Annotated in this window: 40 protein-coding genes (1 of these 40 running past the window's edge); 20 read left to right on the top strand and 20 right to left on the bottom strand. The window is 63.8% G+C overall.

The features are described from left to right. Positions 1-777, bottom strand: the 5' portion of a protein-coding gene (locus tag V6M89_RS26510; protein ID WP_332856013.1) for an MFS transporter. Its footprint begins 552 nt before the window's first position; only the first 777 of its 1,329 coding nucleotides appear in the window; the start codon lies at positions 775-777; its stop codon lies off the left edge, out of view. 177 nt (positions 778-954) lie between these two features. Between V6M89_RS26510 and V6M89_RS26505 the strand changes: the two genes are divergently transcribed. The 3 genes from V6M89_RS26505 (at position 955) to V6M89_RS26495 (ending at position 6,938) form a co-directional block, all read left to right on the top strand. After that, entirely contained in the window at positions 955-3,402 is a 2,448-nt protein-coding gene (locus V6M89_RS26505; protein WP_332856012.1) for a glycoside hydrolase family 31 protein, read from the top strand. Positions 3,403-3,472: 70 nt separating this feature from the next. Then, the gene (locus V6M89_RS26500) at positions 3,473-5,308 is read left to right on the top strand and encodes a M2 family metallopeptidase (RefSeq protein WP_332856011.1); all 1,836 of its coding nucleotides are present in this window, start codon (positions 3,473-3,475) and stop codon (positions 5,306-5,308) included. Positions 5,309-5,426: 118 nt separating this feature from the next. Then, the gene (locus V6M89_RS26495) at positions 5,427-6,938 is read left to right on the top strand and encodes a tryptophan halogenase family protein (RefSeq protein WP_332856010.1); all 1,512 of its coding nucleotides are present in this window, start codon (positions 5,427-5,429) and stop codon (positions 6,936-6,938) included. A 6-nt stretch (positions 6,939-6,944) separates the two neighbouring features. Here the strand turns inward: V6M89_RS26495 and V6M89_RS26490 are convergent, their stop codons facing one another. Both V6M89_RS26490 and V6M89_RS26485 read right to left on the bottom strand, forming a co-directional pair. Beyond that, the gene (locus V6M89_RS26490; RefSeq protein ID WP_332856009.1) at positions 6,945-8,456 is read right to left on the bottom strand and encodes a tryptophan halogenase family protein; all 1,512 of its coding nucleotides are present in this window, start codon (positions 8,454-8,456) and stop codon (positions 6,945-6,947) included. Between the two features lie 66 nt (positions 8,457-8,522). After that, positions 8,523-11,309, bottom strand: a complete 2,787-nt coding sequence (locus V6M89_RS26485; protein ID WP_332856008.1) for a TonB-dependent receptor — start codon at positions 11,307-11,309, stop codon at positions 8,523-8,525. 618 nt (positions 11,310-11,927) lie between these two features. On the opposite strand from V6M89_RS26485, the gene V6M89_RS26480 reads away from it, so the two are divergent. Further along, a complete protein-coding gene (locus tag V6M89_RS26480) occupies positions 11,928-13,784 on the top strand; it encodes a glycoside hydrolase family 13 protein (RefSeq protein ID WP_332856007.1) in 1,857 nt (618 codons plus the stop codon). Beyond that, a complete protein-coding gene (locus V6M89_RS26475) occupies positions 13,781-17,122 on the top strand; it encodes an alpha/beta hydrolase-fold protein (RefSeq protein ID WP_332856006.1) in 3,342 nt (1,113 codons plus the stop codon). The genes V6M89_RS26480 and V6M89_RS26475 overlap by 4 nt, the downstream gene beginning before the upstream one ends. Here V6M89_RS26475 and V6M89_RS26470 read toward each other — a convergent pair. From V6M89_RS26470 to V6M89_RS26445, 6 genes are all read right to left on the bottom strand, one after another. Continuing rightward, positions 17,106-18,620 (bottom strand): putative bifunctional diguanylate cyclase/phosphodiesterase, encoded by a 1,515-nt coding sequence (locus V6M89_RS26470; RefSeq protein ID WP_332856005.1) that lies wholly within the window; start codon positions 18,618-18,620, stop codon positions 17,106-17,108. The two genes, V6M89_RS26475 and V6M89_RS26470, sit on opposite strands and share 17 nt — an antisense overlap. Before the next feature lie 93 nt (positions 18,621-18,713). Continuing rightward, complete coding sequence (locus V6M89_RS26465) at positions 18,714-20,357, bottom strand: methyl-accepting chemotaxis protein (RefSeq protein ID WP_332856004.1); 1,644 nt, start codon at positions 20,355-20,357, stop codon at positions 18,714-18,716. 215 nt (positions 20,358-20,572) lie between these two features. After that, positions 20,573-21,088, bottom strand: a complete 516-nt coding sequence (locus V6M89_RS26460; RefSeq protein WP_332856003.1) for a GNAT family N-acetyltransferase — start codon at positions 21,086-21,088, stop codon at positions 20,573-20,575. Next, complete coding sequence (locus tag V6M89_RS26455; RefSeq protein ID WP_332856002.1) at positions 21,085-21,606, bottom strand: GNAT family N-acetyltransferase; 522 nt, start codon at positions 21,604-21,606, stop codon at positions 21,085-21,087. The genes V6M89_RS26460 and V6M89_RS26455 overlap by 4 nt, the downstream gene beginning before the upstream one ends. Before the next feature lie 27 nt (positions 21,607-21,633). Then, positions 21,634-22,929: an amidohydrolase family protein gene (locus V6M89_RS26450; protein WP_332856022.1), complete on the bottom strand. Its 1,296-nt coding sequence runs from the start codon at positions 22,927-22,929 to the stop codon at positions 21,634-21,636. Positions 22,930-22,954: 25 nt separating this feature from the next. Then, positions 22,955-23,206 (bottom strand): DUF2164 domain-containing protein, encoded by a 252-nt coding sequence (locus V6M89_RS26445; protein WP_161089874.1) that lies wholly within the window; start codon positions 23,204-23,206, stop codon positions 22,955-22,957. 261 nt (positions 23,207-23,467) lie between these two features. Here V6M89_RS26445 and V6M89_RS26440 point away from each other — a divergent pair, with 261 nt between their 5' ends. The 4 genes from V6M89_RS26440 (at position 23,468) to V6M89_RS26425 (ending at position 30,266) form a co-directional block, all read left to right on the top strand. Then, positions 23,468-24,196, top strand: coding sequence for a phasin family protein (locus V6M89_RS26440; protein ID WP_332856001.1), 729 nt, complete (start codon positions 23,468-23,470; stop codon positions 24,194-24,196). A 168-nt stretch (positions 24,197-24,364) separates the two neighbouring features. Continuing rightward, on the top strand, positions 24,365-26,131 hold the full coding sequence (locus V6M89_RS26435; protein ID WP_332856000.1) for an ATP-binding cassette domain-containing protein: 1,767 nt from the start codon (positions 24,365-24,367) through the stop codon (positions 26,129-26,131). After that, positions 26,121-27,923 (top strand): ABC transporter ATP-binding protein, encoded by a 1,803-nt coding sequence (locus V6M89_RS26430; protein ID WP_332855999.1) that lies wholly within the window; start codon positions 26,121-26,123, stop codon positions 27,921-27,923. Before V6M89_RS26435 ends, V6M89_RS26430 begins: the two co-directional genes overlap by 11 nt. Before the next feature lie 192 nt (positions 27,924-28,115). Beyond that, entirely contained in the window at positions 28,116-30,266 is a 2,151-nt protein-coding gene (locus V6M89_RS26425) for a tetratricopeptide repeat-containing diguanylate cyclase (protein WP_332855998.1), read from the top strand. 3 nt (positions 30,267-30,269) lie between these two features. Here V6M89_RS26425 and V6M89_RS26420 read toward each other — a convergent pair whose 3' ends face one another. The 3 genes from V6M89_RS26420 to V6M89_RS26410 form a co-directional block, all read right to left on the bottom strand. Beyond that, positions 30,270-30,614: an apolipophorin gene (locus tag V6M89_RS26420; protein WP_332855997.1), complete on the bottom strand. Its 345-nt coding sequence runs from the start codon at positions 30,612-30,614 to the stop codon at positions 30,270-30,272. A gap of 84 nt (positions 30,615-30,698) precedes the next feature. Continuing rightward, the gene (locus V6M89_RS26415; RefSeq protein WP_332855996.1) at positions 30,699-31,166 is read right to left on the bottom strand and encodes a cache domain-containing protein; all 468 of its coding nucleotides are present in this window, start codon (positions 31,164-31,166) and stop codon (positions 30,699-30,701) included. Between the two features lie 42 nt (positions 31,167-31,208). Continuing rightward, positions 31,209-31,655: a hypothetical protein gene (locus V6M89_RS26410; protein ID WP_332855995.1), complete on the bottom strand. Its 447-nt coding sequence runs from the start codon at positions 31,653-31,655 to the stop codon at positions 31,209-31,211. 163 nt (positions 31,656-31,818) lie between these two features. Between V6M89_RS26410 and V6M89_RS26405 the strand changes: the two genes are divergently transcribed. Then, on the top strand, positions 31,819-32,895 hold the full coding sequence (locus V6M89_RS26405; protein WP_332855994.1) for a hypothetical protein: 1,077 nt from the start codon (positions 31,819-31,821) through the stop codon (positions 32,893-32,895). 66 nt (positions 32,896-32,961) lie between these two features. Here the strand turns inward: V6M89_RS26405 and V6M89_RS26400 are convergent, their stop codons facing one another. Then, positions 32,962-33,906 carry a LysR family transcriptional regulator gene (locus V6M89_RS26400; protein WP_332855993.1) on the bottom strand — a complete coding sequence of 315 codons (945 nt, stop codon included), beginning with the start codon at positions 33,904-33,906 and terminating at the stop codon, positions 32,962-32,964. A gap of 107 nt (positions 33,907-34,013) precedes the next feature. Between V6M89_RS26400 and V6M89_RS26395 the strand changes: the two genes are divergently transcribed. After that, positions 34,014-34,853 (top strand): phytanoyl-CoA dioxygenase family protein, encoded by an 840-nt coding sequence (locus tag V6M89_RS26395; RefSeq protein ID WP_332855992.1) that lies wholly within the window; start codon positions 34,014-34,016, stop codon positions 34,851-34,853. Between the two features lie 94 nt (positions 34,854-34,947). Then, on the top strand, positions 34,948-35,763 hold the full coding sequence (locus tag V6M89_RS26390) for a TIM barrel protein (RefSeq protein WP_332855991.1): 816 nt from the start codon (positions 34,948-34,950) through the stop codon (positions 35,761-35,763). A 3-nt stretch (positions 35,764-35,766) separates the two neighbouring features. On the opposite strand, the gene V6M89_RS26385 is transcribed toward V6M89_RS26390, so the two are convergent. Together V6M89_RS26385 and V6M89_RS26380 are read right to left on the bottom strand one after the other, a co-directional pair. Beyond that, the gene (locus V6M89_RS26385; protein WP_332855990.1) at positions 35,767-37,707 is read right to left on the bottom strand and encodes a CHASE domain-containing protein; all 1,941 of its coding nucleotides are present in this window, start codon (positions 37,705-37,707) and stop codon (positions 35,767-35,769) included. 12 nt (positions 37,708-37,719) lie between these two features. Continuing rightward, the gene (locus V6M89_RS26380; RefSeq protein ID WP_332855989.1) at positions 37,720-38,832 is read right to left on the bottom strand and encodes an HD domain-containing phosphohydrolase; all 1,113 of its coding nucleotides are present in this window, start codon (positions 38,830-38,832) and stop codon (positions 37,720-37,722) included. A 129-nt stretch (positions 38,833-38,961) separates the two neighbouring features. Between V6M89_RS26380 and V6M89_RS26375 the strand changes: the two genes are divergently transcribed. Genes V6M89_RS26375 through V6M89_RS26365 form a run of 3 tightly spaced genes read left to right on the top strand, consistent with a single transcriptional unit; the run spans position 38,962 to position 41,584 of the window. Continuing rightward, on the top strand, positions 38,962-39,420 hold the full coding sequence (locus V6M89_RS26375; RefSeq protein ID WP_332855988.1) for a MarR family winged helix-turn-helix transcriptional regulator: 459 nt from the start codon (positions 38,962-38,964) through the stop codon (positions 39,418-39,420). A gap of 8 nt (positions 39,421-39,428) precedes the next feature. Continuing rightward, entirely contained in the window at positions 39,429-40,175 is a 747-nt protein-coding gene (locus tag V6M89_RS26370; RefSeq protein WP_332855987.1) for a 2OG-Fe dioxygenase family protein, read from the top strand. A 56-nt stretch (positions 40,176-40,231) separates the two neighbouring features. Further along, positions 40,232-41,584 (top strand): hybrid sensor histidine kinase/response regulator, encoded by a 1,353-nt coding sequence (locus V6M89_RS26365; protein WP_332855986.1) that lies wholly within the window; start codon positions 40,232-40,234, stop codon positions 41,582-41,584. 160 nt (positions 41,585-41,744) lie between these two features. Here V6M89_RS26365 and V6M89_RS26360 read toward each other — a convergent pair whose 3' ends face one another. After that, complete coding sequence (locus tag V6M89_RS26360; protein WP_332855985.1) at positions 41,745-43,031, bottom strand: DUF1501 domain-containing protein; 1,287 nt, start codon at positions 43,029-43,031, stop codon at positions 41,745-41,747. A 19-nt stretch (positions 43,032-43,050) separates the two neighbouring features. Then, the gene (locus V6M89_RS26355) at positions 43,051-44,505 is read right to left on the bottom strand and encodes a DUF1800 domain-containing protein (RefSeq protein WP_332855984.1); all 1,455 of its coding nucleotides are present in this window, start codon (positions 44,503-44,505) and stop codon (positions 43,051-43,053) included. 167 nt (positions 44,506-44,672) lie between these two features. On the opposite strand from V6M89_RS26355, the gene V6M89_RS26350 reads away from it, so the two are divergent. The 5 genes from V6M89_RS26350 to V6M89_RS26330 are packed head-to-tail and all read left to right on the top strand — an operon-like array spanning position 44,673 to position 51,607. Beyond that, the gene (locus V6M89_RS26350; protein WP_332855983.1) at positions 44,673-45,368 is read left to right on the top strand and encodes a CerR family C-terminal domain-containing protein; all 696 of its coding nucleotides are present in this window, start codon (positions 44,673-44,675) and stop codon (positions 45,366-45,368) included. Then, positions 45,365-46,801, top strand: coding sequence for an efflux transporter outer membrane subunit (locus tag V6M89_RS26345; protein WP_332855982.1), 1,437 nt, complete (start codon positions 45,365-45,367; stop codon positions 46,799-46,801). The genes V6M89_RS26350 and V6M89_RS26345 overlap by 4 nt, the downstream gene beginning before the upstream one ends. A gap of 8 nt (positions 46,802-46,809) precedes the next feature. After that, entirely contained in the window at positions 46,810-47,967 is a 1,158-nt protein-coding gene (locus tag V6M89_RS26340) for an efflux RND transporter periplasmic adaptor subunit (protein ID WP_332855981.1), read from the top strand. 9 nt (positions 47,968-47,976) lie between these two features. Beyond that, positions 47,977-51,111, top strand: a complete 3,135-nt coding sequence (locus V6M89_RS26335) for an efflux RND transporter permease subunit (RefSeq protein ID WP_332855980.1) — start codon at positions 47,977-47,979, stop codon at positions 51,109-51,111. Between the two features lie 37 nt (positions 51,112-51,148). Further along, complete coding sequence (locus V6M89_RS26330; RefSeq protein WP_332855979.1) at positions 51,149-51,607, top strand: AraC family transcriptional regulator; 459 nt, start codon at positions 51,149-51,151, stop codon at positions 51,605-51,607. 620 nt (positions 51,608-52,227) lie between these two features. Here V6M89_RS26330 and V6M89_RS26325 read toward each other — a convergent pair. The 3 genes from V6M89_RS26325 to V6M89_RS26315 all read right to left on the bottom strand — a co-directional run. Next, positions 52,228-55,053: an NACHT domain-containing protein gene (locus V6M89_RS26325; protein WP_332855978.1), complete on the bottom strand. Its 2,826-nt coding sequence runs from the start codon at positions 55,051-55,053 to the stop codon at positions 52,228-52,230. Between the two features lie 70 nt (positions 55,054-55,123). After that, entirely contained in the window at positions 55,124-56,563 is a 1,440-nt protein-coding gene (locus V6M89_RS26320; RefSeq protein WP_332855977.1) for an efflux transporter outer membrane subunit, read from the bottom strand. Beyond that, on the bottom strand, positions 56,560-57,671 hold a 1,112-nt coding region (locus V6M89_RS26315), incomplete at its 5' end, for an HlyD family secretion protein (protein ID WP_332855976.1). The genes V6M89_RS26315 and V6M89_RS26320, both read right to left, overlap by 4 nt.

Raw genomic sequence — 57,671 nt, 5'->3', positions numbered from 1 at the left:
CGCGATCCAGGAGAAGAACTGCACGGCGGCCAGCTGCACCATGGTCTTCGGCATATTGGTGAAGCCGTCCATGATCTCCTTGATCGCGTGGCCCAGGCCCTTGGTGCGGCGCTGCTCGGCGCGGAAGGCTTCCATGTCTTCGGGCGGCGTTTCCTTGGCGGTGAGGATGGTCCACAACACGGCCAGGAAGTAGATCGCGCCGCCGGCGTAGAACGAGTAACGTACGGTGTCGGGGATCGCGCCGTTGACCGGCACGTTGCTCACGCCGAGGAAGTCGGCGAAGATGGTCGGCAGCAGCGAGGCGATCACCGCGCCCCAGCCAATGAAGAAGGTCTGCATCGCGAAGCCGGCGGTCTGCTGCGAGGAACCCAGCTTGTCGCCGACGAAGGCGCGGAACGGTTCCATCGAGACGTTGATGGCGCCATCCATCAGCCACAGGACGACGACGGCCATCCACAGCGCGGTGGAATTGGGCATCAGGAACAGCGCGATCGACGCCAGCAAGGCGCCGAGGAAGAAGAACGGACGGCGGCGGCCCCAGGTCGGATGCCAGGTGTTGTCGCTGAGGTAGCCGATAATCGGCTGTACCAGCAGGCCGGTGACCGGCGCCGCGAGCCAGAACAGCGAAAGATCGTCGGGATTGGCGCCCAGCGTGGAGAAAATCCGGCTGGTGTTGGCATTTTGCAGCGCAAAGCCGAACTGGATGCCGAAAAAGCCAAAGCTCATGTTCCACAACTGCCAAAACGACAGTATGGGCTTGCTGCTGGAAGATTGCATGTTGCGTGTCCCCGACTATTTCTGAAATTTGTAGCAAAATAACACGCTGCCTGGTACGTGTCAATTGAAAGAGTTTCCCAGTAAAATAAAGGAAACAAGCCATGCCAAGGGCAGTATTTTGTAGTCAAATGTAGCCAAACAACAAAATCACAACAACCTCTGAGACCATACAATTACATGAAAAGCAATTCCATCGCCAAACTTGCGGCCGTGTTGCCGCTGCTTGTAGTCAGCCAGGCCAGCCAGGCGCAGAACGCCGACCGCAAATTCGACAGCGCCAGCCGCAACGGCGGCCAGCTGGAAGTCCACACCAGCGACGGCCGCTATGTCATCAAGCCCTACTCCGCCGGCATCGTCGAAACCACCTTTGTGCCGAATGGCGAGCAGGTGGACCCGGCGTCGCACGCGGTGGTGCTGGCGCCGGCCGCCATCCGCACCACGCTGACCACTAAGGTCAACAGCATCGAATATGCCACACCCGGCATCGTCGTCACCATTACCAAGTCGCCGTTCCAGATTGCGTACGCGTACAAGGGCAAGCGCCTGGTCGCGGAAAAGCACGGTTACGTCAAGTTCAAGGACGACGTGGCCAGCGGCAGCAAGGATATCAACAAGGGCGAACCGCGCGAGCTGGAAGGCATCGAGTTCGCGCTGGATAAGGACGAGGCCTTGTACGGCGCCGGCGAACGCGCGGTCGGCATGAACCGCCGCGGCCACCGCTTCACCCTGTACAACAAGGCGCACTACGGCTACGACGACAAGTCCGAACAGATGGGTTATGCGATGCCGGTCGCGCTGTCGTCGAAAATGTACGCGCTCCACTTCGACAATCCGCAAACCGGCTACCTCGATTTCGACAGCAAGAACAAGGACAGCCTGACCTACGAAACCATCGGCGGCCGCAAGACCTATCAGGTGATCGCCGGCGACAGCTGGGAAGACGTGGTGGGCAACTACACCAGCCTGACCGGCAAACAACCGCTGCCGCCGCGCTGGGCCTTCGGTAATTTCGCGATGCGCTTCGGCTACCGTACCGAGGCCGTCGCGCGCGACACCGTCAACAAATTCATCGCCGACGACATCCCGCTCGACGCCATCGTGTTCGACCTGTTCTGGTTCGGCAAAGAGGTCAAGGGCACGATGGGCAACCTGGCCTGGGACAAGGACAGCTTCCCCAACGCCACCGGCATGATCGCCGACTTCCAGAAGAAAGGCGTGCAGACGGTGGTGATCACCGAGCCGTTCATTCTCGATACGTCCAGCAAGTGGCAAGAGGCGGTCGACAAGAAGGTGCTGGGCATGGACGCCAGCGGCGCGCCGCTGGCCTATGACTTCTACTTCGGCCACACAGGCCTGATCGACATCTTCGGCAAGCCGGGCAAGGACTGGTTCTGGAATATCTACAAAGGCCTGCGCGAGCAAGGCGTGACCGGCGTATGGGGCGACCTGGGCGAACCGGAAGTGCACCCCACCGCGATGCGCCACGCCACCGGCAGCGCCGACCAGGTACACAACATCTACGGCCATCAATGGGCGCGGCTGGTGGCGGAAGGCTATCAGCAGGACTTCCCGACCGAGCGTCCATTCATCCTGATGCGCGCCGGCTACTCGGGCACGCAGCGCTACGGCATCATCCCGTGGTCCGGCGACGTCAACCGGGGCTGGGGCGGTTTGCAGGCGCAGCCCGAGATCTCGCTGCAAATGGGGATGCAGGGCGCGGGCTATATGCACTCGGACCTGGGCGGCTTCGCCAACCCGGTGCTGGACAATGAGCTGTACACGCGCTGGTTGCAGTACGGCGTGTTCCAGCCGATCTTCCGTCCGCACGCGCAGGACGACGTGCCGCCGGAGCCGGTCTACCGTGAAGACCGCACCAAGGCGCTGGCGCGCGAGGCCATCCGCCTGCGCTATCGCCTGCTGCCATACAACTACACGCTGGGCTTCGACAACAACCAGAAAGGCCTGCCGCTGATGCGCCCCATGCTGTACGAAGAGCCGGGCAACGCCAAGGTGCGCGCGATGTCGTCGACCTATTTGTGGGGCAAGGACTTCCTGGTCACGCCGGTGCTCAAACAGGGCGCAACGACGGCCGACGTCTACTTCCCCGCCCGCAGCGCATGGTTCGATTTCTACAACGGCGAGAAGCACGCCGGCGGCGCCACCGAATCGGTGAAGCTGAGCGCCGACCACGTGCCGGTCTACGTGCGGGCCGGCGCCTTCATCCCGATGGCGAAGGTGGTGCAGACCACGCGCGACTATTCGACCAAGCATATCGACCTGCACTACTACCACGACGCCTCGGTCGGCGCCGGCGCCGGCAAGCTATATGACGACGACGGCACGACCGCACAAGCCTATGAACAGGGCAAGTACGAGCTGCTGCACTTCGCCAGCAAGCTGCAGGGCCGCAGCCTGTCGTTGCGCATCGAGTCGGAAGTGGGCAAGCAGTACCAGCGTCCCGAGCGCAGCATCGCGCTGCAAGTGCATAACGTGACGGCCCACCCGTCGCTGGTGCGCGTCGACGGCAAGCCGGTCATCTTCGTCTGGGACGAAGCGGCCAAGGTGCTGAACATCGCGCTGCCAGCCAGCAGCCAGGCCGGCCGCAGCGTCGCCATCACCCTGTAAGCGTGTATGATTGCTGGCCATCGAATCGTTTGGTTCGATGGCCAACAAGACCATATACGGAGATAGGGAGATGCCAGTGTCACCAAAAATCATCAGCACGCTGTTCGCGCTCAGCGCCATGACAGCCGCCAGCACTACCGTGCTAGCAGCCCCCGCAAAAAAACCCACCGTCGCGGAAGCCGAGCGCTTCCTGGCCGACACCGAAGCCCACCTCAATAAACTGAACAACGAACAGGCCAAGGGCGCCTGGGTCGGTTCCAACTTCATCACCGACGACACCGAAGCCATCGCCTCCTTCTTCGCCGAACGCTATCTGACGGCGGCCGGCGAAGCAGCCATCGCGGCGCGCCGTTTCAACGGCTTGAAGCTGCCGGCCGAATCGGCCCGCAAGATGATGCTGCTGCAGCAAACGCTGGTCTTCGCCGACGCCAAGGAGCGCGAAAACTACGCGCAATTGCAGGCGGCGATGAACGGCGCCTACGGCAAAGCCAAGTACTGCCCGAAAAAGCCCGACGGCACGGCCGACGCCTGCATGGCGCTGGGCGAAATGGAAAAGGTTCTGGCCAAGAGCCGCGACGAGGCCAAACTAAAGGAAATGTGGCTGGGCTGGCACGCGCAATCGCCGTCCTACAAGCAGAAGTACACCGAGTACGTCGCCCTGTCGAACAAGGGCGCCAAGCAGATGGGCTTTGTCGATACCGGCGCGATGTGGCGCGCGCAGTACGACATGCCGCCGGAAGCATTTTCGGCCGAGATGGAGCGCCTGTGGCAGCAGGTCAAGCCGCTGTACGAAGCGCTGCACACCTACACCCGCTACAAGCTGCGCCAGACCTACGGCCCGGATGTGGTGCCGCTGACCGGCCCTATCCCTTCCCACCTGTTCGGGAATATGTGGAGCCAGAACTGGAACAATCTGTACCCACTGCTGAAGCCCGCGACGGGCGCCAGCAGCTTTGACCTCAGCAAGGTGCTGGAAGAGCGCAAGACCGACGCCAAGCAGATGACGCAATACGCCGAGCGCTTCTACACCTCGCTGGGCATGCAGAAGCTGCCGGAATCATTCTGGGAGCGCTCGCTGCTGACCAAGCCGCGCGACCGCGACGTGGTGTGCCACGCCTCCGCCTGGCCGCTGAACGAGAAGGACGACGTCCGCATCAAGATGTGCATCACGCCGACGGCCGAGGACTTCACCGTGATCCATCACGAGCTGGGTCACGTCTACTACTTCCTCAACTATACCAGGCAGCCCTACCTGTTCCGCAACGGCGCCAACGACGGCTTCCATGAAGCCATCGGCGACACGGTCGCACTGTCGATCACGCCGAGCTATCTGCAAAAGGTCGGCCTGATGGACCAGGCGCCGGACGCCAACGCCGACATCGGCCAACTGCTGGAGCGCGCGTTGAGCAAGGTCGCGATCCTGCCGTTCGCCTACTCGGTCGACAAGTGGCGCTGGGACGTCTACTCCGGCAAGACCAAGCCGGCCGACTACGACAAGAGCTGGTGGCAGCTGCGCGAGCAGTACATGGGCATGAAGCGCCCTGCGGCCATCGACGGCAGCGGCGCGGGCTTCGACGCCGGCGCCAAGTACCACGTGGCGGCGGACGTGCCGTATGCACGCTACTTCCTGGCCGACATGCTGCAGTTCCAGTTCCACCGCGCGCTGTGCCGCGAAGCCGGCTACACCGGCCCGCTGCACCGCTGCTCGGTGTACGACAACGCCAAGGCCGGCGCCAAGCTGCAGCAGATGCTGGCGATGGGCGCGAGCAAGCCGTGGCCGGAAGCGCTGAAGGCGATTTCGGGCGAGGACAAGATCGACGGCGGCGCACTGCTCGACTACTTCGCGCCGCTGAAATCCTGGCTGGACACGCAGAACGCAGCCTTCGCGGCGGCCGAGAAAAAGTAAGCAGGAACGCTGTATTTAAGCCACAGTCCCTCGATTCGCAGACGCTCCAAAGTGTATGCGCCGTGTATGATTAAGCACCCCGCCAGAGGGTGCACATCATAACGACATTGGAGAGAAAATGAGTCTGGGACTGGTTAAAAACATCATCATCGTCGGTGGCGGCACCGCAGGCTGGATGACCGCCGCCGCGATGTCGGCGCTGATTTCGAACGGCTGCAAGATCCGCCTGGTCGAATCCGACGAGATATCGACCATCGGCGTCGGCGAGGCCACCATTCCCGTCATCCGCGGCTTCAACCAGCTGATCGGCGTCGACGAAAACGAGTTCCTGCGCCAGACCCAGGGCACCTTCAAACTCGGCATCGAATTCGTCAACTGGAGCAAGCAGGGCGAGTCCTACATCCACGGCTTCGGCGTCATCGGCCGCGACCAGATGCTCGCCAAGTTCTACCAGTACTGGCTCAAGCTGTACCAGGACGGCAAGGCGCCCGGCGTCGAGCACTACTCGATCAACACCGTCGCCGCCAGTATGAACAAATTCATGCGCGCCGCCAGCGACAACGGCGATTCCCCGCTGTCCGACATCTCCCACGCCTTCCACTTCGACGCCGGGCTGTACGCAAAATACCTGCGCGGCCTGAGCGAAGGGCGCGGCGTGCAGCGCACCGAAGGCCGCATCGTCGATACCGTGCTGCGCGCGGACGACGGCTTCGTCGAAGCCATCATCATGGAGAACGGCGAACGCATCGAAGGCGATCTGTTTATCGACTGCTCCGGCTTCCGTGGCCTGCTGATCGAAGGCGCGCTGAAAACCGGCTACGAGGACTGGTCGCATTGGCTGCCATGCGACCGCGCCATCGCCGTGCCGTGCGAATCGGTCAGCCCGCTGCTGCCCTACACCCGCGCCATCGCGCACGACGCCGGCTGGCAATGGCGCATCCCGCTGCAGCACCGCATCGGCAACGGCCATGTCTACAGCAGCAAATTCATGGAGCCGGAACAGGCCGAGTCCATCCTGATGAATAACCTGGACGGCAAGCCGCTGGCGCAGCCGCGCCACCTGAAGTTCACCACCGGGAAGCGCAAACGCGCATGGAACAAGAACGTGGTCGCCATCGGCCTGGCCGGCGGCTTCATGGAGCCGCTGGAATCGACCAGCATCCACCTGGTGCAGACCGGGATCACGCGGCTGTTGATGATGTTCCCGCACCTGGGTTACGACCAGGCCGACATCGATTCCTTCAACGAGGCCACCGACAACGAGTACGCCGCCATCCGCGACTTCCTGATCCTGCATTACAAGCTCAATGCGCGCGAGGGCAAGCCGTTCTGGGACTACTGCCGCAACATGGAGATTCCGGCGACGCTGCAGCGGCGCATGGACCTTTACCGCAGCAACGGCCGCATCGTGCGCGCCAGCGATGAACTGTTCACCGAAACCAGCTGGCTGCAGGTGATGCACGGCCAGGGCCTGCGCGCCAAGGGCTATCACCCACTGGTGGACCAGCGCTCGGAGGCGGACATCGCCGCCTTCCTGGCCAACGTCAAGGATGTGGTGCTGCGCTGCGCCGAACATATGCCGACGCACGAGGAATACATCGCCTCGTGCTGCGCAGCGCCGAAGATGTAAGCGCGGTCAGCGCCGGGTCGCCGCGCAGTGCTGCGCGATGTACTCGGCGTGGTCCGGCATGTGCTGCACGCACTGGCCGATGACGTCGCGGATGCTCTCCAAATACTTCTCCGCTTCTTCCACCGGCAGCAGGTCCACCAGCGGATCGTAGCCTTCGGGCTTCAGGTTCTGGCCATGCATGACCTGCAGCCATCCGGCTTCCGCGAACAACTCGTTATCGAAGCGCACCACGCGGCCACGCGCGCGGAACAGATCGAGCTTGTGCTGCAGCGAATCCGGCACCGGCATCGCCGCGCACTGCTTCCAGAAATCGGAATCGTCGCGCTGATTCAGCTTGTAATGCAGGATCACGAAATCGCGGATGCGCTCATATTCGAAGCGGCTCTGGCGGTTGTACTCGTCCACCTCCAGCTGGTTGAAGCCGCGGTCCGGGAAGAACTGCACCAGCCGCGCGATCGATGACTGGATCAGGTGGATGCTGGTCGATTCCAGCGGCTCCAGGAAACCGCTCGCCAAACCCATCGCCACCACGTTCTTGTTCCAACCCAGCTTGCGCATGCCGGTGCGGAACTTGACCATGCGCGGCTCGGCCAGCGGCTTGCCATCCAGGTTGGCCAGCAGGATGTCCTGCGCTTCCACGTCCTCCATGAAGGCGCTGCTGTACACATGGCCATTGCCGGTGCGGTGCTGCAGCGGGATGCGCCACTGCCAGCCGGCGCGATGCGCGGTGGCGCGGGTGTAGGGCGTCAGCGGGCTGACCGATTCACACGGCACGGCCAGCGCGCGGTCGCACGGCAGCCAGTGGTTCCAGTCCTCGTAGCCGGTCTTCAGCGCGCCTTCAATCAGCAGTGCGCGGAAGCCGGAGCAGTCGATGAACAGATCGCCCTCGATACGCTCGCCCGACTCCATCACCACCGCGTCGACATAGCCGTCATCGGCGCGCTGCGATACCTGCGCGACCTTGCCTTCGGTGCGGCGCACGCCGCGCTGCTCGCTCACCGTGCGCAGGTAGCGCGCATACAGGCTGGCGTCGAAGTGATAGGCGTAGGCGATGTCGGACAGCGGCGAGTTGGCCAGGTCGCGGCGCGGCGGCATGAATTTGTTGTGGCGCGCGGCCATGCGGGTGATCGAATATTCATCCAGTTCGCGCGCCTTGCCCAGGCCGCGCAGGCGCTGCCAGTACTGGTCGAAGCGCACCGTCCACAAGTCCTGGCCTAGGATGCCGAAGCCGTGGATGTAGCGGTCACCCAGCTTGCCCCAGTTGACGAACTCGATGCCCAGTTTGTAGCTGCCCTGGGTGGCCTTCATGAATTCCGCTTCATCGATGCCGGCCACCTGGTTGAAACGCTGGATCATCGGTATGGTGGCTTCGCCGACGCCGACGATGCCGATTTCGTCGGACTCCACCAGGCGGATGTTGTACTGCCCGCGCAGGATGGTGGACAAGGCGGTGGCCGTCATCCAGCCGGCGGTGCCGCCGCCGACGATGACGATGTTCTTGATAGCTGCTTGCTGCATAAGTCAGGCTCCAAAACGGAACAACCCCGACGAAGCGGGGTTGTTATCAGCTGAAACTACGAAGGCTTAGAACTTGTAGCTCAGGCCAAACTGGTAGGTACGGCCAAACACGGTCTTGTACGAAATGGCGCTCGAATCGGTGCCATTGTACTCTTGGTAAGGCGTGTTGTTCCAGTTGTTGGCCTGGACGTAGACCGACAGACCTTTCAGGTACTTCTGCGAGAATTCATACGACGCTTGCAGGTCGATGATGGTCTCGCCCTTGACGAAGGTCAGCTGGGCGTTGTCCTGGAAGTCGCTGATCTCGCCGAGGAAGTCGGAACGGCGGCGGGCAGCCCAGGCGAACTGGAAGCCATACTTCTCGTAGTACAGGCGCAGGTTGGTGACGCGCTTGGACAGGCCCGGCAGCGGGATCTTGACGCCGGCTACACCCTGGGTCGCGAAACCGATGACTGGCAGTTCGATGCCGCTCTCGGTGTTCGAGAAGTTACCCGACGCGCCGAAGCCGTCCAGGTAAGGCGTGACCAGCGAGAACGGAATGTTCACCGACAGCTCGTAGCCGCGGATGTTGCCGCCGTCGCCGTTGGTCGGGGTGGTCAGCAGGCCGACCGTCGAACCTTTGTATGGGCCGGTGGTTGGCAGCTGCGTGTTGGCAGTGACCTGGTCCTTGAAATCGAACGCGCGAGGTGCACGCAGGATGTAGGTGTCCAGCTTTTTGTAGAACGCCGCTGCGCTGAAGTAGCCCTTGTTGCCGAAGTACTTCTCGTACGATACGTCCAGCGCCTTGGCGCGGAACGGTTCCAGCTTGGCGTTGCCGCCGCTGCCGACCAGGATAGGCACGGTGTTGTCTTTGCTGACGCCGAACGCCGAGCTGGCGCGCATGTCGTCCAGGTTGGCGCGGGCCAGTACCTTGGCGGCGCCGAAGCGCAGCTGCTGTTCGTTACCCAGGTCGAACGACACGTTTGCGCTTGGCAGGATGTCGTTGTACGAGGTGCCGTCGGCGATGCCGGCCGATGGGCAGGTGGCGGCGGTGATGCCGGTGCAAGTCGCCAGATCAACCTTGTTGCCGGTGGTCGACTGGTTGGTGTGCACCAGTTGCGCGCCGAAGTTGCCGCGGTATTCGAAGTTGGCCAGTTTGCCGTCCAGTTCACCCATGGCGTAGGCGGTGGTGACCTTTTCCGACACCGACCAGTCCTTGGCCAGCACGCTGGCGTCCACCCACTTGACCATATCGTAGATCGGGCCCAGGGTGCCGACCGGGTCGAACGACACGATAGGAATGCCGGTGGTGCCGGCGGTGGCGGTGGCGGTGCCCGGTACTGGCGCGGTGGCGTAGCCGTTGCCGCCCTTGACCACCAGACGGCCTTCTTCGCCGTAGCGCTTCTTGTCGCGCTTGGTGTAGTTCACGCCGAACTGGGCGGCCGCAACCGGACCCCAGCTCAGTTCGCGACGCGCGCTCAGGCGGATCGCGTCGATTTTGTCGTCGACGTTAGGCAGTGCGACATAGCCGGCCTGTGGCGAGTTCACGCCGCCGCCCCAGCCGTCGGTGTCGGTCAGGAAGGTCTGCGAGCGGTTCGAGTAGTCGAAGCTCGAGGTCAGGTGCATGGCGGCCAGGTTCTTGCCGTCGAAGCCGGTCCACGAAATCGCGCCGATCTGGCCGGCAGGCACATTGCCTGCAACACCAGCGGTGGTTTCGTAGCGCGATGCGTTCTTGGTGGCTTTCGAGTGCGACAGGTCGCTGGTCAGGGTCCAGTCGTCCTGCTTGTATTGCGCGTTCCAGCCGATCGAGGTCAGCTTGTCGTCCGCCGATTCCTTGTGGTTGCGGACGTCGCCCTTGAAGTTGCTGAAGGTACCGGAAGTGGCCACGCCGTTCTGGATGGTGGCGTTGCTCAGGGTGCCGACTGGGTCGTAACCGCCCCACGAACCGCCGATCGAGCCTTCCAGGCCGGTTTTCTTCAGGGTCTGGGTGCCGGCCGAGTAGAACAGGTCGACCGAGGTCTTGAATTCTTTGCTAGGACGGTATTGCAGCATGGCGGATACGCCGTCACGCTTGGAGGTCGAGGTCTCGGTGTCAGCTTTGAAGCCGCTTGGCACGACGACGTTCAGGCCGTTCGGGTTGGCTGCGGTCTTGGCATCGTAGATCTCGGTGCCGCCGCCTTCAAACTTCTGCTGGCCGCCGCCGGTTTCCTTGTAGCTGGTAACGCCCAGCGCCACACCGATCGTGCGGTTGGCGAACTGGTCCACGTAGCTGAAGGTGTAGCGCTTGCCGTCGCCTTCCGGCGAGCCGGAACGCACGCCGCTGCGCTCGGTGCGCACACCGGCCGCCAGCACGCGCTTGCCGAAGTCCAGCGGCTGCACGGTGCGCAGGTCGATGGTCGCGGCCAGGCCCTGGCCGATGACGGTCGCGTCAGGGGTTTTGTAGATCATCGCGCTGCCGATCAGTTCAGCTGGGAACAGATCGAATTCAGGGCTGCGGGCATTGCCGGTGGACGCTTGTTCGCGGCCGTTGACCAGGGTGCCGTTGAAGCTAGGCGCCAGACCACGGACGCTGATGTCGGCGGCCTTGCCCGAACCGCGCGAACGTTGTGCGGTCACGCCTGGCAGGCGGGCGATGGATTCAGCCACGCTGGAGTCAGGCAGTTTGCCGATGTCTTCCGACGAGATCGCTTCAACGATCGAAGTGGAATTCTTTTTGATCGAGATCGCTGCTTCGATACCGCGGCGGATACCGGATACGACGACCGACGGCACGACCGGCGCGTTAGGATCGGCCTTGGCTGCGGCCACGTCGGCGGCTTGAGCCGGAGCTGCTTGCGCGGCTTCCTGCGCATAAACAGCAGAACTTGCCATCATCGACAGGAATACAGCGCAACCCGCTGCGACCGGATTCAGTTGAAACGCAGCGCCATGACTACGCTTATTCGCAAAAATGTTCATTCAATGTCCCCTCACTCACGACACAAAACACAATCCCGCCAACATCAGCCGCTCCGTATTCGCCGGGGCGTCTCAAACTACACGGGTTCCAAGGAAATTCGACGTTCTAAAAGACGTTCCGAGAAGAATTTTGTACTAAAACTAGATTCCATGTCAATTAAACTTCCGCCCACTTACGCATTCCAAGGCGCTCCACGCCTACCAGCCCCTGCGAACATGGGGTTCTCGTTGTATTTCGGCTACAGAGCACCCGCCACAGTCTTGTAGTAGAACTACAGATTTAGCGATAGAACCACTTATTTATGAAACCAAACGCCACCCCGCCGCATCCACCCGAGGCGCCAGGTGGACTATTTTTGGCAAAAAGAACAATATGGGCTGAAAAATTACAAAATTCCTGTATTTCGACTAAATTATGATGATTTGATGCAGCGGGATTATGAGAGTATTCTCTAGCAAAATCAGGCGAAACGGCGGACAGGCCAGAAAACAAATGGTTTGTAGTACGACTACTTATCATCACAAGGAGACTGCATGAAGAACACCATCCTGGCGGCGCTGCTGGCGAGCCTGCTTCCCGTTTGGGCGCACGCCGCCCCGGACTACCGCATCGAGCACATGGACCCGCCAATGTGGTGGGCCGGCATGCATAACAGTTCGCTGCAACTGATGGTGCACGGGCCGCAGATCGCAGACCTGGAGCCGGCGCTAAGCTACCCCGGCGTGCGCATCGCCTCGGTGGCGCGGGTCGCCAACCGCAACTACATGTTCGTCAACCTGGAGATCGCGCCGGACGCGGCGCCGGGCGCGATCGACCTGGTGTTCAAGCGCGGCAGCCAGTCAGTACACTACAACTACAAATTGCTGGCGCGGGCCGCCGGCTCGGCCCAGCGCAGCGGCTTCAACAGCAGCGACGCCATCTATCAGGTGATGCCGGACCGTTTCGCCAACGGCGACCCGTCCAACGACAACGCGGCCGGCATGACGGAACGGGCCGACCGCGCCGCACCCTCCGGCCGCCACGGCGGCGACATCCGCGGCATGGCCGACCATCTGGACTACATCGCCGCCATGGGCTTCACCATGATCTGGCCGACGCCGCTGCTGGAATCGAACTCGTCGGCCTACTCCTATCACGGCTACGCCAGCACCGACCACTACCGCATCGACCCGCGCTACGGCAGCAACGAGGACTTCCGCAACTTTGTCGCGCAGGCGCGCACCAAGGGACTGGGCGTGATCCAGGACGTGGTGCTCAACCACATCGGCGACAAGCACTGGTGGATGCAGGACATGCCGACGCCGGACTGGCTGACCTACCACGGCAAGTTCGTGCCGACCGAGCATCACCGGGTGGCGCTGCAAGATCCTTACGCGTCGAACGAGGACAAGCGCAACTTCACCGAGGGCTGGTTTGTCGAAGGCATGCCGGACCTGAACCAGGCCAACCCGTACCTCTCGACCTACCTGATCCAGAACGACATCTGGTGGATCGAGTACGCCGGCCTGGCCGGACTGCGGGTCGACACCTACGGCTACTCCAACACCGAGTTCCTCAGCCGCTGGTCCGGCAGCATGATGGCCGAGTATCCGAAGCTGAACCTGGTGGGCGAGGAATGGTCGCCGCTGATCCCGGTGGTCGCGCACTGGCAGGAGGGCAAGCAGAATTTCAACGGCTACGTCTCGCACATGCCGAGCATGATGGACTTCCCGCTGACCTACACCATGCGCCGCGCGCTGGCCGCGCCCGACGGCGCCGAGCAAGGCCTGACCAATCTGTACGAGACGCTGTCGCAGGACTATCTGTATCCGAACGCCGGCAACCTGGTGCTGTTCGAGGGTAACCACGACGTGTCGCGCATCTACAGCGAGCTCAACGCGGACGATAACCTGTTCCGCATGGCGATGGCCTTCGTGGCGACGGCGCCGCGCATTCCGCAGTTCTATGCCGGCACCGAGATCCAGATGACCAGCACCATCAAGGATCGCGACGATGCCTCCTACCGCCGCGACTTCCCCGGCGGCTGGCGCGGCGACGCCGTCAACGCCTTCACCGGCGCGGGCCTGACGGCGCAGCAGGCGGCCGCGCAGGCGTATGTGAAGAAGCTGTTCAACTGGCGCAAGGGCGCGTCCGTGATCCATCACGGGAAGATGATGCACTACGGTCCCGAGCACAATACCTACGTCTACTTCCGCTACGACGGTGCAAAAAAAGTCATGGTAGCCTTGAACAAGAACAGCACCGACACCGTGCTGAAAACCGCGCGCTTCCACGAGATGCTGAGCGGCGTGCATGCCGGCGTCGACGTCATCAGCGGCAAGCGCGTTTCGCTGGATGGCCAGGTCACGCTGCCTGCGCGCTCGGCGCTGATACTGGAGATCGAACAATGAGCTTCGCCCGCCGCCGCCTCGGCGCCTTGTCGCTGCTGGCCCTGCCCGCCATGGCGGCCGCCACCACCACGCTGAGCACCAGCTATCCCACCTGGGACGGCAAGCAGGAAACCGTGCGCTACACCACGCCGGACGCCAGCGCCGCGCTGCGCAGCTACACGCAATCGACCACCATGCGCGTGCGCGAAGGCGGCAAGCAGGAGATCAATTATGCCGAAGCGCAAGGGCAGCCGTCGGTCCGCAGCGGCAACCTGGCCTTCGACGCCCTGTTCACGCTGGCCGGCCTGGAAATGAAGCAGGACTCGGTCGGCGAGATCCGCGACGGCAGCTACAACGGCGGCAACGCCATCTCCTGCAATTGCTTCGAGACCGGCGAGGTGTGGCACTACGTGTGGACCCGCGACCTGTCCTACGCGGCCTCGCTGGGACTGGGCATGCTGGACCCGCGCCGCGTGCGTAATTCGCTGGAGTTCAAGTTGTCCGGCTATCGCGACGGCGTGCAGCCGGGCGCGCACGCCGCCGGCAGCGCAGACGGTTTGCAGATCATCCAGGACACCGGCAGCGGCGGCAGCTGGCCGGTCAGCACGGACCGCGTCAGCTGGGCCTTCGGCGCGGAAGAAGCCTTGAAGGCGTTGGCGCCGGACGAGCGAACGGCCTTCGCGGCCACCGCGTTGCGCGCCCTCTCCAACACGCTGGAGAACGACCGGCTGGCCGTCTACGATCCGGTCGACGGTTTGTACCACGGCGAGGAATCCTTCCTCGACTGGCGCGAGCAAAGCTACGCAAGCTGGATCGCGGGCGACCTGGCCAGCATGGCGACGTCGAAGGCGCTGTCCACCAACGCCGGCCATTACAAGGCGTTGACGCTGGCGGCGCAACTGGCCAAGGAACAGGGCAACGCGGCGCTGGCGGACAAGTACACGGCATGGGCGGCGGACCTGAAGCGCGCCATCAACCAGCGCCTGTGGCAGGCCGACGCCGGCATGTACAGCAGCCTGACGGCCGGCCATTTCGACGGCGCGCCGATGGGCAAGTACGACTGGCTGGGCCAATCGCTGGCGATCGTCACCGGCATCGCCGACCGCCAGCAGGCCGAGAGCATCCTGGCGCACTATCCGCATGGTCCGCTGGGCGCGCCGGTGATCTGGCCGCAGCAGCCCGGCGTGGCGATTTATCACAACCGCGCCATGTGGCCGTTCGTGACGGCCTACGGTTTGAAGGCGGCGGCGCTGACCGGCAATGTCGCCGTCGCCGACGCGGCCTACGATACGCTGATGCGCGGCGCGGCGCTCAACCTGTCGAACATGGAGAACCTGGAATGGCTGTCCGGCCAGCCGATGTTGAAGGACAAGCAGGCGCAAGGCGACTTGAGCGGACCGGTGGTGGATTCGCGGCGGCAGCTGTGGTCCGTCGGCGCCTACCTGGGCATGGTGGTCGGCGAGGTGTTTGGCGTGCAGACCACCAATGACGGCATCGCGCTGCGTCCATTCGTTACGGCCAAGCTGAGGCGCGAGGCGTTCGCGGGCAGCGACGCCATCACACTGAGTAATCTCGCGTTGCGCGGCAAGCGCTTGCAGGTGCGCCTGTCGTTGCCACCAGCCGCACGCGGCGACGGCTACTACGAAGTCGATGCGGTGACGCTGAATGGTAAGCCGGCTGCGGCTACGCTGGCCTGGTCGGCGCTGGCGGCGGACAGCGTCATCGAGATCCGCCTCGGCAAGCTGGTCGCCGGACAGCAGGTCAAGCGCGGCGTCAGCGCGCAGCCGCTGGCACTGGATCCTGCGGTGTACGCGCCGCCGGAGCCGCGCATCGTCAAGCTGGAACGCGGCACTTACGATTTCCCGACCTTGCACCTTGAAGGCGCCGGCAAGGGTGTGGTCTACAACATCTACCGCAACGGCAAGCTGGCCACGCAGCGCGTGAGCGCCAAGACCTGGGCCGACCGCCGCGCCCCCCTGCTGGGCAAAGGCGAGAACGACAACCTGTGCTACTCGGTGGAGGCGATGTTCACCGGCTCCGGCAACCGCAGCCACCACAGCGCGCCGGTGTGCCTGAACGACGGCGTGGAAATCGCCGCCGGCGATGCGCGCGTGCAGTCCAGCGTGGCCGCCATCGATGGCCGCATCGCCGGCTGGGGAGCGCCGTCCGATACCTTCGCGGTGCAGGACATCAAGGTCGAACGCGAGGGCAGCTATGCCTTGCAGCTCAAGTACCGCAACACCGCGCACCAGGTCAACCTGGGCATCAGCGGCGGCGTGAAGTGGATGACGCTCAAGGATGGCAACGGCGGCATCGCCGCGCAAGGCGTGGTGCAGTTGCCGCATTCGCCAGCCAGCGCCGGGCCGTCGTGGTCGACGCCGTTGAAGGCCGTGCTCAAGGCGGGCAACTACCGCATGGAGCTCGGCGATTTCTACAACATGAGCTACCTGAAAAGTAACACCAGCTACGCCGATGCGGGCGGCGTCAAGGGACCGTCGAACCGCATCGATATCCACGGCGTCCGCATCATGCCGCTGGCGCGCGGCGCGGCGGCCGGTGCGGCGGCCAGCACGGACGCCACGCCCATGCCGGCCTTGCCGCCCGCCGGCACGCTGCGCATCGTCGAGCAGTTCGCCTCGCCGCAGCTGGGCAACCAGCGCAGCCTGCGCATCTACCTGCCGCCCGGCTACGACGCCCATCCGCAACAACGCTATCCGGTGCTCTACATGCACGACGGCCAGAACCTGTTCGACGCCGCCACCGCAGCCTACGGCGCCGCCTGGGAAATCGGCAGCACCATGGACCGCCTGATCGCCGACGGCGTCGTCGCGCCGGCCATCGTGGTCGGCATCGACAACACCAAGGACCGCATCGCCGAGTACACGCCCTGCTGCGATCCGCAATACGGCGGCGGCAAGCTCGACGCCTACATGGCCTTCATCGTCGATACCGTCAAGCCCTGGGCCGACGCCCATCTGCGCACGCTGCCGGAGCGCGAGCACACCGCCATCATGGGCTCCTCGCTGGGCGGCATCGCCTCGGTCTACATCGCCCAGCAGCGCCCGCAGGTCTTTTCCAAGGCGGCCGGCGTGTCGAGTTCGTTCTGGTGGAATCAGGGCGCGTTGATCGCCAAGGCGCCGGTGCGCCAGCCGGTCCAGTTCTACCTCGATGCCGGCACCGACGACGATGGCCTGGAACGCACGGTGGAAATGCGCGACGCCATGCTGGCCCGGGGCTACCGTTTGAATGAAGACCTGCTGTTCTACGCCGCCGATGGCGCCATCCACAACGAGCGCTCGTGGGCGGCGCGCGTGCAACGGCCGCTGGCCTGGTTCTTCCCCGCTAACCGGCAGCAATAATCGACGCCTGCTGCCGCCAGCGGTTCGCCAGCAGCGCCTCCAGCTCCTCCGGCGAGACGGCGGCGCCCAGGCAGAAACCGAAGGCCTCGTCGCAACCCATCGCGGCCAGCTGGGCCAGCTGATCGCCGGTTTCCACGCCGCCGGCGATCACCTGCATGTTCAGCGTATGCGCCATCGCGATGATGGCGCGCACCATCGCCCCCTCGTCCGCCACCCTGCCGTCGCTGTGGCGGTCGGTCGGCTGCAGCGACACGCGGCGCAGGTCGTCGATGAAGGATTTGTTGATTTTCACCAGGTCCACCGGGAAGCGCCGCAGGTAATTCAACGACGCATAGCCGGTGCCGAAATCGCTGATCGAGATGCGCATGCCCAACTGCTTGAACTGGCGCAGCACGGCCTCGCAATTCTGGTTCTTATCGATCAGCATGCCCTCGGTGATTTCCAGCTCGATGTAGCGGCCCGGCAGCCCGGCCTGCTGCAGGATCTCGGCAAAGCTGCGGGCGATGTCCTTCTGGTAGAACTGGCGCGGCGACAGGTGCACCGACACCGTCAGCGGATGGCCCAGCTCCATCCAGCGCCGCGCCTGCGCGGCGGCGGTCGCCAGCACCCACGCGCCCACCGGCAGGATCAGCGCGCTCTCCTCCAGCACCGGCAGGAAGTCCGGCGGCATCACCAGGCCCAGCTCCGGGTGGCGCCAGCGCAGCAGCGCCTTGACGCCGGTGATCTTCTGCTCGTTCAGGTTCAGCTTGGGCTGGTAGGTCAGCACGAATTCGCCATGCTCCAGCGCATGGCGCAGCGCGGTCTCCAGCACCACCCGCGAATAGGCCTTGGCCTGCATGCTGGGCACGAAGCGCAGGCCGGCGCCCTTGCCGCGCTGCTTGGCCGCGTACATCGCCAGGTCGGCCTTCTCCAGCAACGCTTCGATATCGAGGTCGTCGTCGGGGTAGACGGCGATGCCGATGCTGGCCGCCACCGCCAGCGTCTCGCCATGCACCAGGAACGGCGCGGCAATCGCGGCGTTGATCTTGTCGGCCACCTGCTGCGCGTCGGCGGCGGCGCGCAATTCGGTCAGCAGCACGATGAACTCGTCGCCGCCCTGGCGCGCCACGGTGTCCACCTCGCGCACGCACTGGCGCAGGCGCTGCGCGAACTGCACCAGCACCTGGTCGCCGGCGTCATGGCCGAGATTGTCGTTGATGGATTTGAAGTGGTCGATGTCGACAAACAGCACCGCCAGCAGGCTGCCGTGGCGGCGCGCGTAGGCGATGCCGTGTTCCAGTTGCAGCTGGCATTGCAGGCGGTTGGGCAGGCCGGTCAGGCTGTCGTGGTGGGCGATGTGGTCCAGCCGCATTTCGGCGTCGCGGTGGGCCTCCAGCGCCGATTGCAGCTGTGCGCAGCGGGTACGCAGGGTGCGCACCCGCAGTTCGCCGTACCACAGCGCCAGCAAGCTGAGTGCGATGCCGGCCAGTGCCGGCAATAGGCTGTTCAGGCTGTTCATGCTGTCCCTCTCCGTCCGGTGCACCGGGGAAGAGGGAAGCATAATCAATCGCTCAACAGTTGCCAGCCTTTTCGCGCTTGCACTTGAGCGGTGTCAAACGGCGCCGTGGCCGGCCACTTGCAATAGCCGGCGCGGCGCCGCCACCGCCGCATGGGACGACGGCCCCTGGCCCTGCAGTTTGAACACGCTGACCGCCGCCGACAGGCCGGCCGCCTGTTGCTCCAGCGCATCGGCCGCGGCGGCGGCCTGCTCCACCAGCGCCGCGTTCTGCTGGGTCACGCTGTCCATCTGGCTGATGGCGATGCTGATCTGTTCGATGCCGTCGCGCTGCTCGCCGCTGGCGATCGAGATCTCGCCGATGATGGCGGTCACGCGCTGCACGCTGGCCACCACTTCGCCCATGGTCTCGCCGGCCTGGCCGACCAGCCGGCTGCCCGCCTCCACCCGGCCCACCGAATCGCCGATCAGTTCCTTGATCTCCTTGGCCGCCGCCGCCGAGCGCTGCGCCAGGTTGCGCACCTCGGAAGCGACCACCGCGAAGCCGCGTCCCTGTTCGCCGGCCCGCGCCGCTTCCACCGCCGCGTTCAAGGCCAGGATATTGGTCTGGAACGCGATGCCGTCGATCACGCCGATGATGTCGACGATCTTGCGCGACGATTCATTGATCGAGCCCATGGTGCGCACCATCTGCTCGACCGCGTCGCCGCCCCTGGCCGCCACGCTGGAGGCGGTGTCGGCCAGCTTGCAGGCCTCGGCCGCGTTGACGTTGTTCTGTTGCACGGTGGTGGTCAGCTCCACCATCGCGGCCGCCGTTTCCTCCAGCGAGCTGGCCTGCTCTTCGGTGCGGCCCGACAGGTCCAGGTTGCCGGCGGCGATTTCCACCGCCGCGCCGTGGATGGCGTCGGTGCCGACGCGGACCTTGCCGACGATGTTGCTCAAGTTTTCCTGCATGCGTTTGAGCGCGCCCAGCAAGGCGCCGATCTCGTCGGTGCTATTGATGTGCACTTCGCTGCTCAGGTCGCCGGCGGCCACGGTCTCCGCCATGTCGACCGCCTCGTTCAGCGGCACGGTGATGCTCTTGATCAGCCATAGCACCGTGGCGCAGCCGACCACCAGCGTCACCAGCAGCGTGATGCCCATGGCCAGCATGGCGCGCGCGTGCTCCGCCTTGTTCTCGTCCTCCATCTCGACGATCAGGCGCTGCGATTCCTTGCCGATGAAGGCGACGATGTCGTCGATCTTCTTGGTCGGTTCGCGGTCCATGCCCTTGACCAGCGCATCGACCACATGGGCGCTGTCCTGGTTGGCGGAGTCGTATTTCTGCAAGGCCGACATATAGCGCTTGACCAGCTCGTTCTGGGTGGCGATGGCCTCGTCCACCAGCGGCGTTTTCAAGTTCAGCTTGGTCAGCAGCGCGTTCAGCTTCTGCAGTTCGCCGCGCGTGGTTTCGCCGCCCTTGACGAAGGCCTTGCTGTATTTGTCGAAATTGGCCGTATCGTTGCCGCGCAACAGAGTGTTCTTCCACTCCTGGACCTGGATCTTGAATTCGACCTGGGCGCTGCGCGCCATGTCGATGGCCTGGGTCAGCGCTTGCATGCGTTGCATGGCGGCGGTGTTGCCGGCGTTGCTGGAGTCCAGCGCGCGCCAGCCGCCGGTGGCGACGATCAGCAGCGCGACAAAGAAGAAGCCGCCCAGCAAACCCAGCCGCACGCCTATCTTGAGATTGGCGAGTTTCATGAGTTGCCCTTTCGGTAAAAATTCAATGCCTACAAGAGGACTGGCGCGCAGTTTTCACCGCGCGGTCGTATGACTTATATTTTTGAATTGCTGCCGTTTTTTGGGGAACAAGCAACTTTTAATTCTTGGTTCCATCATGCGCCCACGCGCAAAAAAATCCAAGCAGACTTGCTGGAAATTCTATCGAATTCCCACAGTTGCAACGAACCAAGTAATTAATCCTGAAACTCGATGCTGTAAATATTGGTAGGACGCTCACCCGGCGGCAAGTACCTGACCTCGACAAACTCCAGCCCCAGCTTTTGCAGCAGGCCGATGGAATTGCTATTCGCCGGCGAGGTGATGCCCAGCAGGCGCTTCATGCGCAGCTGGTCGCGCGCATAGGCCACCACGGCGGCGGCGGCCTCGTAGGTGTAGCCCTGGCCGAACCATGCCGGCCGGATCGCATAACCGATATCGACGTCGTCCAGGGTGTCGCGCTTGATCAGGCCGCACAAGCCCAGCGGCACGCCATCGCTCTTGCGCTCCATCACGTACAGCGAATGCCCCAGCTGTTGCTGCATCACGCACGGTCCTTCGAGGATGGCGGCGCGCGCACCTTCGACACTGCGGATGCCCTTGTCGCCGATATGCTCCAGCCAGGTCGGGTCGTTGACCAGTTCGTAGTAAAACGCGGCGTCATCGACGTCGATGGTGCGCAGGGTGAGGCGTTCGGTGTCGAGTATTTTCATGCGTCGGGCCAATGGGAGGGATCGTCCAGCAACTGGTACATGACGTAGACGTCGACATACCCGAGATGGGCGTGATAATAGGCACGCGGCAAGGTGCCGACGATGGAGAAGCCGAGCTTCTTCCACAACAGCACCGCCGCGACGTTGGAGCTGACCACGTAGTTGAACTGCATCGCCAGGTAGCCCTGCGCGCGGGCGCGGTCCAGGCAATCGCCGCCCATCAGCTTGCCCACGCCCACGCCCTGCGCCGCCGGGCTGACCATGAACGAGGCGTTGGCCACGTGCGAGCCGCGGTCGCGCTGGTTGGCGATCAGGCGGTACATGCCGACCAGGCGGTCGCCGTTCAGCAGGGCCACATACGATTGAACGCCGGGACCGAACCAATACGCATGGCAATCTTCGCGGCTGGTGTCGGCGGCGAAGTAATACGTGTCGCCGCTGGCGATCAGTTCCTGGAAGATTTCCCACATGGCGCCGAAGTCGGCTTCCGATGCGGGACGGATGGCGATTTCTTTCAAAGCGGCTCCAGGCGGATTAAACAATGTTCAATTGTCATGGATTTCACGTGACAAGTCCAGCCGGAAGTCGACCGTCCGCGGCCGGCCCGGCAAGTCCAGGCGCGCCTGCGCGCGCGGCGCTTCGGCGATCACCTTGCCGCGCCGCATCACCATGCGCCGCGCCGCGCGCAGGCGGATCGCCTCCACCGGATCGGCCGCGTCCAGCAGCACCAGGTCGGCATGGCAGCCGACCGCCACGCCGTAGTCGCGCAGGCCGAGGATGCGGGCCGGCGTCGCCGTCACCGCCTGGTAGCAGGCGCGCATGGCGTCCTGCCCGGTCATCTGCGCCACGTGCAGGCCCATGTGCGCCACCTCCAGCATGTCGCCCGAACCCAGGCTGTACCACGGGTCCATCACGCAGTCGTGGCCGAACGCCACCTCGATGCCGGCCGCCAGCAGCTCCGGCACCCGCGTCATGCCGCGCCGTTTCGGATAGCTGTCGTGGCGCCCCTGCAGCGTGATGTTGATCAGCGGATTGGCGATCGCCGCCACGCCCGCCTCGCTTATCAGCGGCAGCAGCTTGCTGACATAATAGTTGTCCATCGAATGCATGGAGGTCAGGTGCGAACCGGCCACGCGGCCGTGCAGGCCGAGCCGGTGGCTGTGGTAGGCCAACGTTTCGATATGGCGCGACAGCGGATCGTCCGACTCGTCGCAATGCATGTCCACCATCAGGCCCTGCTCGGCGGCGAATTCGCACAGGACGCGCACCGATTCGGCGCCGTCGGCCATGGTGCGCTCGAAGTGCGGGATGCCGCCCACCACGTCGACGCCCATGCCGATGGCGCGCTTCAGGTTGGCCAGCGCGGTCGGGCTGCGCAGCACGCCGTCCTGCGGGAAGGCCACCAGCTGCAAGTCCAGGTAGGGCGCGACCAGCCGCTTCACTTCCAGCAGCGCCTCCACCGCCAGCAGGCGGTCGTCGCAAATGTCGACGTGCGAGCGGATCGCCAGCAGGCCGCGCGCGGCGGCCCAGTCGCAATATTGCAGCGCGCGGTCGACCAGCGCCTGCTGGGTCAGGTGAGGCTTGAGCTCGCCCCACAGCGCTATGCCTTCAAGCAAGGTGCCGGAGGCGTTGACGCGCGGCAGTCCGTAGCTCAGCGTGGCGTCCATGTGAAAATGGGCGTCGACAAACGGCGCGCTGAGCAGGTCGCCGCCGGCGTCGATTTCCTGCGCGCCCTTGAGTGGCAAGGCCGCGCCGATGGCGGTGATGCGGCCGCCGTCGATGGCGACGTCGACGCCGCGTTGTCCGTCGGCCAGGTTGGCGTTCCGTATTACCGTCTCGATCACCGCATCCATCCGCGCTCCCGGCTTATTTTTTGGTCCAGTATGAAAACTCCGACTCGTAGCAGACCGTTTCGATCTCCGCGATCTTGTCCTGCATCGCCGCCTGGGCGTCGAGGATGGCCTGATTGTAGACAGACGGGCCGATTTCACGCAAACAATAATCGAGCAGCAAGCGCGCCTTCAGCTCGCCGACCTCTTCGTCCATGTTTTCGGCGCAGTAGCGCTGGATGGATCCCAGCAGGCGTTGCTCGACTTCCTTGTTCAGTTTGATGGCCATGCGTTTCCTTTTTTCATAGAATTGAATAACTTGTTGCGGCGCACTAATTCAGACTTTTTTTTCCTCGGCGCATTGCGATACATCAAGATCCGGCCGAATTGTGTCCATCCGGCATGTTTCCTTGTTGCGGGCTTTGCGACATGGCAGAAAAAATAACTTTCCAAGCCTAACTTTCACCGCTAGAATGGGCATATTGCAATGCATCATAATGCGCGCAGCGTGTACAGCTTTACCGACATTTTAATCGTCTCAGGAGAAACCATGTCTTCGATCACCGAACAGTTTTCCGCAGCTACGAAGTCCCAGTTGGAAGCCCAATTCAAGATCTTCAACACGTTTGCCAGCACCGCCGTCGACAGCGCGGAAAAGGTCATCGCGCTGAACATCAGCACCACCAAGGCTTCGGTGGAAAAATCGTCGGCCGCCGCGAAGAAGCTGCTCGAAGCCAAGGACCCGCGCGAGTTCTTCAGCCTGAGCTCCGCCGAACCGGCCAGCTTCGACAACCTGCTGGCCTATGGCCGCGAGCTGTACAGCATTGCCTCCGGCATCCAGAGCGATCTGATCCAAAGCACCCAGAACACCATCAAGCAAGTGAGCGACCTGGCCGCCGCGCCGGTGACCGCGCTCAAGGCCAGCCCCAAGCCTGCTGCTCCTGTTGCTGCTCCTGCACCGGTTGCTGCCGCACCGGCCCCGGTCGCCGCCGCCCCGGCAGTGGTGGCGCCGCCGGTAGTCGTCACCGAGGTCGCAGCGTCGGCCAACGAAGCGGTCGCCACGCCGGAAGCCAAGGTCGCCAAGGCCGAGGTCAAGCCTAAAGCCGCGCCGGTCGAAGTGAAGGTTGCCGCCGCCAAGCCAGCATTCCCTGCGCCACCGGCCAAACCGGTGGTCGCTGTCGAAGCCAAACCGGAATTGAAGTCGGTGCCGTCCGCCAAGGCCAAGCCGGCCGCCGGCAAGCAGCTCGACATGCTGAGCAGCACCAAAGCCAAGAAGTAAGACTCACACCGGCATCGCCACCGCCGTCATTCCCGCGCACGCGGGAATCCATAGACTGCATCCGTAGCAATTCAGCATGGATTCCCGCTTTCGCGGGAATGACGCACTGCCGGGCACGTCCGGCGAGCATGTTGTATCCTAGCGCCCTACGCGCTAATCCGAGGCAACATGTCTAAACTTTCCAGGCTGATCGGCGGCTTCGTCCGCCAGCACAGCCGCGCCTATGCCGTGTCCGGCGTCATGCTGGCCGGCGTCGCCATCCTCACCGTCTGGGTGCCGCGCAAGGTCGGCTTCATGATCGACGGCCTGGCCGCCCACACCTTGGGCGGCGACGCCCTGCTGAGGGAAATCGGCTGGCTGCTGCTGACCGGCGCCGGCATCTACTTCCTGCGCGTCGGCTGGCGCCAGATCCTGTACGGCGCCGCCTACCAGCTGGGCGTGTCGCTGCGCACCCGCCTGTACACCCGCCTCACCCTGCAAGGCCCGGCCTTCTACCAGCGCCAGCGCACCGGCGACCTGATGGCGCTGGCCACCAACGATATCGACGCCATCGAAATGGCCGCCGGCGAAGCCATGCTGGCCGGCTTCGACGGCGCGCTGACCCTGGTGATGGTGCTGGGCGTGATGCTGCTCGGCGTCGACTGGCGCCTGGCCTGCATCGCGCTGCTGCCCTTCCCCTTGATGGGCTGGGCGTTCTGGTATATCTCAGGCCATATCCACACCGCCTCCACCGATTCGCTCAAGCGCTTCAGCGCCCTCAACGACCATGTGCAGGAAACCCTGTCCGGCGTGCGCACCCTGCGCGCGCTGGGACTGGAACAGCGCAGCGCCCGGCAGTTCGGCGAGCTGGCGCAGCAGGCGTCCAACGCCAGCCTGCGCGCGCAGGTGTGGGAGGCGGCCTATGAACCGGCCGTCGGCCTGACCCTGACCGCCGCCGGCGGCCTGACCTTGGGCCTGGGCGGCTATCTGGTCTGGCAGAACCAGCTGACCATCGGCGCGCTGACCAGCTTCACCATGTACCTGGGCCAGCTGATCTGGCCGATGTTCGCCGCCGGCTGGGTGCTGTCGCTGATCGAGCGCGGCAAAGCCGCCTGGCAGCGTTTGCAACCGATGCTGGACGCGCCGCTGGCGGTCGACGACCACGGCACCTTGGCCACGGTGGCGCCGGGCGCGCTGTCGCTGCAGGACGTCAGCTACGCATATCCGAGCCAAGGCGAGGGCCAAAGCGCGGCCGCGCTGAGCGGCATCACGCTGGAACTGAAGCCGGGCCAGACCCTCGGCCTGGTCGGCCCCACCGGCTGCGGCAAATCGACCTTGCTGCGGGTGCTGCTGCGCCAGCTGACGCCGCAATCGGGCAAGGTGCGCTGGAGCGGCCACGCGCTCGATGAATACAAGCTGCACGCGCTGCGCGCCGCCATCAGCTGGGTGCCGCAGGAGTCCTTCCTGTTCTCGGCCTCGATCGCCGACAACATCGCGCTGGCGCGCCCCGGCGCCACCCGCGCGCAGGTCGAACACGCGGCCAACCTGGCCGCCATCCACGACGACATCCTGCAATTCGCGCAAGGCTACGAGACCGAAGTCGGCGAGAAAGGCATCACCCTGTCCGGTGGCCAGCGCCAGCGCGTCGCCATCGCCCGCGCGCTGCTGGCCGATAACGACTTGCTGCTGCTGGACGACGCCCTGTCCGCCGTCGACACCGGCACCGAAACGCGCATCCTGCAGCACCTGGAAGAACTGCGCCAGGCCCGCAACGGCCGCAGCGCCGTCATCGCCAGCCATCGCCTCAGCGCGGTGGTCAACGCCGACCTGATCGTGGTGCTGCGCGAAGGCCGCATCAGCGAAACCGGCAGCCACGAACAACTGCTGGAGCAGGACGGCTGGTATGCCAGCCAGTGGCGCTATCAACAATTGGAAGCCAGTCTCGATGCCGACTAAGCCTGAACAGATTTCCGCGCGCCGCCAGACCTGGCAGGCGTTCTCCCTGCTGCGGCGGGCCGCCCTGCCCGACCAGCACCACCTGGGCTGGGCCGTCATGTGGCTGGTGCTGGCCGCGCTGCTCGAAGTGTCGGGCCCCATCATGGGCAAGGCGCTGATCGACGAGCACCTGCTGCCGCACCACCTGGACTGGCCGCGCATGGCCGGCCTGCTGGCCGGCGTGGTGCTGACCGGCTGGATCGCCAGCGGCCTGCGCTACCTGCAACTGGTGCGCCTGTCCGGCCTGGCGATGCGCTCGGTGATGCGGCTGCGCGAGATGGTCTACACCCACGTGCTGCTGCTGCCGATGGCCTTCTTCGACCGCGCCATCACCGGCCAGCTGGTCTCGCGCGTGACCAACGACACCGAAGCCGTCAAGACCCTGTACATCCAGGTGCTGTTCGTGATGCTGGACTCCACCATCGTGCTGGTCGGCACGGTGGCGGCGATGGCCTGGCTGGACTGGCACCTGATGCTGATCGTGCTGGCGCTGCTGCCGGCGGTGCTGCTGATCGTCTGGCTGTACCAGCGCTGGAGCGCGCCGGCCGTGACCCGCGCCCGCGCGCTGCGCAGCGACATCAACGGCCAGATGGCCGAATCGATAGGCGGCATGAGCGTGCTGCAGGCGAACAACGCCGAGGCCCGCTTCGGCCAGCGCTTCGCCACCACCAACCAGGACCACTACACCGCGCGCCTGGCCGAGCTGCGCGCCAACGCCTGGCTGCTGCGGCCGGCGCTGGACATGTTCAACATCATCCTGCTGGCGGCGGTGATCTACCTGTTCGGCCAGCGCGAGATGACCGCCGCCGAAGTGGGCATCCTGTACGCCTTCATCAGCTACCTGGCGCGCGTGATCGAGCCGCTGATCCAGATCACCATGCAGTTCAGCCAGCTGCAGCAGTCGGTGGTGGCCACCGCGCGCGTCGCCACGCTGCTGGACGAGGCCACCGCCACCGAGCACGCCACCCAAAGCCACGACGCCGGACTGGCCACCGCGCGCGCCGCCGCCAACGACTCGCACGCGCCGGCGGTCGCCATCCGCCACCTGAGCTTCGCCTACAACGAAGGCCAGACCGTGCTGCACGACCTGTCGCTGGAGATCCCGCAGGGCGCCTTCGTCGGCATCGTCGGCCACACCGGCAGCGGCAAGTCCACCTTGCTGTCGCTGCTGCTGCGCTTCTACCCGGTACGGCACGGCAGCATCGCCATCCACGGCATGCCGCTGGACGCCATCGCCAACGAGCGCTTCCGCGCCGAAGTGGGCCTGGTGCCGCAAGACCCCTTCCTGCTGGCCGCCTCGGCCCGCGAGAACATCGACATGGGGCGCGGCCTGACGCAGGCGCAGATCGAGGCGGCCGCCCGCGCCGCCCACGCGCACGACTTCATCGCCGCGCTGGAGCAAGGCTACGACACCGCGCTGGGCGAAGGCGGCTCGCGCCTGTCGGTGGGGCAGAAGCAGCTGATCGCCATCGCCCGCGCGCTGGCCGGCCGGCCGCGCATCCTGCTGCTGGACGAAGCCACCTCGCACATCGATTCGCAGACCGAGCAGATCGTGCAGACCGCGCTGGACGAGTTGCGCGGCACGGTGACGGTGATCGCCATCGCCCACCGGCTGTCGACCATCCGCGACGCCGACCGCATCATCGTGCTCAATCACGGCCGCATCGCCGAGACCGGCCCGCACGAGCAATTGATGCAGATAGCCGGCGGCCTGTACCAGCGGCTCTACCTGCTGCAACAACTGGCGGCCTAGCTTTCATCTTCTGACAACATTACCAAAACTACTGCTACCCAAGTGGCAATATCGATCACTTTATTGCCAATGACGCCATGAATTGTGTGCGATTTTGCGTGAAAAATCGCAATTCCACGGGCTTTCTCGTCTGCAACAAGAATATAATTGTCTAGACACTTTGCATGCGCAGTCGACAACCGGGAGCGTCAGTTGGCAGGTTTTAGAAATGGTGGGTGGCTAGTCCGCGCCAGACTGCGCGCCGTCGCGGTCGCTGTAGCACTCGTCCTGTCGCCGGCGCTGGCGGGCGCCGAAACCGAGCCGTCCTCGCTGTACGCGCGCATCATCGACGTGCGCGAACAAAGCCGCTTCGTGCCGGAAAAAGCCCTGATGCAGCTGCTCAAGCTGCAAACCGAGGCGGCCGGCGCGCCGCCCGCCACCCAGGCCGAACTGCTGAGTCAACTCAGCGTCGCCAATATGCGCGCCGGCAAGAACGACGCCGCCATGGCCGCCGCCGACCAGCTGATCGCCTACGGCAAATCCCTGCACGACGACACCATCGTCGCCAAAGGCATGATGGCCAAGAGCTATGTGCTGTTCGACCGCGCCGATGTCGACGCCGCCCACCAGCTGTCCTTCGACGCCGAAAAAATGGCGGCCACCAGCAGCAACCTGGCCCTGCGTTCGCAGGTCGCCGTCACGGCCGGCCAGTCCTACGCCGAAATGGGCAACTTCCCCGCCGCGCTGGCCAAGCTGCAAACCGGCGTCGACATCGCGCGCCAGGTCACCGACGATCCGGTGATGCTGTTCGGGGCGCTCAACGCGCTGGTCAATCTGTACACGCAGATGAAGGAATACGACAAGGCCGCCGCCGCGCTCGACGAGCTGCTGAGCGAGACCGAGAAGCTGCGCTCGCCGGGCCGCATGGCGATCGCCAAGATCACCGAATACGGCCTGGCCATCGATTCCGGCCAGCCCAAGCGCGCCTTGCGCGCGCTGCTGCAAAGCCTGGACCTGGAGCGCAAGCTGGGCGCCGAGCGCATGATAGGCATGACCCTGGTCAACCTGTCGGACAGCTACCTGAAAGAACACGACTATCCGCGCGCGGCCCAGTATGCGAACGAGTCGCTGCGCTCGACCCAGCTGACCAACGACAAATCGGTGGAGGCGACGGCGCGCGTCAACCTGGGCCAGGCCTACCTGGGCATGGGCCGCATTGCCGAGGGCAAGAAGCAGTACGAAGCCGGCATGGCCCGCTACGAGCAGGAGAACAACAAGCCCGATCTGCAAGCGGCCCTGCGCGAATATGGCGAAGCGCTGGAACGGGTGGGCGACCTGGCGGGCGCGGTGTCGGCCTACCACCGCGAGCGGGCGATCTCGAACGAGCTGTTTGAGAAGCAGCGCCAGCAAACGGTGCTGGAGATGCAGGCCAAGTACGAGACCGAAAAGAAGCAGCGCCAGATCCAGCTGCTGAGCAAGGAGAACCAGGTCAAGGGCGCCGAGATCGACAACCGCCGCCTGCAGCAGCGCGTGTGGTGGCTGCTGGCCCTGGTGTTCGCGCTGGCCTCGATGGTGGTCGGGCTGTTGTACCGCAAGGTGCGGCACGCCAACGCCCAGCTGGAGGTCAAGAACCTGGAGCTGAAGGCGCAGTCGACGCTCGATCCACTGACCATGCTGTACAACCGCCGCCACTTCCAGGACTTCATGCGCGACATGATCCATGCCGACAAGCCGCTCACGGAAAAGCGCACGCTGCACGGCGACGATATCGTCGGCGCCCTGTTCCTGCTGGATGTCGACCACTTCAAGAACATCAACGACCGCTACGGCCACGCGGCCGGCGACGCGGTGCTGAAGATGATCGCCGAGAACCTGCGCGTGGTGCTGCGCGAGACCGACATGATCGTGCGCTGGGGCGGCGAGGAATTCCTGGCCTTCCTGCCAACGATACCGCGCCATGGCGTCGACGAGATCGCGCGCCGCATCCTGGTGGGCATCTCGTCGCAGATCATCCGCTACCAGGAGCACGAGATTTCGGTGAATGTGTCGGTGGGCTTTGCGCCGTTCCCGCTGGCGCCGGCGAACGAGCCGCTGCCGTGGGAGCGCGCGGTCAACCTGATCGACATGGCGCTGTACCTGGCCAAGTCGCACGGCCGCAACCGCGCCTACGGCGTGCGCGGCTTCGAGAACTTCCACCAGACCTCGATGGAGGCGATCGAGCAGGACCTGGAAAGCGCCTGGCGCGCCGGCTTTGTGGATTTGAGCGTGGTGCTGGGCGGCGAGCCGGAAACGCCGCCGCCGTCGCCGTCAGAGCACAGCAACGTGGTGCCGCTCAAGCACGCGGCCCACAAGAACAGCCACTGACGCTTACTTGGCGGGACTGGACGCTTCGCGTTCGCGGGCTTTTTCCTGCATCTTTTCGCCGGCCTGCTCCAGCTTCTTGCCGGCTGCCTCGGTGGCCTGATTGAGCTTGTCGCCGGCGGCGTCGGTGGCCTTGTTGATTTGCTGGCTGGTTTCCTTGGCGGCGTCGGTGATCTGCTGGTTGGCCTGTTGCGCGGCTTCGGTCAGCTGGCGGCCGGCCTTGTCGGTGGCCTGGTCGAGCTTGCGGCCCGCCGTCTCGGCCGGACCGGCGACACTGTCATCCTTCTTCTGGCAGCCGCCCAGCAGCGCCAGCACCACCAAAGCGGCAGCCGCGCCACGCATCGTTGTCATCGTCGTCATCATTGTCTCCTCCAGGAATTAAACATTCCTGACAGCATACAACGCGCAGCCAGCGCGCAGCGCACGACAGACGGCTTATTTGTAGATGCCCACGCCGATGACGTACTCGCCGACTTTTTCGACGTAGGTGTTTTTCTCTTCGAGGTTTTTGCTGATCGAGTTCGGCCACATGTACTGGACCCAGCCCTTGCCGGCCGGGCTGCTGCCGATCTTGAGGAATTCCTTGATCGGATAGACGCCGCCGGCGCTCAGCTCCATCAGGTTCTTGTTGACCATCTTGGCGTTCTGGCCGTGCGCCAGCGCCACGCCGGCCTTGTCGAACATGAACACGTACAGGTCGCCCTGGATGAAGTCGCCCTTGGGATCGTTGAACGCGGCCACCGCCTTGTCCTTGCCGTTCTTTTGCAGATACTCGCCGGCGCGCTTGACCATCGCCACCGCCTCGTCGGCGGTGCCGCGCTTGGGCGCGTCCTGCGCCGTGGCGGCGCCGGTCAGGCTCAGGGTCAGTGCGGCGGCAAACAGGAACTGGAACAGATGCTTCATCGTGTGTCTCTCCGTTGTTATCGTCGCCGCGGCTGCGGCCTGTCAGGTGATCTTTTTGGGCGGGGGCGGGGGCGCGAAGACGATGGTTTCCGATTCCGGCGCGCTATCCATCGCGTCGGAAGCTTCCAGCCATTTCATCAGCTTTTCCATGCGGCGGATCAGGATGCCCTTGCTGCTGATGTAGCCCACCTGCTCGAAATTCTCGGGCCGGCTCACCATCTTGGAGACGGTCGGCAGGTTCTCGGCCAGGCGCTCGAAGGCCTTGCGCGCCTTCTGCTCCCACTTGACCAGGTTGGCCTCGTTGAAGCGGTTGCTTTCGTAGTAGATGGTCAGCGTGCGGTCGTGATTGCCGAAGCCGACGATCGCCGCCCCCTTGCGCACCGTTTCCAGCACGTCGTCCTTGATGTTCGCGGTAGGCACGAACAACGCGGCGCGGCCGGTGGTGTCCGGTCGCTCCAACGGCAAATCCTGTCCCATTATTACGCTCATCACGCTTCCTGTTGTTATCGCCGGAGTTGCTGTTAGGCTATATTTGTGATTCTATATCGCGTCCCTGCCCAATACAAGGAGAAACCGCGCCGGCGTAGCGCCACGGGTAATGGGGCGGCTTCTGCCTTTATAATGCGGGCTGATCCCTTTTTACCGCCGCGCCATGACGTCGTCTTCTTCGCCCCCTCCTTCTGCCCCAGAAATCTCCCGCTACGGCGCCATCCCCGAGCACGCGGTCGATACGGCGGAACGCAATCTGCGCGACACGCTGGCCGTGGCGATCGAACACGCGGCCCCGCAGGCGGCGCTGATCGTCTACGACACCCGCAGCGACCTCAACCGCGCTTTGACCGAAGCCTACCGCCGCGTGGTGCCGGACGCCGACTTCGTCGATTTCGACAGCACCACGCCGGAACAGGTGCTGGCCGCCTTCGCCCGCATGCACGCCGGCGACCTGGTGGTGCTGATCCAGTCCACCAGCTTCCGGCTGGAAGCCTTCCGCATCCGCATCGAATTGTTCAAGCGCGGCCTGAAGGTGATCGAACATGTGCACCTGTCGCGCATGCCGGACGAGCAGGGACTGCACTACATCGCCTCGCTGGCCTACGACCCGGCCTACTACCGCGGCGTCGGCCACGCGCTCAAGACGCGCATCGACCGCGCCCAGCACGGCGTGGTCGACAGCGGCAACGGCGAGCGGCTGGTGTTCGGCTCGCCGTTCGAATCGGCCAAGCTGAATATCGGCGACTACAGCGGCATGAACAACATCGGCGGCCAGTTCCCGCTGGGCGAAGTGTTCACCGAGGCGCGCGACCTGGAGGCGGTCAATGGCCGGGTGCGGATTTTCGTGTTCGGCGATACCTCGTTCATGGTCAACAAGCCGGAGACGCCGGTCACGCTGATCGTCGAAAAAGGCCGCGTGGTGGGCGCCGACAACGCCACGCCGGAATTCGACAACATGCTGGCCATCATCCGCGCGCACGAGGGCGAGGTGTGGCTGCGCGAACTGGGCTTCGGCATGAACCGCGCCTTCTCGCGCGACTGCATGGTCAACGACATCGGCACCTTCGAGCGCATGTGCGGCATCCACCTGTCGCTGGGCGCCAAGCACGGCGTGTACGCCAAGCCGCAATTCAAGCGCAAGGATGCGCGCTACCACGTCGACGTGTTCGCCGTGACCGAGGCGGTCTACCTCGACGATGAACTGGTCTACCGCGACGGCGCCTGGCAGGTGGCCTGACCCCGCACTGCGGCCAAAAGGGGTCTGACCCCGTACGGGGTCAGACCCCGGCGTCCGGGTTGCGGGCTAACTCTCAAGCAAGCCTGCAGCCGCCAGCTCCCGGTCCCACGGCGGCACCGGCTGGTATTCGGCCACCAGGAAATCGATCAGCGCCCGCACCTTGGCCGACGGTTGCCGGCTGGCCGGATACAGCGCGCTCAGATGATTGAGCGGCAGCTCCCAATCGGCCAGCACCGGCACCAGCGAGCCCTCCAGCAGCGCGCGCCACGCCAGGAAGGTCGTGTTGTAGACGATGCCCAGCCCGCGCTGCGCCGCCTGCTGCAACACCAAGCCATTATTCGCCGTGAACGCCGCCTGCACCCGCACCGACTGCCGCTCCTCGCCGCGCGTGAAATGCCACTGCGTGCCGTCGGTCAGGTGGCTGAAATGCAGGCAGCGGTGCTGGTGCAGGTCCTGCGGCGTCTGCGGCACGCCGTAGCGCGCCAGGTACGCCGGCGACGCGCACAATACGCCCCGGCACGGCGCCAATGGCCGCATGGCCAGCGCATGCACGTCCGGGATGCCGCCCACCCGTATCGTCAAATCGAAACCATGCTCGATCGGATCGAGCAGCGCGTCATCCACGTACAGCAAGGGCGACAACTGCGGATGCGGTAAAGAGAATCGCGCCACCGCGTCGGCCAGCCACTCGCTGCCGAAACTGGACGGCGCCTGTATCCGCAAGGGTCCCGCCAGTTCGGCGCCGGCCTGGGTGGCCTGGCTCAGCGCCCGCGCCGCCTCCTGCGACTGCACCACTGTCGCCATGCACGGCGCCAGATAGGCCTGGCCGGCGTCGGTCAGGCTCACCTCGCGGGTCGAGCGGTGCAGCAGGCGCGCCTGCAGCTTGTCCTCCAGCTGCAGGATATGCTTGCTGACCATGGCGCGCGTCAGCCCCAGGCGGCGGCCCGCCTCGCTGAAGCTGCGCTGCCGCGCCACCTCGATAAAAATCTCCATCGCACGTAATTGATCCATATCATATTGTCTTCATTCTGGAGACAATGTGTCAACCCTTTGCGGATTGTTTGGCTCCGGCGCGCGGCCTACAATGGCACATCGAATCATGCCCTATGGAGCCTGCCATGCTGACAGACGCACAAAAACAACAATATCAACGCGACGGCTACATCGTCCTGCCCAACTTCAAGACGCCGCAGGAGATCGCCGCGCTGCGCGCGCGGGCGGCGCAGATTGTCAATGAATTCGACCCGAACGCCAAGACCGGCATCTTCAGCACCGTCGAGCAGGAAAAGACCACCGACGACTACTTCCTCGGCTCCGACAACACCGTGCGCTGCTTCTTCGAGGAAGAGGCCTTCGGCCCGGACGGCCAGCTGAAACAGGACAAGGCGCTGTCGATCAACAAGATCGGCCACGCCATGCACGACCTCGACCCGGTGTTCCGCGCCTTCTCCACCGACGTCCGGCTGGCCGCCGTGGCGCGCGACCTGGGCCTGGCGGACGCCCAGGTATGGCAGTCGATGTACATCTTCAAGCAGCCCGGCATCGGCGGCGAGGTGCGCTGGCACCAGGACGCCACCTACTTCGACACCAACCCGGTCAGCGTGACCACCTTCTGGTTCGCGCTGGAAGACGCCACCCTGCAAAACGGCTGCATGTGGGCCGAGCCCGGCGGCCATCGCGGCCCGATGCGCGAGCGCTTCCTGCGCAACGGCGACGACGTGCGCATGGAAAAACTGAGCGACCTGCCTTGGCCGGACGACAGCACCGCCGTGCCGCTCGAATGCAAGGCCGGCAGCCTGGTATGCTTCCACGGCCTGCTGCCGCACTACAGCGCGCCGAACCGCTCGGCCGTCTCGCGCCACGCCTACACGCTGCACGTGACCGACGGCGCCACCGAATACTCGCCGCAGAACTGGATACAGCGCGACGCCGCCTTCCCCGTCCGAGGATTCCTTTAACGTCATTCCCGCGCATGCGGGAATCCATACTGAGCCTGAGCGCACACAGCCTATGGACTCCCGCCTGCGCGGGAGCGACAGGCTAACGACAACTATGCAAATTCAAATTTTCGCCGCCCACTGGGGCAACAACGAACTGGCGCCGCAAGTGTTCATCGACCGCGTCAAGCAAGCAGGCTTCGACGGCATCGAAATGTCGCTGCCGCTGGACGCCGCCGCCCGCGAGGACTGGACCGGCCGCATCGCCGCCGCCGGCCTGGGACTGATTGCCGCCCAATGGGAGACCGTGTTCCACCCGACCTTCGAGCCGCACCGCGCGGCGCTGGCCGAGCTGCTGCACAACGCCTGCGCCGCCCGGCCGCTGCACGTCAACTCGCACACCGGCAAGGACTACTTCACGCCGGCGCAGAACCTCGAACTGCTGGAACTGGCGGCCGCCATCTCGCGCCAGCACGGCGTGCCCATCGTGCACGAAATCCACCGCAGCCGTTTCAGCGGCCACCCGATGCTGCTGCTGCCCTACCTGCAGCAGATGCCGGAGCTGCAACTGACGGCCGACCTCTCGCACTGGTGCTGCGCCTGCGAATCGCTGCTGGAAGACCAGCCGCACACGCTGGCCGCGACGCTGCCGCACGTGCGCCACATCCACGCCCGCGTCGGCCACCCGCAAGGGCCGCAGGTGGCCGACTTCCGCGCGCCGGAATCGCAGGCCGCGCTGGAGGCGCACCTGTCGTGGTGGGATGAAGTGATACGACTGCGCCGCGCCGCCGGCGCACCGCGCATGACGCTGACGCCGGAATTCGGCCCGGTGCCGTACACGCAAACGCTGCCCTACACGCAGAAGGAAATCTCCAACGCCTGGGAGCTGAACGTGGCGATGCTGGAACTGCTGCGCCGCCGCTACAGCTGAACGCTAGAGCGGCAGCGCCGGATCGGGAGGCGCGCCCTCCGGCGCCCGCATCGGCAGCACCAGCGTGACGGTGGTGCCCCTGCCGGGCTCCGATTCGACCCGTATGGTCCCGCGCAGCATGCCGGTGACAATGTTATAAACGATATTCATCCCCAGCCCTGAACCACCCTGCCCCATCTTGGTGGTGAAGAAGGGATCGAAGACCTTGTGCAGCGTGCTGGCCGACATGCCGACGCCGTTGTCGGCGAAGGTCAGCTTCACCGTATCGACCTCCTCGCGCAACGCCTCGATGACGATGGCGCCGCTATCGCGGCCGTCGAAGCCGTGCAGCAGCGCGTTGCCGATCAAATTGCTCAGCACCTGGCTCAAGCTGCCCGGATAGGAATCGAACTCCAGCCCCGGCGGCACGTCGACGCGCACCTCGCACCCGCAGCGCCGCAGCTGCGCCGCATAAGTGGCCAACGTATCGTGCACCACCTCGTCGAGCCGGAAGCGGCGCCGCTGGCCGCTGGCCTGGTCCACCGCCACCTGCTTGAAGGAGGTGATCAGGTCCGCCGCCCGCGTCAGCGAGCTGCCCATGATGTCGCAGGCCTTGCGGGCGTCGCCCAGGTGCGCCTCCAGCACCGAGCGTTTCAGGCCGCCGTCGGTGGCCAGGCGCCGCTCGAAATCGCGCACCATGTCGCTCAGGGCGCTGGCGGTCAGCAGGCTGTTGCCGATCGGCGTATTCAGTTCGTGCGCCACGCCGGCCACCAGCGCGCCCAGCGACGCCATCTTCTCCGACGTCAGCAGATTGGTCTGCGCCTGCTTCAGCGTTTCCGCCACCACCGACAGATCGCTGCGCGCCTGCTCCACATTGCTCTTCTGCCGTTCCAGTTCGGCCAGGCTGTATTCCAGTCCGTGTTTGGCGTCGATCACGCGCCGGGTCGACACCAGCAAGGCCGCGATCAGAGCGCTGATGATCAGCCCAACCACGCCGATCAGCAGCACCGGCAACGGCGCACTGCTGTAGCGCGCGCCGGCATATCCTTCAACGCGCAACTGCCAGCGGCGCTGCCCCACCATCAGCGCCTTCTGCGACGACAGCCCGTCCAGCGGAACGCCGCGCGGCTGGCGGATCGCGGCCAGGGTGGCGCTGTCGTACAGCAGCGCGTCGGCGCCGGCCGGCTGGCTGTCCTTGCTGTCGTAGTAGCCGTCGTCGTCGATGCGCACCCGCATATGCTCCAGCAACGGCGCATCGATCACCTCGCGCATCAGCGTGTTGACGCGGAAAACGATGGCGACAAAGCCGAACAGCGCGGCCTGCCGCTGCTCGGCCGTCTGCAAGGGCAGGCCGGCGCGGTAGAGCGGCGCGCGCGCCACGAAGCCCGGCTGGCCGCTGGCGTCCTGCACCAGCGTGATGCGCTCGGTGGCGACGATCTCGCCGGTGTCGCGGCCCAGCTCCAGCGCCTTCAGGTGCGGCGGCAGCGCGCCCAGGTCCAGGCCGAAGGCGTTCTCGTTGCCCTTCAGCGGCTCGGTGTATTCGATGATGTAGTGCTGGCTGCGGGCGCTGGCCGGGTGCACCTTGAAATCCGGATAGCCGCCGGCCTCGATGGCGGTATCGCCCTTGACGGCGGCGCTGAACGCGGCCAGCTGCGCATCCGGCACCACCCGCACGAACTGGATCGCCTGGAAGCCGGGATAGCGCCGGTCCAGCCTGAGCTCCGCCACGAAGCGGTGAAAGCGCAAGCGGTCGATGCGGTCTTCCAGCGCGTACATGCCCTTGATACCGAGCAGCACGTCGAAATAGGTTTGCAGCCGCACCTCGGCGTCGCGCGCCACCTTGTCGGCATCGCGCTGGAAGTTCGCCTGCACCTGCTGGCGCTGCGTCACGACCACGAAATAGCAGGTCGCGGCAGTGAGGAATATGCCAAGAAAGAACGCCAGGTAGCCGCGCGATCGTTTCATATGGCGTGGTCTCTAGCTCGCGATATCCGGCGCCGCGGCGCCCGGCGCGTGGTCGCTGTAACGCTCGGCGATGGCCATGAATTCTTCCTCGATGGTCAGCATGGCGTCGACCACGTCGGGATCGAAATGCTCGCCGCTGCCCTGCCGTATCATCTCCATCGCCGTCTCGTGGGTAAAGGCCGGCTTGTAGACCCGCTTGGAGATCAGCGCATCGTAGACGTCGGCCACCGCCATCAGCCGCGCCGACATCGGGATCGCGTCGCCCACCAGGCCTTGCGGATAGCCGGAGCCGTCGTACTTCTCCTGGTGCGACCAGGTGATCTCGCGCGCGTAGCGCAGGAAGGTGTTGGTGTAGCCCAGGTGGTGCTCGACGTTGACGATGGCGTCGCGCCCGTACACGGTGTGCAGCTTCATGACGGCGAATTCCTCGTCCGTCAGGCGGTCCGGCTTGAGCAGGATAGCGTCCGGAATCGAAACCTTGCCGATGTCGTGCAGCGGCGCGGCCTTGAACAGCGACTTGATATTGGCCTCGCTCAGCTCCTCCTCGAAGCGCTTGTGCGATTGCAGCTGGCGCCCCAGCGCGGCGACGTAATGCTGCACGCGGCGCAGGTGGTTGGCGGTTTCGTATTCGCGCGTTTCGGCCAGCGAGGCCAGCGCCCAGATCATCGCGTCGAGCATCTGGCTCAGTTCCGCCGTGACTTCCTCGACCACGTGCTCCAGCAGGTTGCGCTGCTGCTTGAGCAGTTCGCGCGAGTGGCGCAGTTGCAGCTGGGTGTCGACCCGCGCGCGCAGCACCTCGCCGACGATGGGTTTCAGCACGACATCGGCGCCGCCTTCCAGCATGGCGCGCCCCTCGTCGGCCTGGCCTTGCAGGAAGATGACGGGAATGTCGGCCGTGTCCGGGCTGGACTTGAGCTGCTGGCACACGCTATAGCCGTCCATGTCCGGCAGCGCCGTGTCCAGCACCACCAGATGCGGACGCGGCACCTGCTGCATGACGGCCAGCGCGGCGGCGCCATTGTTGGCCAGCTTGACCTCGTACTGGTCTTGCAGCAGCCCATGCATCAAGATCAGGTTGTCCGGCGCCTCGTCAACGACCAGCACGATGGCCTTTTTGATGTTCATCCGCCACTACTCCCTGGGATTGGTCTCTATCGCTAGCATGATAGATGATAACCGCCGACGGAATTTTCCCGCAAAACATTTTTTCTCGGCTAGCTTGCAATTGTATAGTGCACTACCTATACTGTGCACATGGATACCAAAACACACCCCGCCCTTTCCGCCGTGCCGCAGCTGGACGGCCAGCTATGCTTTGCGCTGTATTCGACCTCGCTGGCGATGAGCAAGTTGTACCGCAAACTGCTGCGCGGCCTCGGCCTGACCTACTCGCAGTACCTGGTGATGATGGTGCTGTGGGAGAAAAACGAGCTGACCGTGTCGGAGGTGGGCGAGCGCCTGTTCCTCGATTCGGCCACCTTGACGCCGCTGCTCAAGCGCATGGAGGCGGCCGAGCTGCTGACCCGCACCCGCGCCGCCAGCGACGAGCGCCAGGTCATCATCACGCTGACGCCGCGCGGCGACGCGCTGCGCCACGAGGCGGCCAAGCTGCCGCCGTCCATCCTGCAGGCGACCAAGTGCACGCTGGATGAAGTGGTCGGCATGAAGCAGCAACTGGACGCGCTGCGTTCCAGCCTGATGTCCGCCAGCTGAGAGAGCCGATGACGACTTCCAATCCGATCTTCACCCATCCGCTGCACGTCGCCGACGCGTTGCGCAAGGACGGCTACGCGGTCATGCCGCCGCAGGACGTGGCGGCGCTGGCCGGCGTGCCGCTGGCCACGCTGAACGCGCTGATCCCCAGCTGGGACGCGCTGGAACTGGACAACTACCTGAAGGACGGCGGCCGCTATCGGCGCCGGCGCCATTCCTGCTTCGTGCAGAACGGCGCCGAGCTGACGCAAACTGCGCACCGCGCCCACTGGCAGCCGCTGGAATACAACGCCCTGCACGGCGGCATGAACCGCCTGTTCGAACCGATGCAACCGGCCACCGTGGCGCAGCCCGCGTGGCAGGCGCTGGTGCGCGGCATCGGCCAACTGTGCAGCGCAGCGCGCCGCAGCAGCGACCCGTGGTACGTCGAGGCGCACCAGTTCCGCATCGACACCACCGACGGCATCGGCCGGCCGACGCCGGAAGGCGCGCACCGCGACGGCGTCGATTTCGTCGCCGTGCTGCTGATCGGCCGCGAACAGATCAAGGGTGGAGAGACTCGCATTTTTGAAGCCGATGGGCCGAGCGGCAAGCGCTTCACCATGACCGAGCCGTGGACCATGCTGCTGCTGGACGACGCCGCCGTGATCCACGAATCGACGCCGATCCAGCCGCTGGGAGAGCACGGCCACCGCGATACGCTGGTGCTGACCTGGCGCGCCGGCGGCTTCCAAGGGCAGGAAAGTCCCCCCTGAAGGATTAAATCCGATATAGTCACAACAGCCAATATACGCATCCAGGAGGGTGGTCAGTGGACACCAGCTACGAAATTCAGCCCGACGAAATCGAAATCCTCATCGTAGAAGACAGCCCGACCCAGGCCGAGCGCCTGCGCCGCCTGATCCAGTCGATGCGTTATGGCGCCCGCGTGGCCGGCAACGGCCAGCTGGCGCTGGATGCGATCCGCGAGCGCAAGCCACACCTGGTGCTGTCCGATATCGTGATGCCGGAGATGGACGGCTACACGCTGTGCCGCACCATCAAGGCCGACCCCGAACTGCGCGAAATCCCGGTGATCCTGGTGACGTCGCTGATGGACCCGAAGGACATCATCCGCGGCATCGAATGCGGCGCCGACAATTTCATCCGCAAGCCCTACGCCGAAGACTACCTGCTGAACCGCATCGGCCACATGCTGATGAACCAGAAGCTGCGCAAGAACCAGAACATGGAGATCGGCATCGCCCTGTACCTGGGCGACCAGAAGCACTTCATCAACGCCGAGCGCCAGCAGATCCTCGACCTGCTGATCTCCACCTACGAACAGGCGGTGCAGGTCAACAGCGAGCTGCAGGCGCGCGAACGCCAGGTGATCGAACTGAATATGCGGCTGGCGCACCATGCCGGCGAGCTGGAAACCATCAACCGCGAAATCGCGCTGAAGAACCTGGAGCTGGCCGAAGCGAGCCGGATGAAATCGGCCTTCATCGCCAACATGTCGCACGAGCTGCGCACGCCGCTCAACGCCATCATCGGCTTCACCGGCGCGCTGCTGATGAAGCTCCCCGGCCCGCTGACGCCGGACCAGGACAAGCAGCTCAACACCATCCGCACCAGCGCGCGCCACCTGCTCTCGCTGATCAACGACATCCTGGACGTGGCCAAGATCGAAGCCGGCAAGGTCACGCTGGAGCTGGAGACCGTGCAGTGCCAGCAGCTGGTCAACGACGTGGCCGACACGCTGCGCCCATTGGCGGCGCAAAAGGGACTGGAGCTGGAAGTGGAGCTGGCCGACGAAGCCATCGTGCTGGAAACCGACCGCCGCGCGCTGACGCAGATCCTGCTCAACCTGGCCAACAACGCGATCAAGTTCACCGAGACCGGCAAGGTCCGGGTCACGCTGGCGAAGCGCCAGGGCGAAGGCCGCAACCTGATCGAATTCGCCGTGGCCGACAGCGGCGCCGGCATCCGCGAGGAAGACCAGGCCAAGCTGTTCCAGGCCTTCTCGCAGCTGGACTCCACCTCGACCCGGCATGCGGAAGGCGCGGGCCTGGGCCTGTACCTGTGCCAGAACCTCGCCAACCTGATCGGCGGCTCGCTGTTCTTCAAGAGCGATTTCGGCCAGGGCAGCACGTTCACGCTGGCTCTGCCGCATAAAGTTTGACTTTTTTATACTGTAGAAGCTTCGACACCGTAGTTCTACGGTATTGCACCGCAGCATGAACAGGCATATAGTTGGAACTGTCTCCTCCAACCGTTCGCTGAACATTGGAATTCAGCCCGCACCGTCAAGGTAGCGGGCGTTTTTTTTGGTGCGTCAGTTTTTAAGCGCGCAGCAGATCGAGCCTGGCGCCGCGCGGCAGCGACGGGAACACCTGCACCAGCTGCTTGTCGCTCAAGCGCAGATGACGCTCGGCGATCGTCGCCAGCACGGTGCGGAAGTCGGTCGTCACCGGCAGGTCGCGGCCCTCGTTCAACTCGGCGTCGCCGACGCCGCGCCAGTCGCCCAGCACCTTGCCGCCGTTGACGCCTCCACCCAGCACCCACATCACATTGCCATGCCCATGATCGGTGCCGCCGTTGCCGTTCTCGCGCGCGGTGCGGCCGAACTCCGACATCACCACGATGGTGGTCTGCTCGAACAGCGGCCCCAGTCGCTGCGCCAGCACCGCCAGGCCCTGCCCCAGCGGCTGCAAGCGGTTGGCCAGCTGGCCGCGCGCCGCGCCCTGGCTGGCGTGCGTGTCCCAGCCGCCCAGCGCCACGAAGGCCAGCTGGATGTTCGGATCGTTGCGCATCAGCGCCGCCAGCCGCGCGGCGTCGTCGGGGAAGCCGTTCGGCAAAGGCGCGCCGCCGTTTGCCGCCTGCATTTCAGCCGACATCCCGCCACCCATGCCGCCCATGCCGCCGCCGACCATCTTGCCGGCCGCCGCGTCCATCACTTCCTTGTGCGCGTCCTGGCCCTGCTGGTAGGCGGCGCCGAAGCGCGCGTTGTCCGCATACAGCTGGTCGAAGGCCTTGCTCACCGCCGGCCGGTCCAGCACATTGGCCTTGGTGCCGGCCGCGCCGTTGGCCAGGTTGACCGCCGCCGCGCGGCCCGACAGGATGCGCGGCATGACCGGGCCTATGCTCAGCGCGCGCGTCGGTGTGGTGGCGCCGGGCAGCGTCGCCACCAGCCGGTTCATCCAGCCGTCCGCCGTGCTCTTGACGCCGGGCGTGGCCGATTCCATGTAGTCCTGCGCGTCGAAGTGCGAACGGGTGGCGTCCGGCGAACCGCTGGCGTGGACAAAGGCCAGCTTCTTTTGCTCCCACAACGGCAGCAGCGGCGCCAGCGCCGGATGCAGGCCGAAGTAACCGTCGAGATTCAACGCGCCGTTGTCGTCGCCCGGCTTGGCCAGCGCGATGGTCGGTCGCAGGCGCGCGTAGTTGGCGTCGGCCACCGGCGCCACCAGGTTCAAGCCGTCCACCGCGCCGCGCAGCATCACCACGATCAGCTTGCGGCCGGTGGCGTCGGCATTCGGCGTGGCGGCCGTCGCGGCCCAGGCATGGCGGCCCAGCGGTATCACCAGTCCGGCGCCGGCGGCCAGCGTGTTGAGGAAGTCTCTGCGTTGCATGATGGTCTCCAGACGGTGATTAGCGCTGCATGAAATCGGGACTGCCCAGCAGCATGGCTGCGCGCAGCGGCGGCGGACTGCCGGCGATCACGCCCTGCGTCCTGGCCGAGATCGAACCGGCCAGCGTCGCCTGCAAGGCCTGCACGTCCAGCGCCGGCGCCAGCTGGGTGGCGAAGGCGATACGGCGGCTCAACGCATCGGGATTGAGCCAGGCGTCCTGCGTGTTCTTATAACCGTCCGGCGTCTGGCAGCCGTACAGCGGCATGCCGAGGCGGGTCAGCACGCCCAGCGTCTGCTTGATGTCCGACGGCGCCGTGTCGCTGGCGCGCGCCGCCGAGATCACGTATTGATACGGCGTCTTGAACTTGGCGCCCACCGCTTCCGGCGCCATGAACTCGGCGCTGGCGAACAGGGTGCGCAATACGCTGCGGATGTCGCCCTTGCTGTCGATGTAGCTCTTCGTCATGCGGTCAACGAGAGCCGGCGGCGGCTGATCCTGCACGAAGTACTGCGCCAGCTGGAAGCTCAGGTGATGCGCGGTGGCCGGCAGCATCGCCAGCACGTCCAGCGCGTACTCGCCCTCCTCCTGGCCGCCGGCCTTGATGCGGCGGCCCAGCCAGACCTTGTCGTCGCGGTCGTGGCGCGCGGCGTCGAAGGTGAAGGTGCGGTTGCGCGCCACCAGTTCGCGGTTGTCGTAGGTCCAGCCGGTCAGCATGCGCGCCAGTTCGGTGACGTCCTTCTGCGTGTAGCCGCTGTCGACGCCCATGGTGTGCAGCTCCATCAGCTCGCGCGCATAGTTTTCATTCAGCCCGCTGCTCTTGGCCTTCTGGCCGCCCTGCTTTTTCCCGCGAGGGATATAGCCATTGGCGGTCGAGACCCAGTTGTCCAGGTAGTACAGCATGGCCGGATGGTGCGCGGTGGCGCCCAGCAGGTCGCGGAAATTCCCCAGCGCGTAAGGACGGATCGCGTCGCGCTCGTAGCTGGCGATCAGCGCGCGGTCGACGCCCTTGCCGGCGAAGACGTTGAAATGATTGAACCAGAAATCGACCATCACCTCTTCCAGCTGGTTCGGGCTGTCGACCGCGCGGGCGATGCGCGCCTCCGCCGTCTGCTGCGCGATGGCGGTGACCACTTCGCGGCGCTTGGCCTTGTCGCCATCCGACTCGTCCTTCGCCATCGCGCGCACTTCCAGGAAGCGCCGCATCACCACGCCGGCCGGTTGCTGCACCGCGTCCAGGCTGGCCAGGCGCGCGCTCAATGCCGGCGGCAGCGGCGCACCGGCCGCGAGTTGCGTATCGATGTAGCGCTGCACGCCCATCTGCGTCACCCGCTCGATGTCGCCCGGCTTGGGACCGTAGCCGATGCGGTTCAGCACATGGGCGGCGGCCTGCTCGGGCGTCAGCGGCTCGGCCGCCATGACGGAGGCGGCGGCGGAGGCCACGGCGGCCACGGCGATCCAGCGGTAGAAGTTCATGGCGGCGCTCCTGTCGAAAAATATATTTACTTTATAACGCAATATTGCTGCGCCTCAAACGACTGCCATGTATCGGTTGTAAGCGGAGGTTAGCGTTTGTTCATAAATAAATTAAACAACTGATTTAGTTATATCAATCGTTTAAATTATGTGTTGTAATGCCGCCCATGAACGCTAAACCCACTTCCATCGATACCAGCCAGCCCGCCGACGACGGCCGCAAGCCACGTTCGGACGGCGAGCAGTCGCGCGAGCGGCTGCTGCACGCGGCCATGCGCCTGTTCGCCGCGCAGGGCTTTTCCAAAACCTCGACCCGCGAGATCGCCCAGGCGGCCAACGCCAACGTCGCCGCGATCAGCTACTACTTCGGCGACAAGGCGGGGCTGTACCAGGCCTGCTTCAGCTTCATGTGCCAGCCGGAGCCGGACAATATCGCGCTGTTCGCCCAGCCGCATTTCACGCTGCGACAAACGCTGGAGGGCTACTACCGGCAGATGCTGGCGCCGCTGCTGGCAGGCGAGGATGCGCAACTGTTCCTGCGCCTGTTTTACCGGGAAATGCTGGAACCGACCGGGCTGTGGCAGCAGGAAATCGACAACAACATCAAGCCGGAGCATCAGGCGATGGTGGTCGCACTCAGCCGTCACCTGGGCCTGGAGCAGCCCACCGACGACGTGCACCGCCTGGCCTACGCCTTGGCCGGCATGGCCGTGCAGATCATGGTCGGACGCGACATCATCGCCTCGATCACGCCGCATCTGCTGGCGCCGGAAGCGATAGACACATGGGGACAGTACCTGGTCGGCTTTGCCGAAGCCATGGTGCTGGCCGAGAAATCCAAACTTAAACAAGGAAAAGCATGACGATATTCTTACGGGCGGCGGCGCTGGCCGTCGTCGCGTCGCTCAGCGCCTGCGCCACGCAGGCGCCCGCGCCGCACGTCGCCGCACAGGCGCCGCAGCAGTGGCAAGCGCCGCTGCCGCACAATGGCAGCCAGGCCGACCTGGCCAGCTGGTGGAGCCGCCAGGCCGACGCGCTGCTGGTGCAGCTGATCGAATCGGCACAGGCGGTCAGCCCGACCATCGCCACGGCCGGCTCGCGCATCGCGCAGTCGCGCGCCGAACGCGTGGCGGCGGGCGCCGCGCTGGCGCCGTCGCTGGACGCATCGGTCAGCGCCAGCCGCTCCAACCAGCAATCGTCGCTGCCGATGGGGACCACCTCGCAGGCGGCCTTGCAGGCCTCGTGGGAGATCGATCTGTTCGGCGGCAACCGCGCCGCGCGCGATGCGGCGCAAGCGCGCCTGGACAGCGCCCACGCCGGCTGGCACGACGCCCGCGTCTCGGTGGCGGCCGAAGTGGCCAACCAATACTACGGCCTGCGCGCCTGCGAGCAGCTGCTGGCCGTGGCCAAGCAGGACACCGCCTCGCGCAGCGACACCGCGCGCCTGACGGAGCTGAGCGCCAAGGCGGGCTTCCAGTCGCCGGCCAGTTTAGCGCTGGCACGCGCCAGCGCGGCCGACGGCAACAACCGCTACATCACCCAGCGCGCCGCCTGCGACGTCAACGTCAAGGCGCTGGTGGCGCTGACCGCCATCGACGAACCTGAGCTGCGCGGCAAGCTGGCCGCCGGCGCGTCCGCAGCAGCCGGCGCCGCCGCCAGCGCGCCATCCATCGCCATCGCCGAACTGCCGGCGCGCACCTTGAGCCAGCGACCCGACGTCTTCACCGCCGAACGCGAAGTGACCGCCGCCAGCGCCGATGTCGGCAGCGCACAGGCGCAGCGCTATCCGCGCCTGGCCTTGTCCGGCTCCATCGGCTACGGTAACTTCCGCGCCGGCGGCGTCAACACCAGCACCGACACCTGGACCATCGGCCCGGTCTCGCTGTCGCTGCCGATCTTCGACGCCGGCAAGCGCCGCGCCAACGTCGACGCGGCCAGCGCCCGCTACGACGCCGCCGTCTCCAGCTACCGCGCCACCGTGCGCCAGGCCGTGAGCGAAGTGGAACAGGCGCTGGTCAACCTGGACGCCACCGGCGAACGCGCCGGCGATGCGCAGGCCGCGCTGCAAGGCTACCGCGTCAACTTCACCGCCGTGGAAGACCGCTACAAGAACGGGCTGGCCAGCCTGTTCGAACTGGAAGACGCGCGCCGCACCCGCCTGTCCGCCGAACAAACCGTCATCAACCTGCAGCGCGAACGCAGCGCCGCCTGGGTAGCGCTGTACCGCGCCGCCGGCGGCGGCTGGACCGCCCCGACCGACGGCGCCCCCGCCATCGCCAGCGCCAACCCACAATAAGAGCCATCATGAAAAACCTGAAAACCAATCTGAAACCGGTCGCCTACGCACTGCTGGCCGTATTCGTCATCGGCGGCGCCGGCATGGCGTTCTACCCGTCCGCCACGCAGGCCGCCGACGACAAGAAAGCGGAAACCGCCAAGCCGGCGCTGACCGTCACCACCACCAAACCATCAGCCGCGCGCCTGCCGATCAAGCTGGCCGCCAACGGCAACGTCGCCGCCTGGCAGGAAGCGAGCGTCAGCAGCGAATCGAACGGCTTGCGCCTGACCGAAGTGCGCGTCAACGTCGGCGACGTCGTCAAGGCCGGCGACGTGCTGGCGGTGTTCTCGGCCGATACGGTCAACGCCGACGTGGCCCAGGCCAAGGCCGCCGTGCAGGAAGCCGAAGCCAACGCCGCCGACGCCGTCGCCAACGCCGCCCGTGCGCGCACGCTGCAAAACACCGGCGCCCTGAGCGCGCAGCAGATCAGCCAGTACACCACGGCCGAACAAACCGCCAACGCCCGCATCGCCTCGGCCAAGGCGGCGTTGGCCAGCCAGCAGCTGCGCCTCAAATACACCAAGGTGGTGGCGCCGGACAGCGGCGTGATCTCGGCCCGCAGCGCCACCGTCGGCGCGGTCTCCGGCCCCGGCACGGAACTGTTCCGCATGATCCGCCAGGGCCGCCTTGAATGGCGCGCCGAAGTGGTGGCCTCCGACCTGCGCAACCTGAAGACCGGCACCGGCGCCGTCGTCAAGGCCGCCAACGGCAGCGAAGTGACCGGCAAGGTGCGCATGATCGCGCCGACCGTCGACGCGCAGACCCGTTCCGCGCTGGTCTACGTCGACCTGCCGTCCAGCGCCGCCTCCAAGGATGCGCCGTTCAAGGCCGGCATGTTCGCCAGCGGCCAGTTCGAGCTGGGCACCTCCGACGCGATGACGGTGCCGCAGCAGTCTATCGTCGTGCGCGATGGCTTCAGCTTCGTGTTCCGCCTCAATACCGACCAGCATGTCAGCCAGATCAAGGTGCAGCCGGGCCGTCGCCTGGGCGACCGCATCGAAGTGCTGGGCGGCCTGACCGCCGACACGCAAGTGGTGGTGCGCGGCGCCGGCTTCCTGAACGACGGCGACCTGGTACACAACGTCGCCGAGACCGCGCCGGCCGCCAAGCTGGCCGCGAAGTAAGGACACGCCATGAATTTCTCCTCCCTATCGATCAAGAATCCGATCCCGGCGATCATGCTGTTCGCGTTGCTGACGCTGGCCGGCATGATGGCCTTCAAGGCCAATCCGGTGCAGGATTTCCCGGACATCGAACTGCCCATCGTCACCATCAGCGCCACGCTGGACGGCAGCGCGCCGGCCCAGCTGGAAACCGAAGTGGCCCGCAAGATCGAAGACTCGGTCGCCACGCTGCAAGGCGTGAAGAACATCGCCACCACGGTGCTGGACGGCGTGTCCACCACCACCGTCGAATTCATCCTTGAAAAACCGATCGCCGACGCCGTCAACGAAGTGCGCGACGCCGTGGCCCGCGTCAAGGCCGACCTGCCTGCCGAGCTGCGCGACCCGACCGTGACCAAGGCTTCCACCGCCGGCCGCGTGATCATGACCTTCACCGCCGCCGCCTCCAAGGCGCCCGGCGAGAAGATGGACCAGCAGGAATTGAGCTGGTTCGTCGACAACGCCGTCTCCAAGCGTTTGCTGGCGGTGCCCGGCGTGGGCGCGGTCAAGCGCGTCGGCGGCGTCAAGCGCGAGATCCGCGTCGAGCTGGACGACGCCCGCATGGCCGCCCTGCGCGTGTCCGCGCTGGACGTGTCGCGCCAACTGCGCCTGGTACAGAAGGAAGCGCCGGGCGGACGCGGTGATGTCAGCGGCGCCGAGCAATCGGTGCGCACCATCGCCACCGTGCAAAGCGCGGCCGCGCTGGCCGCCATCGAACTGCCGCTGACCGACGGCCGCCGCGTGCGCCTCGACCAGGTGGCCACGGTGACCGACACCGTCTCCGAGCCGCGCGCCATTGCGCTGCAGGACGGCGTGCCGGTGATCGGCTTTGAAATCTTCCGCACCAAGGGCGCCAGCGAACTGGCGGTCGCCAAGGGCGCCCGCGCCGCCGTCGAGGAGCTGAGCCGCACCAATCCGCGCGTCGAACTGAAAGCGGTGATCGACAACGCCTTCCCGGTCGAAGAGAACTTCACCGGCTCGATGGAGTTGCTGTACGAAGGCGCCATCCTGGCCGTGCTGGTGGTGTGGTGGTTCCTGCGCGACTGGCGCGCCACGCTGGTGGCGGCGGCCGCGCTGCCGCTGTCGGTGATGCCGGCCTTCCTCGGCCTGTACCTGTTCGGCTACACGCTCAACACCGTGACCCTGCTGTCGATGGCGCTGGTGGTGGGCGTGCTGGTGGACGACGCCATCGTTGAAATCGAAAACATCGCGCGCCACCTGCGCATGGGTAAAACCCCGATGGAGGCGGCGATGGAAGCGGCCGACGAAATCGGCATGGCGGTGATCGCCACCACCTTCGCGCTGGTCGCCGTGTTCCTGCCGACCGCATTCATGGGCGGCGTGCCCGGCCTGTTCTTCAAGCAGTTCGGCTGGACCGCCGTGGTGGCGGTGCTGGCGTCGCTGGTGGTCGCCCGTCTGCTGACGCCGATGATGGCCGCCTACATCCTCAAGCCGGTCGCGCATGCGGAAGAAAAAGACGGCTGGATCATGACGCGCTACATCCGCGTGATGCGCTGGTGCCTGACGCACCGCCTGGTGACGGGGCTGGCCTCGGCCGCGTTCTTCGTCGGCTCGATCATGCTGGTGGGCCTGCTGCCGACCGGCTTCGTACCGGCCGCCGACCGCGCGCAGACCCAGATCAACCTGGAACTGCCGCCCGGTTCCACGCTGGCCGAAACCGGCGTGATCGCCGAACGCGCCCGCAAGGCCGCGATGGAAGTCAAAGGCATCAAGGCGGTCTTCAGCTCCATCGGCGGCGGCTCCAGCGGCGACGCCTTCGCTCCTGGTGCGGCGGCCGAAGCGCGCAGCGCCGTGCTGACGCTGACCACCGCGCACCGCAACGACCGCAAGGAATCGATGGCCGACCTGGAAGGCGAAATCCGCCAGAAGCTCAACGCCATTCCCGGCCCCCGCTTCAAGGTGGGACCGCCGGACAACGGCGTCAAGATGCAGCTGGTGCTGCGCAGCGAAGACCCGGTCGCGCTGAAAGAGACGGCGCAAAAAGTGGAGCGCGAAATGCGCACGCTCAAAGGCGTCGGCAACGTGCGCTCCAGCGCCTCGCTGGTGCGCCCGGAGATCATCGTCACGCCGGACTTCGCCAAGGCCGCCGACCTGGGCGTGACCGCGTCGTCGATCGGCCAGACCGTGCGCGTGGCCACCGCCGGCGACTACGACACCGACCTGACCAAGATGAACCTGCCGGAACGCCAGGTGCCGATCCGCGTCAAGCTGCCGGACGCCGTGCGCGCCGACCTGGAAGCCATCGGCCGCCTGACGGTGCCGGGCAAGAACGGCCCGGTCCTGCTGGCCACCGTCGCCACCATCACGATGGAAAGCGGCCCGGCGCAGATCAATCGCCTCAACCGCAGCCGCAACGTCACGCTGGAAGTGGAGCTGGGCAAGCGCTCGCTGGGCGAAGTGAACACCGAAGCGCGCGCGCTGCCGACCATGATGAACCTGCCGCCATCGGTGAAGATCGCCGAACTGGGCGACACCCAGGAGATGGCCTCGCTGTTCGCCAGCTTCGGCATCGCCATGCTGATCGGTGTGCTGTGCATCTACTGCGTGCTGGTGTTGCTGTTCAAGGACTTCATGCAGCCGATGACGATTCTGGCGGCGCTGCCGCTGTCGATCGGCGGCGCCTTCGTGGCGCTGCTGATCACCGGCCGCGCGCTGTCGATGCCGTCGATGATCGGCCTGATCATGCTGATGGGGATCGTTACAAAGAACTCAATCTTGTTGGTTGATTATGCTATTCTGGCGCGTCAGGAAGGCATGAGCCGTTTCGATGCCCTGGTCGATGCCTGCCACAAGCGTAGCCGTCCCATCTTGATGACCACCATCGCGATGGGCGCCGGCATGATGCCGCTGGCACTGGGCTGGGGAGCCGATCCGAGCTTCCGCTCACCGATGGCGATCACGGTGATCGGCGGCCTGATCACGTCGACGCTGCTGAGCCTGCTGGTGATACCGGCCGTGTTCACCTACATCGACGACCTGGAACACCTGCTGCAACGCCTGATGGGCAAAGTGCGCCGCACGCCGGCGCCGGCCCCCGAAGAAACCGCGCCGCCACTGCGCAAGATCGCCGGCGGCGGCCACTAAGATAGCCAATGAGCAGCCAATGAGCGAGGAGATCATCATGGAATATGAAGTCAAGGATATACCGGCAACACGCGTAGCCTACCTGCGCTACAAGGGGCCGTTCGGCGCGCCGATCGGCGAGTTCTGGCAGGAAGTGTTCACTCCATGGCAAAAGGCCATGGGCCTGGTCGGCAAGGTAACCTACGGCGTGGCGCAGGACGACCCGAGCACCACGCCGCCGGAGGAGTGCCGCTACGACGCCTGCGTCGCAGTATTGGACGTCTATCCGATCAAGGAGCCGGCGAAGGAAGCCACCCTGCCTGCCGGCCGCTACGCCGTCGCCAAGTTCAAGGGCACCGGCGACCAGGTGCCTGCGGCATGGGGCGAGTTCTTCGGCCAGTTGCAGGCCGAAGGCAAGGTCGATGGCGGCCCCTGCTTCGAGCGCTATCCAGCCGACTATGCGATGGACCCGGCCACCGGCGTGTTCGAAGCGGAGCTGTGCATCCCGGTGAAATAAAATCTAGCTTCAGTAGCTTCACTGCAGCATTCATCCTGCAGAAAACGCCATGCATACTCGCCACTCAGATCGTATCACCTGCAGCGTGCATCATGGCGTTTTTAATAAATAGATGGTACCAATAATAGCTCCTGCGACCTGCCGACGTCTTCTAGAACACGACACGCCAACAAAACGCTGTAGCCATTACAGCGCCAACAAACAAAGGTAATTAAGATGGTTGGGGGGGAGCAAGCATCACCGGCCGACCAAATAACCCGATCAACCAATACGATAAGCTAGTAGCAGGAAGTATCAGCTCGCTGCACGTCACAGACGAGCTGAGCATCCTCAGCCCTGAAATTAACCGTGTTATGTCAACCATCACTGGACACGATAGTCAACGTCATCCATAGAGGGTTGCTGCTGCGGTGAAAGCCGCACCGACAACAGCGGAAACTTGCCCGAAGCCTCACCACGCATAACAATTACGCCGCCACTGTGACCGAATAAGTAATTATTCGGCTTAATCAGATTCCACTGACGTTACCCGATGAGTGGCATAGTTAATATTTACTCAAAACCTTCTTCGATCCAGAAATTATCGATGAAATAATATAACAACATTAACTTTAAAATAATTATTTATTGCTAGAGGTTCTCCCCCTCAATTCAAAAAGTTTAGTTAACTTTCCGCCTAAGACATTTCGCAGGATAGAAATATCAATTCCAGATTTGTTGCATAAATCAAACCAATGCTCCAATGCACTAACCTTCGATTTCCTATTAAACATTGCAAATGCACTTTTTGGCTTTGCCTTGAAATATATAAACATCGCTAGCACACCGCCTAGAAAGCTAACAAAAATAGAAAGCGTAACACCCATCAAACTTACTTCTGTTTTTGTAGTAAGTTTTGCTAAAAATGTTGCAAACAGTATAGAAAGCAGCATTCCCCAAAAATTAATTTGAACAAACGGCTCAAATACAGAAATTGACATCGATAAAGCGCGCACACCTTTAAATTTCGGAACCAGCCCAAACAGAACCAAACCCATTCCCAATATTACTCTCTTCATTCTTGTAACCGAATCATCAGAAAAACTATCGAGAACAACTATATCAAAAAGTATTCTCGAAACAAGCTCATCTGAGCTCTTTGAGTAACTAGACTTAACCTTATCCCTTAAGAGCTCCACCAAGAAAAACATCGTTTCAGGAGAATTGTTTGTAATTAAAGATTTCCCATCCCACGACTTAATTAACGATACCGCAATCAATCTTTCCGAGGTTTCAGATGAAAACATATTACTAATTACTTCAGCCTGAAGGAACTCCATAAATGATTTATGAGCAAACTTAAAGGTTCCATCTTTACTTAAATCAGTTACTAATATTCCGCAAGCCCGGACGTCAGTTTTTATATGCTCAAATATTTCCGCACTACTATTCTCCCAATCAAATCTATCAGGATGGCTCTTTGTTAACGGCAGTCTGATTTCATTTGCCATTGCTCCCGCACTTAAGGAAACGTCATCTGGCATTGAAGTAGCTAAGGCCTCAATAGCCAAATCAAGTTGTGCCGACGATATTTGGTTTGAGTGCCCGACCGTACCCATGAAAACTGCAATACCGGTCATAAAATAAGCACGCTCTGCCGAGTTCAAGGCCATAAAATTCTTCTCAGTTTGCTTTGCTCCTTGGCGCCGATAGCTGTGTCGAATAAACAATTCCATCACAAAGGCAGAACTTATCCTCTCACTTTTCTCAGACAGTTTTTCTCTCTTCCAAAGCGTCGAAACGATAAACAACAACGAAGGCCTAGAGATTATTTCTTTGAATTTTTGATCTCTCAACGCCAACGATATAATCTCATTTCTAGTTATTTCATCAACACTTCTGAGGCTATTTTCTATTTGCTGAATATTGAACGGCGCCAAAAAAACTGCTTGACAATAAGGCCTTGTAGGGTGAGCGGTTTCAATCCCTAGCGCGCGTTTTCGTTCGCTTTCATCCAAGAAGAAATTTGGGCGTCCAGTGATTAATATCTTTGAATTAGGATAACTAAGTTGCCACAACGTTCTAAAATGATTTAATCGAATATCTGTATCCCCGGTCAAATCAATTTCATCAAAACCTTCAAATATTAACAAAATCCTTCCTGCAATCAATAACTGCAACAGACCTTGGACGTCAATCCTATATCGAAACGCCCAGGTAGCAAGAAGCTCTTCCGGCGAAAGGCTCCTTGGACTTTTCCCACGCAGCTCTACAAGAATAGGAATACGACCAGAACCATGTTTATGAATTTCATTAATTAATTTATAACTAAGCATTAATGAAATAGTGCTTTTCCCTTGACCATACTCTCCGAGCAGCGAAAGTTGTCGAACACTATTTTCCGAGAGCCAGTCCCTAATAAAACTTTCCAAATCACCATCATCGCCTTCCGAATCCTTAGTCAATCTAAAGTTAGAGGGAGAATAAACATTTCCTATACTGACTGTGCTATCAGGAAGAAAATCCAACATTACTCGCTTTTTTATATCAGCAAAATAATAAGAAAAATCCACTAAATCATCTAAAAGTTTTTGCTCGCTGACAAATGTTATGGAATAATCGTGACCTTCTGCTGATTTATATTCTTTCTCTTCGCCTTTATACGCCACTACGATTTCAAACACGCCAGAAACACCACGGGCCAACATTACTTTTTTTGCGTACAAAACCAAGGCAGAGGAATTATTATCATCAAAATCATCCACACAAACCAAACAAATCAACGCATTAATATTTGAGTCGATTCCCCACCAACATTTATGCAAATGATCATAGCTATCATCAAATGCATATTGCCTGCGGTTCAATAAAATTAAATGTTTTGCAAATTCATGCCAAGCACGATTATCCTCCACCAATTCCAAGAGGGAAACATGTCTTTCCACCGCCTCATTCTGGGGCTCTAACTTTTCTCGTTTTTTCTTATCAAGAGATAAAAGCAAAGAAACGTCATAAAAAATACTAGGTGCCGTGTTGTAACGCTCCTGCTCATTTTGAGATTTACTTTTTTGGCCATCCCAATTAGTAAAGATCTTAATGTACCAATTTCCCATAAAAAATATCGAAACTAGACATGCAATAGTTTCAAAATTGGATAACTTTCCAGATGAATAGCTGACGCCATTTAACCCCAAAACATCTTCCCACCCCAAAAATTTCACCAAAGCTAGAATCACGTTCACAACAATGGCAATTAGTGATAATCCTTGATAAAGTTGCGCCAAAAATAGTGAGATCATCGAAAAAAGAGCAACCCCACCCAAAAACGCAAATTTTTCACGAGTATATTTATTCTTTTTCCACCAGTATACGAAAGCCCAAATAGCCGTTACAAACGTAATCACCAGGAGTAAAAAGGCAGTCCAGTAAAATATCGGACTAATTAAAGGATTTTCAGTATTTAACATTAAAAAATTCCAACTGGAAATATTTCATTATATCAACCATAATAGAAGAACGCACCAAGTAACGTAACCGCTAGTGCTCCCAGCCACCGCCCATGGCGCGATACAAGTCCACCGACGCCACCAGCATGCGCGTCTTCAGCTGCAGGCGGCCGACGTCGGCGTTGTACAGCGTGCGCTGGGCGTCCAGCTCTTCCAGATACGAGGCGTAGCCGTTGCGATAGCGGTTGTGCGCGATGCGCAGCGTTTCAGCCGCCGTCGCGCGGCGCGCGTCGTTCTGCACCGCCTGTTCCTTCAGGCGCGCCAGCGCACCCAGGCTGTTGTCGGTTTCGGCGAATGCGGTGCGCACCGCGTTTTCATACGCGTAGATCGATTGATCGCGCTGCGCCGCCACGGCGTCGGTCTGGTGCTGCACGCGGTCGCCCTCGAACACCGGCGCGGCCACGGCGCCGGTCAGCCGCCACAGCGCGGTCGGCGCGTTGATGAAATCGTGCCACTTCAGATTCTGCACCCCACCCACCATCGTCAGCTTGAACGACGGCAGCAGCTGGTCGCGCGTGGCCGCCAGATTGGCGTTGACCGCCACCAGGTTGAATTCGGCGCGCGCGATGTCCGGCCGGCGTCGCAGCAGTTCGGACGGCAGCCCCGCCGGCACCGCCGGCGCGGACAGCTGCACCAGCTCCAGCCCGCGCGCGACCGGGCCGGGATTACCGCCGGTGAGGATGGACAGCGCGTTCTCCTGTTCAAAGATGGAGCGTTTCAGTTGCGGAACCTGCTCGGCGGTGGTCTGGTATTCGGCCTGCGCTTGCAGCCATTCCAGCCGCGAGCTGTAGCCGACGTCGAACTGGCGCCTGGCCAGGTCGCGCGATTCCTCGCGCAGCTTCAGCGTGGCTTCGGTCAGCGCCAGCTGGGCATCGAGGCCGCGCAGGTTCAGGTAGCCCGAGGCCACGGTGGCGGCGATCGACAACGCGGCGGCATCGGCGTTGGCCTGCTCCGCCTGATAGGTCGCGGTGGCGGCGTCGGTCAGCGCGGCCAGGCGGCCCCACACGTCGACTTCATAACTGGCCTGGAACTCGGCCTGGTAGACATTGGTGACGTAAGGCACGCCGTTGTAGGCCAGCTGGCGCGTGCGGGTCGGCGCGGTGTCGACGAAGACGTTTGCCTTCTGCCCTGCTGCTGCCACGCCCACCAGCGCGCGGTACTGCGCCACGCGGGCGCGCGCGATGCGCAAGTCGCCGTTGTGCTCCAGCGCGGCGGCCACCAGCGCGCTCAGTGCCGGATCGCCGAAGGCTTGCCACCATTGCGCTTCGACCGCCGCGCCTTGCGCCGTCTCGGCGGCGGTGCGCCAGGCGGACGGCGTCTGCAAGCTCGAAGCGGGTGCGGGCGGCGCCTTGGCCGCACAGCCGCCGATCAACAGCGCCAACGCCAGCGAGCCCTTCCCGGCCAAGGCGGCGGCCAGTGGAGCAAGCCGCCGCGCGCCGGACCGGCGCTCGGATGCTGCATAGCCTTTCATGGCTTGGCCCCGGCGGTCTTGGCCGGCGCGGCGTTCGCATCGTTCAGCTCCGCCGACGTGTCGATGCTCACCACCACCGACATCCCCGGCGCCAGCCGGCGCGCCTTGGCCTGGCCGGGATCGATGCGTATGCGCACCGGTATGCGCTGCGCGATCTTGACGTAATTGCCGGTCGCGTTATCGGCCGGCAGCACGCTGAATTCCGAACCGGTGGCCGGCGAAATCCGCTCCACCTGGCCGGTCAGCAGCGCGCCGTCCAGCGCATCGACCTTGAAGGTGGCGCTCTGGCCGACCTGCACACCGTTCATCTGCGTCTCCTTCAGGTTGGCGATCACCCACAGCTGGCGCGGCACCAATCCCATCAGCTGCGCGCCGGTGTTGACGTAGGCGCCCTTGCGCACCGTGACCTGGCCCAGTTGGCCGTCCTCCGGCGCCGTGATGCGAGTGTTATCCAGGTCCACCTTGGCCGACTTCAGCGCCGCCGACGCATTCGCCACCGCCGCCTCCAGCGACAGCTTGTTGACCACCACCGTCTGCACCTGCTGCCTGGCGATCTCCAGGCTGGCGCGCGCCTGCTGCACCGCCGCCGCCGTCTGCACCTTGGCGGCCTTGGACGAATCCTGCTCGCGCAAGGACAGCGAGCCATCCGCCGCCAGCGAATTCACGCGACTCAAATCAGCCACCGACTTGGCGGCCTGCGCTTCCGCGTTGGCCACCGTGGCCTGGTTCAGCGCCACGCCCGCTTCCGCCGTGCGGCGCGCCTGCTCCCAGTTGGCCAGCGCGGCCTTCTGCGCCGCCAGCTGCGCCTGCGCCTGTTCGTAGCGCTGCTGGTAGATGCGGTCGTCGATCAGCACCAGCAAATCGCCCTGCTTCACCTGCTGAAAATCCTGCACCCGCACGTCGACCACGTAGCCGGGCAGCTGGGTACCGATCAGCGTGACCTGGCCGCGCACCAGCGCGTTCTCGGTGGAGACAATGGCGGTGCTGAACGGCGGCAGCCGCCATGCATACAACACGATCAACACGCCGACCAGCGCCACAAACGAAAACGCGATCGCCGAAATAATTTGCGCGCGCCGGTCCGGCGCCGGCGCGGTGGGCGCGGCGG

The sequence above is a fragment of the Duganella sp. S19_KUP01_CR8 genome (assembly GCF_036688705.1).
Lineage (GTDB): Bacteria > Pseudomonadota > Gammaproteobacteria > Burkholderiales > Burkholderiaceae_D > Rugamonas.
The sequence above is the reverse complement of the archived record's forward strand: the minus strand, read 5'-3'. Positions and strand labels throughout refer to the sequence as shown.

What these genes read in the sequence shown, in the direction of transcription:
- V6M89_RS26395 (WP_332855992.1), top strand. Translation starts at nt 34,014, where the DNA reads ATGCTGACAGACGCACAAAAACAACAATATCAACGCGACGGCTACATC.
- V6M89_RS26430 (WP_332855999.1), top strand. Translation starts at nt 26,121, where the DNA reads ATGCCGACTAAGCCTGAACAGATTTCCGCGCGCCGCCAGACCTGGCAG.
- V6M89_RS26330 (WP_332855979.1), top strand. Translation starts at nt 51,149, where the DNA reads ATGGAATATGAAGTCAAGGATATACCGGCAACACGCGTAGCCTACCTG.
- V6M89_RS26445 (WP_161089874.1), bottom strand. Translation starts at nt 23,206, where the DNA reads ATGGCCATCAAACTGAACAAGGAAGTCGAGCAACGCCTGCTGGGATCC.
- V6M89_RS26410 (WP_332855995.1), bottom strand. Translation starts at nt 31,655, where the DNA reads ATGAGCGTAATAATGGGACAGGATTTGCCGTTGGAGCGACCGGACACC.
- V6M89_RS26345 (WP_332855982.1), top strand. Translation starts at nt 45,365, where the DNA reads ATGACGATATTCTTACGGGCGGCGGCGCTGGCCGTCGTCGCGTCGCTC.
- V6M89_RS26460 (WP_332856003.1), bottom strand. Translation starts at nt 21,088, where the DNA reads ATGAAAATACTCGACACCGAACGCCTCACCCTGCGCACCATCGACGTC.
- V6M89_RS26480 (WP_332856007.1), top strand. Translation starts at nt 11,928, where the DNA reads ATGAAGAACACCATCCTGGCGGCGCTGCTGGCGAGCCTGCTTCCCGTT.
- V6M89_RS26375 (WP_332855988.1), top strand. Translation starts at nt 38,962, where the DNA reads ATGGATACCAAAACACACCCCGCCCTTTCCGCCGTGCCGCAGCTGGAC.
- V6M89_RS26485 (WP_332856008.1), bottom strand. Translation starts at nt 11,309, where the DNA reads ATGATGGCAAGTTCTGCTGTTTATGCGCAGGAAGCCGCGCAAGCAGCT.
- V6M89_RS26415 (WP_332855996.1), bottom strand. Translation starts at nt 31,166, where the DNA reads ATGAAGCATCTGTTCCAGTTCCTGTTTGCCGCCGCACTGACCCTGAGC.
- V6M89_RS26495 (WP_332856010.1), top strand. Translation starts at nt 5,427, where the DNA reads ATGAGTCTGGGACTGGTTAAAAACATCATCATCGTCGGTGGCGGCACC.
- V6M89_RS26335 (WP_332855980.1), top strand. Translation starts at nt 47,977, where the DNA reads ATGAATTTCTCCTCCCTATCGATCAAGAATCCGATCCCGGCGATCATG.
- V6M89_RS26390 (WP_332855991.1), top strand. Translation starts at nt 34,948, where the DNA reads ATGCAAATTCAAATTTTCGCCGCCCACTGGGGCAACAACGAACTGGCG.
- V6M89_RS26420 (WP_332855997.1), bottom strand. Translation starts at nt 30,614, where the DNA reads ATGACAACGATGCGTGGCGCGGCTGCCGCTTTGGTGGTGCTGGCGCTG.
- V6M89_RS26320 (WP_332855977.1), bottom strand. Translation starts at nt 56,563, where the DNA reads ATGAAAGGCTATGCAGCATCCGAGCGCCGGTCCGGCGCGCGGCGGCTT.
- V6M89_RS26355 (WP_332855984.1), bottom strand. Translation starts at nt 44,505, where the DNA reads ATGAACTTCTACCGCTGGATCGCCGTGGCCGCCGTGGCCTCCGCCGCC.
- V6M89_RS26405 (WP_332855994.1), top strand. Translation starts at nt 31,819, where the DNA reads ATGACGTCGTCTTCTTCGCCCCCTCCTTCTGCCCCAGAAATCTCCCGC.
- V6M89_RS26435 (WP_332856000.1), top strand. Translation starts at nt 24,365, where the DNA reads ATGTCTAAACTTTCCAGGCTGATCGGCGGCTTCGTCCGCCAGCACAGC.
- V6M89_RS26370 (WP_332855987.1), top strand. Translation starts at nt 39,429, where the DNA reads ATGACGACTTCCAATCCGATCTTCACCCATCCGCTGCACGTCGCCGAC.
- V6M89_RS26505 (WP_332856012.1), top strand. Translation starts at nt 955, where the DNA reads ATGAAAAGCAATTCCATCGCCAAACTTGCGGCCGTGTTGCCGCTGCTT.
- V6M89_RS26470 (WP_332856005.1), bottom strand. Translation starts at nt 18,620, where the DNA reads ATGAACAGCCTGAACAGCCTATTGCCGGCACTGGCCGGCATCGCACTC.
- V6M89_RS26440 (WP_332856001.1), top strand. Translation starts at nt 23,468, where the DNA reads ATGTCTTCGATCACCGAACAGTTTTCCGCAGCTACGAAGTCCCAGTTG.
- V6M89_RS26465 (WP_332856004.1), bottom strand. Translation starts at nt 20,357, where the DNA reads ATGAAACTCGCCAATCTCAAGATAGGCGTGCGGCTGGGTTTGCTGGGC.
- V6M89_RS26380 (WP_332855989.1), bottom strand. Translation starts at nt 38,832, where the DNA reads ATGAACATCAAAAAGGCCATCGTGCTGGTCGTTGACGAGGCGCCGGAC.
- V6M89_RS26490 (WP_332856009.1), bottom strand. Translation starts at nt 8,456, where the DNA reads ATGCAGCAAGCAGCTATCAAGAACATCGTCATCGTCGGCGGCGGCACC.
- V6M89_RS26475 (WP_332856006.1), top strand. Translation starts at nt 13,781, where the DNA reads ATGAGCTTCGCCCGCCGCCGCCTCGGCGCCTTGTCGCTGCTGGCCCTG.
- V6M89_RS26500 (WP_332856011.1), top strand. Translation starts at nt 3,473, where the DNA reads ATGCCAGTGTCACCAAAAATCATCAGCACGCTGTTCGCGCTCAGCGCC.
- V6M89_RS26385 (WP_332855990.1), bottom strand. Translation starts at nt 37,707, where the DNA reads ATGAAACGATCGCGCGGCTACCTGGCGTTCTTTCTTGGCATATTCCTC.
- V6M89_RS26350 (WP_332855983.1), top strand. Translation starts at nt 44,673, where the DNA reads ATGAACGCTAAACCCACTTCCATCGATACCAGCCAGCCCGCCGACGAC.
- V6M89_RS26325 (WP_332855978.1), bottom strand. Translation starts at nt 55,053, where the DNA reads ATGTTAAATACTGAAAATCCTTTAATTAGTCCGATATTTTACTGGACT.
- V6M89_RS26400 (WP_332855993.1), bottom strand. Translation starts at nt 33,906, where the DNA reads ATGGATCAATTACGTGCGATGGAGATTTTTATCGAGGTGGCGCGGCAG.
- V6M89_RS26340 (WP_332855981.1), top strand. Translation starts at nt 46,810, where the DNA reads ATGAAAAACCTGAAAACCAATCTGAAACCGGTCGCCTACGCACTGCTG.
- V6M89_RS26360 (WP_332855985.1), bottom strand. Translation starts at nt 43,031, where the DNA reads ATGCAACGCAGAGACTTCCTCAACACGCTGGCCGCCGGCGCCGGACTG.